This window comes from Mycolicibacterium hippocampi (genome assembly GCF_010723735.1).
Lineage (GTDB): Bacteria > Actinomycetota > Actinomycetes > Mycobacteriales > Mycobacteriaceae > Mycobacterium > Mycobacterium hippocampi.
Genome location: NZ_BLLB01000002.1, coordinates 5869213 through 5925222 on the forward strand (window position 1 = coordinate 5869213; position 56010 = coordinate 5925222).

56 protein-coding genes (2 of these 56 cut by a window edge) are annotated in these 56010 nt (G+C 68.6%); 15 read left to right on the forward strand and 41 right to left on the reverse strand.

Annotated elements, in window-relative coordinates; translation table 11 throughout:
- The 7 genes from G6N53_RS29240 to aztB all read right to left on the reverse strand — a co-directional run.
- Positions 1 to 850: the 5' portion of an Rv3575c family transcriptional regulator gene (locus G6N53_RS29240; protein WP_163895145.1), read on the reverse strand. 251 nt of this gene lie to the left of the window's left edge; the window shows 850 of its 1101 coding nt (coding positions 1-850); the start codon lies at positions 848 to 850; its stop codon lies off the left edge, out of view.
- Positions 795 to 1739 carry a metal ABC transporter permease gene (locus G6N53_RS29245; protein WP_163895147.1) on the reverse strand — a complete coding sequence of 315 codons (945 nt, stop codon included), beginning with the start codon at positions 1737 to 1739 and terminating at the stop codon, positions 795 to 797. The genes G6N53_RS29240 and G6N53_RS29245 overlap by 56 nt, the downstream gene beginning before the upstream one ends.
- Positions 1739 to 2521 carry a metal ABC transporter ATP-binding protein gene (locus G6N53_RS29250; protein ID WP_163895149.1) on the reverse strand — a complete coding sequence of 261 codons (783 nt, stop codon included), beginning with the start codon at positions 2519 to 2521 and terminating at the stop codon, positions 1739 to 1741. The genes G6N53_RS29245 and G6N53_RS29250 overlap by 1 nt, the downstream gene beginning before the upstream one ends.
- Entirely contained in the window at positions 2508 to 3464 is a 957-nt protein-coding gene (locus tag G6N53_RS29255) for a metal ABC transporter solute-binding protein, Zn/Mn family (protein ID WP_163896441.1), read from the reverse strand. The genes G6N53_RS29250 and G6N53_RS29255 overlap by 14 nt, the downstream gene beginning before the upstream one ends.
- A 106-nt stretch (positions 3465 to 3570) precedes the next feature.
- The gene (gene aztD / locus G6N53_RS29260; RefSeq protein WP_163895152.1) at positions 3571 to 4734 is read right to left on the reverse strand and encodes a zinc metallochaperone AztD; all 1164 of its coding nucleotides are present in this window, start codon (positions 4732 to 4734) and stop codon (positions 3571 to 3573) included.
- 39 nt (positions 4735 to 4773) lie between these two features.
- Complete coding sequence (aztC, locus tag G6N53_RS29265) at positions 4774 to 5679, reverse strand: zinc ABC transporter substrate-binding protein AztC (protein WP_163895154.1); 906 nt, start codon at positions 5677 to 5679, stop codon at positions 4774 to 4776.
- Entirely contained in the window at positions 5676 to 7670 is a 1995-nt protein-coding gene (gene aztB / locus G6N53_RS29270; protein WP_163895156.1) for a zinc ABC transporter permease AztB, read from the reverse strand. The genes aztC and aztB overlap by 4 nt, the downstream gene beginning before the upstream one ends.
- Before the next feature lie 20 nt (positions 7671 to 7690).
- Between aztB and aztA the strand changes: the two genes are divergently transcribed.
- The 4 genes from aztA to G6N53_RS29290 are packed head-to-tail and all read left to right on the forward strand — an operon-like array spanning position 7691 to position 11311.
- The gene (aztA, locus tag G6N53_RS29275) at positions 7691 to 8359 is read left to right on the forward strand and encodes a zinc ABC transporter ATP-binding protein AztA (RefSeq protein ID WP_163895158.1); all 669 of its coding nucleotides are present in this window, start codon (positions 7691 to 7693) and stop codon (positions 8357 to 8359) included.
- 9 nt (positions 8360 to 8368) lie between these two features.
- A complete protein-coding gene (locus tag G6N53_RS29280; protein WP_163895160.1) occupies positions 8369 to 9133 on the forward strand; it encodes a LamB/YcsF family protein in 765 nt (254 codons plus the stop codon).
- Between the two features lie 31 nt (positions 9134 to 9164).
- Complete coding sequence (locus tag G6N53_RS29285; RefSeq protein ID WP_163895162.1) at positions 9165 to 10079, forward strand: MBL fold metallo-hydrolase; 915 nt, start codon at positions 9165 to 9167, stop codon at positions 10077 to 10079.
- On the forward strand, positions 10070 to 11311 hold the full coding sequence (locus G6N53_RS29290) for an SLC13 family permease (protein ID WP_163895164.1): 1242 nt from the start codon (positions 10070 to 10072) through the stop codon (positions 11309 to 11311). The genes G6N53_RS29285 and G6N53_RS29290 overlap by 10 nt, the downstream gene beginning before the upstream one ends.
- A gap of 7 nt (positions 11312 to 11318) precedes the next feature.
- On the opposite strand, the gene G6N53_RS29295 is transcribed toward G6N53_RS29290, so the two are convergent.
- The gene (locus G6N53_RS29295; protein WP_163895166.1) at positions 11319 to 11633 is read right to left on the reverse strand and encodes a hypothetical protein; all 315 of its coding nucleotides are present in this window, start codon (positions 11631 to 11633) and stop codon (positions 11319 to 11321) included.
- Positions 11634 to 11984: 351 nt separating this feature from the next.
- Between G6N53_RS29295 and G6N53_RS29300 the strand changes: the two genes are divergently transcribed.
- On the forward strand, positions 11985 to 14729 hold the full coding sequence (locus tag G6N53_RS29300; RefSeq protein WP_237166677.1) for a helix-turn-helix transcriptional regulator: 2745 nt from the start codon (positions 11985 to 11987) through the stop codon (positions 14727 to 14729).
- 22 nt (positions 14730 to 14751) lie between these two features.
- Here the strand turns inward: G6N53_RS29300 and rlmB are convergent, their stop codons facing one another.
- From rlmB to carD, 4 genes are read right to left on the reverse strand one after another with little or no spacing between them, the layout of a single operon-like run.
- On the reverse strand, positions 14752 to 15705 hold the full coding sequence (gene rlmB / locus G6N53_RS29305; RefSeq protein ID WP_163895168.1) for a 23S rRNA (guanosine(2251)-2'-O)-methyltransferase RlmB: 954 nt from the start codon (positions 15703 to 15705) through the stop codon (positions 14752 to 14754).
- Positions 15705 to 17096, reverse strand: a complete 1392-nt coding sequence (gene cysS, locus G6N53_RS29310; protein WP_163896443.1) for a cysteine--tRNA ligase — start codon at positions 17094 to 17096, stop codon at positions 15705 to 15707. Before cysS ends, rlmB begins: the two co-directional genes overlap by 1 nt.
- Before the next feature lie 47 nt (positions 17097 to 17143).
- Entirely contained in the window at positions 17144 to 17641 is a 498-nt protein-coding gene (gene ispF, locus G6N53_RS29315; protein WP_205390495.1) for a 2-C-methyl-D-erythritol 2,4-cyclodiphosphate synthase, read from the reverse strand.
- 8 nt (positions 17642 to 17649) lie between these two features.
- Complete coding sequence (carD, locus tag G6N53_RS29320) at positions 17650 to 18138, reverse strand: RNA polymerase-binding transcription factor CarD (RefSeq protein ID WP_043412998.1); 489 nt, start codon at positions 18136 to 18138, stop codon at positions 17650 to 17652.
- A 318-nt stretch (positions 18139 to 18456) separates the two neighbouring features.
- Between carD and G6N53_RS29325 the strand changes: the two genes are divergently transcribed.
- The 3 genes from G6N53_RS29325 to disA all read left to right on the forward strand — a co-directional run bounded on the left by G6N53_RS29325 (position 18457) and on the right by disA (position 21678).
- A complete protein-coding gene (locus G6N53_RS29325) occupies positions 18457 to 19041 on the forward strand; it encodes a copper chaperone PCu(A)C domain-containing protein (protein WP_163895170.1) in 585 nt (194 codons plus the stop codon).
- Positions 19042 to 19127: 86 nt separating this feature from the next.
- Positions 19128 to 20516 carry a DNA repair protein RadA gene (gene radA / locus G6N53_RS29330; protein WP_163895172.1) on the forward strand — a complete coding sequence of 463 codons (1389 nt, stop codon included), beginning with the start codon at positions 19128 to 19130 and terminating at the stop codon, positions 20514 to 20516.
- Between the two features lie 43 nt (positions 20517 to 20559).
- A complete protein-coding gene (gene disA, locus G6N53_RS29335; protein WP_163895174.1) occupies positions 20560 to 21678 on the forward strand; it encodes a DNA integrity scanning diadenylate cyclase DisA in 1119 nt (372 codons plus the stop codon).
- 10 nt (positions 21679 to 21688) lie between these two features.
- Here disA and G6N53_RS29340 read toward each other — a convergent pair whose 3' ends face one another.
- Complete coding sequence (locus tag G6N53_RS29340) at positions 21689 to 22465, reverse strand: hypothetical protein (RefSeq protein ID WP_205390496.1); 777 nt, start codon at positions 22463 to 22465, stop codon at positions 21689 to 21691.
- A gap of 79 nt (positions 22466 to 22544) precedes the next feature.
- Complete coding sequence (locus G6N53_RS29345; RefSeq protein ID WP_163895178.1) at positions 22545 to 23165, reverse strand: carbonic anhydrase; 621 nt, start codon at positions 23163 to 23165, stop codon at positions 22545 to 22547.
- Between the two features lie 28 nt (positions 23166 to 23193).
- On the opposite strand from G6N53_RS29345, the gene G6N53_RS29350 reads away from it, so the two are divergent.
- Complete coding sequence (locus G6N53_RS29350) at positions 23194 to 24063, forward strand: iron-sulfur binding domain-containing protein (RefSeq protein ID WP_163896445.1); 870 nt, start codon at positions 23194 to 23196, stop codon at positions 24061 to 24063.
- Between the two features lie 24 nt (positions 24064 to 24087).
- Here G6N53_RS29350 and G6N53_RS29355 read toward each other — a convergent pair whose 3' ends face one another.
- The 4 genes from G6N53_RS29355 to G6N53_RS29370 all read right to left on the reverse strand — a co-directional run bounded on the left by G6N53_RS29355 (position 24088) and on the right by G6N53_RS29370 (position 28260).
- The gene (locus G6N53_RS29355; RefSeq protein WP_163895181.1) at positions 24088 to 25593 is read right to left on the reverse strand and encodes a tripartite tricarboxylate transporter permease; all 1506 of its coding nucleotides are present in this window, start codon (positions 25591 to 25593) and stop codon (positions 24088 to 24090) included.
- Positions 25593 to 26144, reverse strand: a complete 552-nt coding sequence (locus tag G6N53_RS29360; protein ID WP_163895183.1) for a tripartite tricarboxylate transporter TctB family protein — start codon at positions 26142 to 26144, stop codon at positions 25593 to 25595. Before G6N53_RS29360 ends, G6N53_RS29355 begins: the two co-directional genes overlap by 1 nt.
- Positions 26141 to 27142 (reverse strand): Bug family tripartite tricarboxylate transporter substrate binding protein, encoded by a 1002-nt coding sequence (locus G6N53_RS29365; protein WP_163895186.1) that lies wholly within the window; start codon positions 27140 to 27142, stop codon positions 26141 to 26143. Before G6N53_RS29365 ends, G6N53_RS29360 begins: the two co-directional genes overlap by 4 nt.
- Positions 27143 to 27285: 143 nt before the next feature.
- Positions 27286 to 28260 (reverse strand): helix-turn-helix domain-containing protein, encoded by a 975-nt coding sequence (locus G6N53_RS29370; RefSeq protein ID WP_163895188.1) that lies wholly within the window; start codon positions 28258 to 28260, stop codon positions 27286 to 27288.
- 72 nt (positions 28261 to 28332) lie between these two features.
- Here G6N53_RS29370 and G6N53_RS29375 point away from each other — a divergent pair, with 72 nt between their 5' ends.
- On the forward strand, positions 28333 to 28596 hold the full coding sequence (locus G6N53_RS29375; protein WP_163895190.1) for a hypothetical protein: 264 nt from the start codon (positions 28333 to 28335) through the stop codon (positions 28594 to 28596).
- Here G6N53_RS29375 and G6N53_RS29380 read toward each other — a convergent pair.
- Entirely contained in the window at positions 28570 to 29340 is a 771-nt protein-coding gene (locus tag G6N53_RS29380; RefSeq protein ID WP_163895192.1) for an alpha/beta fold hydrolase, read from the reverse strand. The genes G6N53_RS29375 and G6N53_RS29380 overlap by 27 nt on opposite strands.
- A gap of 38 nt (positions 29341 to 29378) precedes the next feature.
- Here G6N53_RS29380 and mhuD point away from each other — a divergent pair, with 38 nt between their 5' ends.
- On the forward strand, positions 29379 to 29708 hold the full coding sequence (gene mhuD, locus G6N53_RS29385) for a mycobilin-forming heme oxygenase MhuD (RefSeq protein ID WP_163895194.1): 330 nt from the start codon (positions 29379 to 29381) through the stop codon (positions 29706 to 29708).
- Positions 29683 to 31047, forward strand: coding sequence for a serine hydrolase (locus G6N53_RS29390; RefSeq protein WP_205390615.1), 1365 nt, complete (start codon positions 29683 to 29685; stop codon positions 31045 to 31047). Before mhuD ends, G6N53_RS29390 begins: the two co-directional genes overlap by 26 nt.
- A 1-nt stretch (position 31048) precedes the next feature.
- On the opposite strand, the gene G6N53_RS29395 is transcribed toward G6N53_RS29390, so the two are convergent.
- The 6 genes from G6N53_RS29395 to lysS form a co-directional block, all read right to left on the reverse strand.
- On the reverse strand, positions 31049 to 31600 hold the full coding sequence (locus tag G6N53_RS29395) for a histidine phosphatase family protein (RefSeq protein WP_163895199.1): 552 nt from the start codon (positions 31598 to 31600) through the stop codon (positions 31049 to 31051).
- Between the two features lie 22 nt (positions 31601 to 31622).
- Positions 31623 to 32438, reverse strand: a complete 816-nt coding sequence (locus G6N53_RS29400) for a CbtA family protein (RefSeq protein ID WP_163895201.1) — start codon at positions 32436 to 32438, stop codon at positions 31623 to 31625.
- Between the two features lie 28 nt (positions 32439 to 32466).
- Positions 32467 to 32679, reverse strand: a complete 213-nt coding sequence (locus G6N53_RS29405) for a CbtB domain-containing protein (RefSeq protein WP_163895203.1) — start codon at positions 32677 to 32679, stop codon at positions 32467 to 32469.
- Positions 32680 to 32908: 229 nt separating this feature from the next.
- Complete coding sequence (clpC1, locus tag G6N53_RS29410; protein ID WP_163895205.1) at positions 32909 to 35458, reverse strand: ATP-dependent protease ATP-binding subunit ClpC; 2550 nt, start codon at positions 35456 to 35458, stop codon at positions 32909 to 32911.
- A 289-nt stretch (positions 35459 to 35747) separates the two neighbouring features.
- Positions 35748 to 36089, reverse strand: a complete 342-nt coding sequence (gene lsr2 / locus G6N53_RS29415) for a histone-like nucleoid-structuring protein Lsr2 (protein WP_163895207.1) — start codon at positions 36087 to 36089, stop codon at positions 35748 to 35750.
- Positions 36090 to 36198: 109 nt separating this feature from the next.
- Positions 36199 to 37725 (reverse strand): lysine--tRNA ligase, encoded by a 1527-nt coding sequence (lysS, locus tag G6N53_RS29420; RefSeq protein ID WP_163895209.1) that lies wholly within the window; start codon positions 37723 to 37725, stop codon positions 36199 to 36201.
- 23 nt (positions 37726 to 37748) lie between these two features.
- On the opposite strand from lysS, the gene G6N53_RS29425 reads away from it, so the two are divergent.
- Positions 37749 to 39011, forward strand: coding sequence for an alanine racemase (locus G6N53_RS29425; protein ID WP_163895211.1), 1263 nt, complete (start codon positions 37749 to 37751; stop codon positions 39009 to 39011).
- A gap of 7 nt (positions 39012 to 39018) precedes the next feature.
- Here the strand turns inward: G6N53_RS29425 and G6N53_RS29430 are convergent, their stop codons facing one another.
- The 11 genes from G6N53_RS29430 to ftsH form a co-directional block, all read right to left on the reverse strand.
- Positions 39019 to 39834 (reverse strand): type III pantothenate kinase, encoded by an 816-nt coding sequence (locus tag G6N53_RS29430; RefSeq protein ID WP_163895213.1) that lies wholly within the window; start codon positions 39832 to 39834, stop codon positions 39019 to 39021.
- A 4-nt stretch (positions 39835 to 39838) separates the two neighbouring features.
- A complete protein-coding gene (gene panD, locus G6N53_RS29435; RefSeq protein WP_163895215.1) occupies positions 39839 to 40246 on the reverse strand; it encodes an aspartate 1-decarboxylase in 408 nt (135 codons plus the stop codon).
- Positions 40246 to 41190 carry a pantoate--beta-alanine ligase gene (panC, locus tag G6N53_RS29440; RefSeq protein ID WP_163895217.1) on the reverse strand — a complete coding sequence of 315 codons (945 nt, stop codon included), beginning with the start codon at positions 41188 to 41190 and terminating at the stop codon, positions 40246 to 40248. Before panC ends, panD begins: the two co-directional genes overlap by 1 nt.
- Positions 41187 to 42134: a Rossmann-like and DUF2520 domain-containing protein gene (locus tag G6N53_RS29445; protein WP_163895219.1), complete on the reverse strand. Its 948-nt coding sequence runs from the start codon at positions 42132 to 42134 to the stop codon at positions 41187 to 41189. Before G6N53_RS29445 ends, panC begins: the two co-directional genes overlap by 4 nt.
- A gap of 80 nt (positions 42135 to 42214) precedes the next feature.
- Positions 42215 to 43471 (reverse strand): DUF6779 domain-containing protein, encoded by a 1257-nt coding sequence (locus tag G6N53_RS29450; protein WP_205390497.1) that lies wholly within the window; start codon positions 43469 to 43471, stop codon positions 42215 to 42217.
- Positions 43472 to 43548: 77 nt separating this feature from the next.
- Complete coding sequence (locus tag G6N53_RS29455) at positions 43549 to 44025, reverse strand: DUF3180 domain-containing protein (protein WP_163895224.1); 477 nt, start codon at positions 44023 to 44025, stop codon at positions 43549 to 43551.
- A 6-nt stretch (positions 44026 to 44031) separates the two neighbouring features.
- Positions 44032 to 44559, reverse strand: a complete 528-nt coding sequence (gene folK, locus G6N53_RS29460) for a 2-amino-4-hydroxy-6-hydroxymethyldihydropteridine diphosphokinase (RefSeq protein WP_163895226.1) — start codon at positions 44557 to 44559, stop codon at positions 44032 to 44034.
- Positions 44556 to 44930 (reverse strand): dihydroneopterin aldolase, encoded by a 375-nt coding sequence (folB, locus tag G6N53_RS29465; RefSeq protein ID WP_163895227.1) that lies wholly within the window; start codon positions 44928 to 44930, stop codon positions 44556 to 44558. Before folB ends, folK begins: the two co-directional genes overlap by 4 nt.
- The gene (folP, locus tag G6N53_RS29470) at positions 44923 to 45729 is read right to left on the reverse strand and encodes a dihydropteroate synthase (RefSeq protein WP_163896446.1); all 807 of its coding nucleotides are present in this window, start codon (positions 45727 to 45729) and stop codon (positions 44923 to 44925) included. The genes folB and folP overlap by 8 nt, the downstream gene beginning before the upstream one ends.
- A 44-nt stretch (positions 45730 to 45773) precedes the next feature.
- Complete coding sequence (gene folE / locus G6N53_RS29475) at positions 45774 to 46385, reverse strand: GTP cyclohydrolase I FolE (RefSeq protein ID WP_163895229.1); 612 nt, start codon at positions 46383 to 46385, stop codon at positions 45774 to 45776.
- Between the two features lie 30 nt (positions 46386 to 46415).
- Positions 46416 to 48776, reverse strand: coding sequence for an ATP-dependent zinc metalloprotease FtsH (gene ftsH, locus G6N53_RS29480; RefSeq protein WP_163895231.1), 2361 nt, complete (start codon positions 48774 to 48776; stop codon positions 46416 to 46418).
- Between the two features lie 155 nt (positions 48777 to 48931).
- On the opposite strand from ftsH, the gene G6N53_RS29485 reads away from it, so the two are divergent.
- Together G6N53_RS29485 and G6N53_RS29490 are read left to right on the forward strand one after the other, a co-directional pair.
- Positions 48932 to 49873 carry an alpha/beta fold hydrolase gene (locus G6N53_RS29485; RefSeq protein WP_205390498.1) on the forward strand — a complete coding sequence of 314 codons (942 nt, stop codon included), beginning with the start codon at positions 48932 to 48934 and terminating at the stop codon, positions 49871 to 49873.
- A 10-nt stretch (positions 49874 to 49883) separates the two neighbouring features.
- Positions 49884 to 50624, forward strand: a complete 741-nt coding sequence (locus tag G6N53_RS29490; protein ID WP_163895233.1) for an SIMPL domain-containing protein — start codon at positions 49884 to 49886, stop codon at positions 50622 to 50624.
- A 9-nt stretch (positions 50625 to 50633) separates the two neighbouring features.
- On the opposite strand, the gene G6N53_RS29495 is transcribed toward G6N53_RS29490, so the two are convergent.
- The 5 genes in view from G6N53_RS29495 to dacB are tightly spaced (at most 60 nt apart) and all read right to left on the reverse strand, a layout consistent with a single transcriptional unit that may run on beyond the window.
- Positions 50634 to 52862, reverse strand: coding sequence for a molybdopterin-dependent oxidoreductase (locus tag G6N53_RS29495; protein ID WP_163895235.1), 2229 nt, complete (start codon positions 52860 to 52862; stop codon positions 50634 to 50636).
- Positions 52863 to 52918: 56 nt separating this feature from the next.
- Positions 52919 to 53512, reverse strand: a complete 594-nt coding sequence (hpt, locus tag G6N53_RS29500) for a hypoxanthine phosphoribosyltransferase (protein ID WP_163895237.1) — start codon at positions 53510 to 53512, stop codon at positions 52919 to 52921.
- A 60-nt stretch (positions 53513 to 53572) separates the two neighbouring features.
- Positions 53573 to 54532: a tRNA lysidine(34) synthetase TilS gene (tilS, locus tag G6N53_RS29505; RefSeq protein ID WP_163895239.1), complete on the reverse strand. Its 960-nt coding sequence runs from the start codon at positions 54530 to 54532 to the stop codon at positions 53573 to 53575.
- The gene (locus G6N53_RS29510) at positions 54511 to 55593 is read right to left on the reverse strand and encodes an Rv3626c family coenzyme F420 biosynthesis-associated protein (protein ID WP_163895241.1); all 1083 of its coding nucleotides are present in this window, start codon (positions 55591 to 55593) and stop codon (positions 54511 to 54513) included. The genes tilS and G6N53_RS29510 overlap by 22 nt, the downstream gene beginning before the upstream one ends.
- On the reverse strand, positions 55590 to 56010 hold the end of the coding sequence (gene dacB, locus G6N53_RS29515) for a D-alanyl-D-alanine carboxypeptidase/D-alanyl-D-alanine endopeptidase (RefSeq protein WP_163895244.1). It continues 953 nt past the right edge of the window; the window shows 421 of its 1374 coding nt (coding positions 954-1374); its start codon lies beyond the right edge, outside the window; its stop codon occupies positions 55590 to 55592. The genes G6N53_RS29510 and dacB overlap by 4 nt, the downstream gene beginning before the upstream one ends.

The following is a 56010-nucleotide window of genomic DNA, read 5'->3' on the forward strand; positions in this document are numbered from 1 at the left end:
CGTCGGCCGTACAGATCAGCGCCGTGATCCGCGGGTTGGCCTCCAGCGCGACCTCGGCGCCGGCGCCACCCGAGGTGATCAGGTGCTCATAGCTCTCGACCACTGTCAACGACTCCGGATCCAGCCCGGCCGCGGACATCGCGTCGAAGACGCCCCGGATGCGTTCACTCTGGACGTGGAAATGCGGCGTCCGAACCCGCTCGGGATCGGCCAGCGCCGGACCCGGCCCGCCGTGGGGCCAGTCGCGGCCCAACCGCATCGTCAGCAGTCCGATCTCGCGGTGGCCGAGCTCGATGACATGTTCGGCCAGTCCGCGCATCCCGGCGCGGTCGTCGATGCCCACCCGGGAGGCGCCGGGGACGTCCTTGGGCTGGTCGACCACGACGACGGGCAGCTGTCGCTGCAGCACCGCGGGCAGATAGGGGTCGTCGTCGGAGGCCGAGTACACGACGAAGCCGTCGACCCCGGCGGACAGCACCGCCGCCGAGCCCTCGGAGACGCTACGGTTCGGGCCGACCGCGACCAGTAGCAGGCCCTGGCCGACCGCCTCGCAGGATTCGGCCAGGCCCGCAACAAAATCCAGCGCCGCCGGGTCGCTGAACGAGTAGTTCAGCGGCTCGGTGATCACCAGCCCCACTGCGCCGGCCCTGCGGGTGCGCAGCGACCGTGCCACCGGATCCGGCCCCGGATAGCCGAGCCGCTTGGCGGTGGACAACACCCGATCGCGCAACTCGGCCGACAACTGATCGGGCCGGTTGTAGGCATTGGAGACGGTGGTGCGCGAGACCTTGAGCTCAGCGGCCAGGGAGGCCAGGGTCGCGCGCCGCCGCGGCGCCGGACTCCTGGACATGCACGTTGACGTTAGTGGACACGCGGGATTGTGCAGAGGACCGCGCCCTCCGGCGCGGCACCCGGCTGCCCGCCCAGACCACGAGCCAGATGCCACACGCGATCGTCACGATCACAAAGCTCGGCGGCAGGTTGAACATCGCCGACGCGGTCAGGCCCAGCCACACCGAGACCAACCCGATGGCCGCCGACACCGCCATCGCACGAATCGGGCGGGCCGTCACGATCAGCGCCGTGGCGGCGGGTGTGACGACGAGGGCGAACAGCAGCAATGTGCCCACCGCTTGGACCGCCATCGTGATGGTGATTCCCAGCAGCACCATGAAGGCGATCGACAATCCGCGTACCGGAACACCTTTGGCCTCGGCGACCTGGCTGTTGACCGATGTGAACAACAACGGCCGGTAGATGAAGGCGATGCTTGCGGCCAACACCACCAATAGTCCGAGGAATCCCAACAACTGGTCGGTGGTGATCGCCAAAAGATTTCCGAACAACACGTTCGTCAAGGTCGACGAGTTGCGGGTGGCCAACGAATTGAAGAACAGCCCCAGACCGGTCGCGAAGGCGAGCACCGTACCGGTGGCGACGTCGCGGTCGGTGGCCCGCTTCCCCAGAGCGCCGATCACCAGCGCACCGCCGACGCAGAACACTCCCAGCCCGACCGCTGCGGGCAAGCCGAGCAGCACGGCGCCGGTGGCCCCCGGCAGACCGATGTGCGCCAGCGCGTGCGCGGCGAACGACGAGTTGCGCACGACGATGAAGTAGCCCATCAGCCCTGCCGCCAGCGCCACGATGGTGCCGCCCAGCCATGCGTTGCGCATGAAGGACGAGCCCAGAATCTGTACCCAGTTGTCCTGATAGCCCATCGCCACGATGGTCTGCGTCATCACACACTCCGCATGTAGAGATCCCCCTGCAGGGTATGCGCGACCTTGATCGGCGTGCCGTACATGTGGGTGAGGAGCTCGCCATCGACCACCTGGTCGATGGCGGCGTGGTGAGCGTGGCCGTCCAACAGGTAGATCGCGCTGTCCAGGATCGTCAGCAACGGATTCAGGTCGTGTGCCACCACGAGGACGGTCACCCCCAGTTCGCGCTTGAGACGGCCCAGGAGCACCACGATCTCGTGCTGATTGCGCAAATCCAGTGACGCCAGCGGCTCGTCGAGGATCAGCATCCTCGGGCGCGCGACCAGCGCGCCGGCCAATGCGATCCGCTGGCGCTGACCGCCGGAGAGTTCCGAGAGTCGGCGATCCGCGAGGTCGGTGGCATCGACCCAGCCCAACGCCTCGTCGACCCGCCGGCGATCGGCGGCGCTGGGCCGGGCGAATCCCCAATGCCGCCCCGTCAACCCGAGGAGCACCGCATCCCTGCCGCGTATCGCCTCACTCGCGTTGGCATCGTAATGCTGTGGAACGTAACCGATCTCGTTGTTCAGCACACCGGGTCGCTCGCCGTAGACCCGTACCGTTCCCTTGGCGACGGGGACCAGCCCGAGGATCACATTGAGCAACGTCGTCTTACCGGCGCCGTTCGACCCGATGACGGCGACGAAGCGGCCGACGTCGACCTGCAACGTCGAGTCCGACCAGATCGTCCGCCCACCGCGAACCACGGTGACGTCGTCGAACGTCAGCGCAGGTTCGGCCCCGGACTCATACAGGGACACCGAGCGCCTCTGCGAGGGAGTCCAATTGGGCGACCTGCCAGGTCTGGAAGGACTCGGTGTTGGGCGGCACCGTCTCGGTGACCTCGACCACCGGCACTCCCGCCTGCTCGGCCGCTGCCCGGAGCTGCTCGGGCACCGACCCTTCGGTCTGGGTGTTGTAGATCAGCACGTCGACCCCACGATCACCGAGAAGTCGCAGGAACGCGTCGAGGTCGGCGGGAGCCGGCTCAGCCTCATTCGAGGACGCCAGCTGATAGCCCTCGGGTGTCCGGTTCTGCAGCCCCACGGCCGCGCCCATGTCGTCGAAGACGCTCTCGGTGGCCGCGAAACTCTTCCCGCCAGAACCGGCCTTGATGGCTGCGACGGTGTCGTTGTACGGGGTCATCACGTTCTCGAAAGCCGTGTGACGCTCCCGGAAGTACGCCTCGGCGTCAGGCGCCAGCTGGCCGAGTTCCGCGGTCACCGCTTCGGCGACTTCGGCCACCGCCGACGGGTTGTACCAAACGTGCGGGTTGGCTTCGCCTTCGTGATCGTGGCCGGCCTCGCCTTCGTGGCCGTGGCCGGCCTCGCCCTCGTGTGCACCGCTGAGCTCGACGGCATTGACGACCGGGGCGTCGGGCGCGGACGTGGCGGCCACCTTGGCCGCCCACTCGTCGTAGTGGCCGCCGTTGATCACGACGAGTTGGGCTCCGTCGAAAAGCGCTGCATCGGAAGGTGCTGGCTCGTAATCGTGAGGATCCACCGACGAGCCGGCCAGCACCGTCGTCACGTTCGCGCACGCTCCACCGAGCTGCGAGACGATGTCGCCCCACTGATCGACGCTGACAACGACGTCGACGGGCGTTGCCGGGCACTCGCCGCCCGCCGCTGTGGTGGTCTCACCCGATTCGGCGGGCTCTTCGCTGGATCCGCAGGCTGACAGCGCGAAGGGCGCAGCCAGCATGAGTGAGGCCGTGAGCAGACGCAGTTTCGGGGACAACGAGGAGATCACCCGGTAACGATAACCGTTTCCAGTACATCCCGCACAATCGCTCCCGGATCGGCGGCTGTCAGTGATCGTGTCCGACGGTCCCACTGAGCTCGTTGGGAGTCTGCTCGAGCGTCGCCGAGGTGGTCACTCCGGCTGCCTGCAGGTCGACCAGGTGAATCTGCTTGGCAGCCGGGTCGCTGACGTAGACGGCGTCCTCGCGGGTGAACACCGCCGGGCCGGGTTGCTGCCAGTCGTCGGGTTCTGACCACGGCTCGGTCACCTGGATGGACCTCACCGTCTCACCTGTCACCGGGTCGAACACGTAAAGCTTGCCGTCAGTGCCGAGGATCAGTGCCTCCCCCTGCGGCCCACGACCGAGCGACCGGAACCAGTAGCTCACCCCTGCAGGCAGCGCGACCAACTGGAGCTGGTCGGTGGTGGTGTCGATCAAAGAGAACTGTTGCGGCCGCTCCAGTTCAGCGTCCGGATCGGTCTTCATGTCGCCGAGGACCACCGGTGAGTCCTCATGACCCCGGGTGTTGCCGATCCGCCCGTAGGGAGTCGGGCTGGCGATCTTGGTGAATTCTCCGCTTGCGTACTCCAGGACTCCGTCCTCGCACCCCAGGATCACGACTTCGTCGGCAGCGACCGATTCGCCGTGGATGCCGGGGCACTCCTCGCTACGGGCGATCTCCCGGTCACCCCTCGTCGCCACCGCTCCGGTGCGGTTCTCGGAGTCGCCGATGCTGTGCACCAGGGTTCCGTCACTCAAGATCACAGCCACACCATGATGTGCTTGCGGCGTGGTGAAGTTCTGGGTTTCGGGCATGCCGTCCGCGAGGGCGTGTGGATCGAATGCGGTGATCTCACCCGAACCGTCGGCGAACAACACGGTGTGCTCGCCGTGGGCAACCACATGCCCGGCGTCGGAGGCCGGGAAGATGTCGTCGGTCAATGTCCCGGCGGTGGCGTCGAGAACACGGAAGCCCTCGGCTGTGGTCACCAGGACGTGGTCGCCGTCTCCGGCCGGATTGATTCGTAGGAAGCCGTCCAACGGAATGTCCTGTGCCACCTCGAGGGTCCCACCGTTGAGCACATAGAGACCGCCATCGTAGGTTGCGACCAGAGGCTCGACGATGGGAGCGCCCTGGGGACTCTCAGAGGCCTCACCCGAACACGCCACCAGCGCGGCGACCGTGAACGACATGGCTCCGACGCGGTAAAGCCACCGCGATGTGGACATTGATTGCTCCTTCCGAGCTTGATTGCAGATGGCCTGCGGCTATCGCAGACCGGTGACGATGGAGTCGGTGTTGGCTCGCATCATGTCGAGGTAGGTGCCGCCCGGTGTTCCTGGTGGACTGAGCGATTCGCTGTAGAGCGGCACTATCCTGACGTGCACTCCGGCTTGTTGGGCCAGCACGTTCGCCAGCTTCTCCGGCTGTGACGAGTCGACGAAGATGGCCGGCACCCGCGCGGACTCTATGGCGTCGACCAGCGAGTGCAGATCCGCGGGGCTGGGCGCGGCCAACGTGGTGCCGCTGGGAACGATCGCGCCGATCACGGTGAAATCGAACCGTTGCGCCAGGTAGCCGAGAACGTGGTGGTTGGTCACCAACTTGCGGCGTTGGGGCGCGATGGCGGCAAAGTCACGGGCCATCATGGTGTCGAGTTCACGAAGCTGCTCTCGGTACTTCTCGGCATTTCGCGAGACGGCCGCACTGTCGATGCCGTCGACTTCACCGATCATCGTCTCTTCGATGACGTCGACGGCGGTGATCATCCGTTGCGGATCGGTCCAGAAGTGCGGGTCGGGCGTCCCCGCGCCCTCCCCCTCCGCGTACTCGATCGGATTGATCTGCTCACCTACCGCGAGCGTCGACACCCCGGCCTCCGCGGCGCTTTCGACGTTGCGGATGATGTTCTCCTCCAGGCCGAGGCCGTTGTACACGATGAGCCCGGCGCTGTTCATCGCCGCCGCGTCCTGTGCCGAGACCCCGAACGAATGCGGGTCCGCGTTGGGCTTCATCAGCACCCGCACGTCGGCGGTGTCCCCCACGATGTTGCGGACGACGTCTCCGAGGATGTTGGTGGTGACCACGATCTCACCGGTGGAGGTCGAACCTCCGCATGCCGTCAAGGCTGCGCACAGCAGCGCGAAGATCCAGACAAGCGACCCTCGGATCATCGACCGGACTCCACCATCAGACCGGGCGAGACCTCGGTGCGCAGCGTACGGGCGATACGCAGTCCGTCAGCGTAGTCGATCTCGTACACAGCCCGATCCGACGCATTGTTCACATAGGCACGGTCGGAGTCGATCTCGATCACCGGCTGCGCCCCGTCGACGGGAACACTGCCGGCGAACAACGCCACCCGTGCGGTCTCGGCTGCCGTGTTGACGTCGAATGCTCCCAGCGTCCCGTCGCGGTGCAGGACGAGCACCGTGCCATCACCTGAAGTGTTGGCCGCCAGAGCATCCGGCACGGGGATGACGGTCCACCGCCGCTGGCGGCTGTCGAGCACCCATACCGCCCCGTCGGATACGCCTGCGAAGACATCGGAGCGGTCACGGTGATCCATCCGGTTCGGGCGCAGTGCGGGCGCTCCGGGTGGAACCGGCATGGCGGTGACGGTGAGATCACCGTCACCACCGGCAACCCGCACCGCGCCGGTATCGCACCCGATCACCACTGCTCGCCGAGTAGCCGACGACCACAGAGGTTTCGGGCATTCACCCGCCAGTTCCGTCGCACCGTCGGCATCGATCACCCGAAGCCGGCCCGCATCGCTGGCGGTGATTACCCTGTTGCCGTAGGGCGCCGCAACGACCGCATCAGCACTGACCGTGAGCTCGTCTGGCGCGACCACGGACCTCTCACCGAGCTTTTCCCGGTCGAGCAGATCAATGGCGCCGCTTGCGGTTCTGATGGCGACCAGTGAATTGCTGGCGCTCGCAGCGGCCACCGGTACATCGAGTGTGGCGGCCAATGAGGGCTCGGTGGCGAAATAGTGGTAATGCTCGCCATGGTCGAATGTCCACGCGCCGGCATCCACGACCCGCGTGCCGTCGCCGGTCTGCAGATATACAAAGCGACCGTCGCCGCTGATCGACGCAACGGGGCCGTAGGAGCCGATGCGGGTTCCGGACTCCTCGACCGCGTCATAGACCTCGGTGTCCCCGGTGGCCGGGTCGACGAGCACCAGCTTGGTCAGGGGCCCATCGAGTTCTTCTGCGCCTTCTACGGTTACGTCGTCAGTTGCTGTCTGGGAGGCCGGTGTCTGAGAGGCCGGGGCCGGCGCACCGCCGCCGCATCCGGCCACCACACAGGCCGAGGCAGCGGCAATCGACATCCGCTTCCCTTTGGTGCGCATCAGCGACAGGAGCGCGGACAGGAAGAACATCAACACGGCGACCACCGCGATGGTGGCCCCGCCGGCGGTACCTGCGTGCCAGGAAATCACCAGTCCCAGGTACACGGCAGCAGAACCGATGAGCGCGGACAGCAGCATGACGCGCGGGATCGATCGGACCCACGTCAGCGCCGTCGCCGGCGGCGCGATCAGCAGCCCGAGCACCAACAGCGTCCCCACCACGTGGAACGACGCGACCATCGCAACGGCTATCAGCGCTGTCAGCGCCGGGATCGCCAACTGTGGACGCAAACCCAGTGTGGTGGCCTTTCGCGGATCGAACGTCACGGCCACGAAGGCACGGTGCCCGACCATCACCGCGCCGATCGTCAGGACCAGCGCCGCGGCGAGCACGACCAGATCGATGGTCCGTACTGCGAACACGTCACCGAACAGGAATCCGGTGAGGTCGACAGCGAAGCTCTGCGACCGCGAGACGATGATCACCCCCAGCGCAAGCATGCCGACCAGCAGCAGCCCGGTGCTGGTGTCCGAAGAAAGCCTCGATGAGCGGCCCACGAGGGCGACGCCCACCGCCATGACCAGTGCAGCGATCAGGCCGCCGACCATCAGGCTGACGCCGGCCAACGCCGCCAGAGCCACCCCGGGCAGCATGCCGTGCGTCATCGCCTCGCTGAGGAACACGCTGCGGCGCAACAGCACCCAGCATCCGACCAGTGCACACAAACAGGAGGCGATCACGCCGGCCACCAGTGCGCGTAGCACGACGTCCGCCTCGAAGGGTTCGGTGAGCCAGGGCGTCATGCCGTACAGTGATAGCAGTAATGACAATCATTTTCAACAAAGCCAGCCCCGCTACCGCGGCCGAGGCAGTTCACATCGAGTTGAGCGACGTGGACTTCAGCTATGTGCAGTCCCCGGTTTTCCGTGGGTTATCGCTGTCTGTGACCCCGGCCGCCATCACCGCGGTCGTCGGCTCCAACGGAGCGGGCAAGTCGACACTGCTCGCGTTGCTCGCCGGAGTTTCACTGCCGGACAGCGGAACGGTGCACGTCGGCGTCGGTGAAGCCGCCTTCGCCGTGCAGCGCAGCCATGTCACCGACACTTTCCCGATCACGGCCGCGGAGGCGGTGATGATGGGGCGCTGGCGCCGGCTCGGGCTGATCCGCCGCCCGAGCGCCACAGACCGTGCGGTCGTCGAGCACTGGCTCACCGCCCTCGGCCTCACCGGCGTACGGCGCCGCACACTCGGCGAACTCTCGGGTGGCCAGCGGCAGCGGGTATTGCTCGCGCAGGCGTTCGCCCAAGAGGCACCGCTCCTGCTGCTCGACGAGCCGACCACCGGTCTCGACACTTCGGCGAAGTCACTGGTGATCGCCCACCTGCGCAACCTCGCCGACGCGGGAACGACGATCGTTGCGGCGACCCATGACGGCGATGTGGTGATCGCGGCAGATCACCACATCGACCTCGACGAAAGGCGCAAGCACTAGTCTTGACACATGCCCGGCGCATCCGTCGACCTCAATGCCGATCTCGGCGAGAGCTTCGGGGTGTGGACCCTCGGTGACGACGATGCCATGCTCGACCTGGTCACCAGCGCCAACATCGCGTGCGGTTTCCACGCCGGCGACGCTGCCACCTTGGCGCGCACCTGCCGGGCCGCCGCTGAGCGGGGCGTGCGCATCGGCGCCCAGGTGAGCTACCGAGACCTCGAAGGGTTCGGGCGACGGTTCATCGACGTGCCACCCGATGACCTGACCGCCGACGTCATCTACCAGATCGGCGCGCTGCAGGCCCTTGCCCGTGTCGCGGGAACCGAGTTGAGCTACGTCAAACCTCATGGCGCGCTGTACAACTCGATCGTCGAGCACCGTGATCAGGCGCGCGCCGTGGTCGAGGCGGTGCACGCGGTGGACCCGGGGCTCGCGGTCCTGGGGCTGACCGGGTCTGCGCTCTTCGCCGAGGCGCAGCGGGTGGGTCTGCGTACCGTTGCCGAAGCGTTCGCCGACCGCGCCTACCGACCGGACGGCCGACTGGTCTCGCGGCGTGAGCGCGATGCGGTCTTGAGCGACCCTGATGAGATCGCCGAGCGGGTGATGTCGATGGTCTCGGCCGGACGAGTGACCGCGGTCGACGGGTCGACCATCCAGATCTCCGTCGAATCCATCTGCGTGCACGGTGACTCCCCGGGAGCCGTGGCGATCGCCTGTGCGGTGCGGGATCGACTCGCTGCCGACGGCGTGCGTCTGGAGCCGTTCAGCTAGCACATGGCGGTGCGCCCACTAGGGTGGCGTGGTGCGCCTGAAGTTCGGCCGGCCCGACCTGGACTCCTACTCCGCTCACTTCGACGTGCCTGTCGCGTCGCCGGCGAGCCCGCTCACGGTTGCCTGGGGCGGTGTCACGACACTGCACATCGACGACGGCAGCTCCGCGCTCATGACCGACGGGTTCTTCTCCCGGCCAGGCCTTCTCACCGTCGCCACCCGAAAGCTGGCGCCGTCACGTGAGCGAATCCACGCCGGACTCTCCCAACTCGGGGTGGGCCGGCTCGACGGGTTGGTTCCGGTGCACACCCACTACGACCATGCGATGGATTCCGCCGTGGTCGCCGGACTGACCGGCGCCCGGCTGATCGGTGGCGCCTCAGCCGCCCAGATCGGGCACGGAGGGGGACTCGACGACGTCCGCACCGTCACATCCGGCGGCCCGGTCACCGCCGGGAACTACGACATCACCCTGATCGAAGGTGACCACTGTCCGCCCGACCGATTCCCTGGCGGGATCACCGCCCCGATCGTCCCCCCGGTGAAGGCGTCGGCGTACCGGTGCGGGGAGGCGTGGTCGATGCTGGTGAACCACCGGCCCACCGGCCGGCGGCTGTTGGTCGTCGGCAGCGCCGGATTCCTTCCGGGCGCGCTGTCCGGTCAGCGGGCCGAGGTGGCCTACCTGGGCGTCGGCCAGTTGGGGCTGCAGCCGCAGAGTTACCTCACCGAGTACTGGACGCAGACCGTGCGTACCGTCGGAGCACGCCGGGTGGTGCTGATCCACTGGGACGACTTCTTTCGGCCCCTCGACGAACCGTTGCGCGCGTTGCCCTATGCCGTCGACGACCTGGATGTGTCGATGCGGATCCTGAGCCGGCTGGCCATCGACGACGGCGTGGAATTGCACCTGCCCGCGTTGTGGCGACGCGCCGATCCGTGGAGCTGACGCTGGCGCTGACCGCGCTCATCGCCGTGCTCGGGTTCGCGCTCGTGCGGCCACACCGCTGGCCCGAGGCCGTCGTCGCGATTCCCGCAGCCGCGTTGGTGCTGGGTGCCGGTGTGATCTCCTGGCACGACGCGGTGGCCGAAGTGGGAAGGCTTCTTCCGGTGGTGGGCTTCCTGGCAGCAGTGCTCGTACTGGCACGGCTGTGCGACGACGAGGGGCTTTTCCAGGCCGCCGGCGCGGTGATGGCCCGTACCACGTCGGGAAGCCAGAACCGGTTTCTGGCAGCGGTTTTCGCCATCGCCGCCGCGGTCACTGCGATCCTCAGCCTGGACGCCACCGTGGTGCTGCTGACCCCGGTGGTCCTCGCCACCGCGCGCACCTTGAGCGTCTCGGCGCGACCGCACGCCTATGCGACCGCACACCTGGCCAACAGTGCGTCGCTGCTGCTACCCGTGTCCAATCTGACCAACCTGCTGGCGTTCAGCGCGGCGGGACTGACTTTTCTGCACTTCGCGGCGGTGATGACGTTGCCCTGGCTGGCCGCGATCGCCGTGGAGTTCGTGCTGCTGCGTTGGCTTTTCGGCAATGAGCTGGCCGTGCAACCCCGACGGGACACCGTCAGCGAGCCGATCGAGGTACCTGTCTTCGCCCTCGTCGTCCTGGGGCTGACGCTGGCCGGCTTCGCGCTGACCTCCCTGGCCGGCTTCTCCCCCGCCTGGGCCGCGCTTGCCGGGGCGGTGGTGCTGGGTGTCCGCGGTCTCCGTCGGAGGCGCACCTCCATCAGGCGGATTGCCGCCGCCGCTGATGTGCCGTTCCTGGCATTTGTGCTGTGCCTGGGCGTCGTGGTCGACGCGGTGATGAACAGCGGGATGGAATCGGCCATGCGCCAGGTGATTCCCGATGGCACCGATCTTCTGTCGCTGCTCGCGATCGCCGCGGTGGCCGCCGTGCTGTCCAACGTCGTCAACAACCTGCCGGCCGTGCTGGTGCTACTGCCGCTGGTGACCGTGGCCGGCGCCCCGGCAGTACTCGCGGTGCTGATCGGGGTGAACATCGGGCCGAACCTGACCTATGTCGGCTCGCTGGCCAACCTGTTGTGGCGGTCGGTGGTGCGGCGCGATCTGGAGGTCGGTTTCGGCGAGTTCAGTCGAATAGGCCTGTGCACGACGCCGGCGGTGCTCGTCGCCGCCGTGCTGGGGCTGTGGGCCGGGATACAGCTGTTCGGGATCTGACCGTTACTCAGCCGGCTCGGCCGTCACCGCACCCGTCTGCCACGATGCGCGCACCGACCCCGCTGGTGAGCCGCTCGACGGGCGTGCCGGCGTGAGCGCACGCCGCGATCACCGAGTCCGGCGACGCCGCGGCGAACAGCCCGTAGAGCACCTCGTCGGCGGGAGCGGCCAGTACCGCCATCAACGTCGTCGCCGGGCCTGAATCGGCGCGGCAAGCGACAGCACTTCGGGTCAAGCTGGCCACGAACGCGTCGAGGTCGTGTGCGGTGACCTCGGGCCGATACCATTCCGCCAGGTAGTACCCGCATTCCTCAGTCCACACGGTGCAAACCGTAGGCGTGCCGACGCGGCGGCAAATCAGGGAATTCCCTCACGTTTTCCCGCTCGCTGTGCGCGCACAGCGAGGGTCGCCACGTCCAGCGTCAGATTCGACACCGCCGCGGGCCGGCCGACACGCGTCCGCTCCGGCCCCCGGCAAACGGTTGTCAGCTAACTGGCGAACCCCCTGCACATCCCGGGCAAGCTGATAAGCTCGTCCAATAACCGCATACCTGGCAATCCAGGAGGTTTCCCACAGGTGGAGTCACGGTCGCAACGGCCGCTTGCTCCAGCGCCGCCGTCCCCGGTAGGGCACGCATCACCATTGCACTACCAGGCCACGGTGCGCCGACCGGTGGAAGCTCGTGCGGTCGACGGGTTCCTGGCCGCGGCGGCCCTGGCTCCGGCGGGTCTGATCATCGAGGGTGAACCCGGGATCGGCAAGACCACGCTATGGCTGGCAGCGTTGTCGCAGGCAGCCGAGTCCGGGTTCACGGTGCTCTCTGCGCGTGGTGCGCAATCCGAGTCGATCCTGGCCTATGCCGGGCTGGAGGATCTGCTCGGCGGTATCGACCAAGCCGTGGTTGCCGAACTGCCCGCACCGCAACGTGCCGCGGTCGAGACGGTGCTGCTCCGCACCCAGGCGCACGGCCGCGGCGCCGACCAGCACGCCTTGTCGGCTGCGTTGGTGTCGGCTCTGGACACGATGGCGGCGACGGCACCGGTGTTGCTCGCCATCGACGACCTGCAGTGGCTGGATCCCTCCAGTATGGCCGTGGTGGCGTTCGCCACCCGCCGCTTCGCCGGAGCCGTGGGGGTGCTGGTCACCGCGCGCAACGATCCCGACGGCGTCGCCGCGAGCGCGCGTGTACAGATGTCACGCCCCGACGCGATCGACCTGCTTCGGGTGCGTCCGCTGAGCCTCGGCGGGGTCGGCGCGTTGATCGCCGAACGCCTCAACCGCTCGTTCACCCGTCCGGTGCTGCGCCGAATTCATCAGACGGCGGGCGGAAACCCCTTTTACGCGTTGGAGCTGGCACGGGCAATCGACTCAGCCGCCCCCACCGCGGGTGCGGCCGGCCAGGTGCCGCTTCCAGCGACACTGACCGAGGTGGTGCGGGCCCGCATCGGTAGCCTGCCCAGCGCTGTTCAAGACGCACTTCTGGTGGTGGCCTGCGCCGGAACGCCCACCGTGGCGCTGGTCGCTCACGCCATCGGCGCCGAAATCCCGCAGGCTGCCGCGCTTCTCGAAGACGCCGAGGTCGACGGCGTGATCACCATAGAGGGACAGAATCCGCGCTTCGCCCATCCGTTGTTCGCCCACGGCGTCTACACCGGCGCCGCAGCGGGCCGGCGCCGCGCGATTCATCGGCGGCTGGCCGAGGCCGTCGAGCAGCCCGAGCTGGCAGCCAGGCACCTGGCCCTGGGATCCGTCCACGGCGATGCCGTGCTGTGGGAGTCACTCGACGCCGCAGCCGAGTCGGCACGCCGGCGCGGAGCCCCCGCGGCAGCGGCAGAGCTACTCGAACTGTCCGTCGGGCTCGGGGGCGGCACCACGACCCGTCGTATCCGGATGGCCGGCTACTTCCTGCACGCCGGGGACGTCCGCAGGGCCCGAACCCTGCTCGAAGAAGTCCTCGACGAACCGGCCACCGGCAAGGCACGCATCCAGGCGCTGCGATTGCTCGCCGAGGTGCGCATGGTCGACGACAGCTTCGGCGAGGCTGCCGAACTGCTCGAGCAGGCGGTGGCAGAAGCCGGCGACAACGTGGGCTTACGTGCACAACTCTCGGTGAACCTGTCGTTCGCTCAGGGCAACGCAGGCGACCACGCCGGGGCGCTGTGCACCCTCGAGGACGCGGTGGCCGACGCCGAGCAGCTCGCTCACCCGCAGCTGCTCGCGCAGGCGCTGGGGATCCGGACCGTACAGCGGTTCCTCCTCGGACAGGGCCTCGACGAGGCCGGACTCGCGCGAGCCGTCGACCTCGAGGATCCCGGCGCCCCCATGCCCCTGGCGTTGCGCCCCAGCACCAACACCGCGCTTCTGGCGTTGTGGAGCGGACAGCTGGACCGCGCCCACGAACTGATGGCCACGCTGCGCAGGCGGTGTATCGCAGGTGGCCGCGAGGTCGACCTCGTGTACCTCGCTCTCCATCACGCGCAGTTGGAATTGTGGCGGGGCAATGTCTCCGAGGCCACCACGATCACCGACGATGCCGTGGAGCGGGCTTCCCAGCTGGGGGGCGACTTTCCGTTGTACGTGGCGCTGACCACCAGCGCGGCCCTTGCCGCGTTCGCCGGCCGCGTCGACGAGGCCCGCCGCGACGCCAGAGAGGCGCTCGCCGCCACCCGCCGTTTCGGCTCGGACGCAATCGACGTGTGGCCGGTGGCGATCCTCGCGTTCCTGGAAGTCTCGGTGGCCGACTTCCCGGCCGCGGAGGCCGCCGTTGCGCCGGTGCTGGCTCGACTGGAGCGTGCTCCCGACGCCACCGAGATCAACGTCGCACCGTTCTTGCCCGATGCCATCGAGGCCCTCCTCGGGCTGGGTCGCCGCGCCGAGGCGCAGACCCTGATCGAGCGGCTCGAAAGCAATGGCCGCCGCCTCGACCGCCCGTGGATGCTCGCCGTCGGCGCCCGCAGCCGCGCCATCCTGTTGGCATTCGACAACGACATCAACGCCGCGATCAGCGCCGCGACGCAGGCGCTGAAAGAACACGACCGGCTTCCGATGCCGTTCGAGCGCGCCCGCACCCAGCTGGTGCTCGGCCAACTCCAGCGCCGGCAACGAAGACGCGAAGCGGCCTCGGCCGCCCTGACCGAAGCGCTCAACACGTTCGAGAAGCTGAACACACCGCTGTGGGCCGCGCGTGCCCACGCCGAACTCAGCCGTACCAAGCCGAGCCGGAATCAGCCCGGCGCGTTGACCGCCACCGAACAGCGCGTCGCGGAACTGGCCGCGTCCGGGATGAACAACCGCGACATCGCTGCGGCACTGTTCATCAGCCTCAAGACCGTCGAGGCCAATCTCACCCGCATCTACCGCAAACTCGGTATCCGGTCCCGGGCACAGATCGGCGCTCGTCTGCACCGACGCTTCTGAGCGCCGGTCGCCCGATGGTCGGCTAAACCCGCCGCTGGCGGGCGATCTCGGCGAGCACCACCCCTGCCGCGACCGATGCGTTGAGCGACTCCGTCGGCCCGGCCATCGGAATCGACACGACGGCATCGCAGTTCTGCCGGACCAGGCGAGACAAACCCTTGCCCTCCGAGCCCACCACCACCACAACCGGTCCGTCGCCGACGATCTCGTCGATCGCGGTGTCGCCGTCGGCGTCGAGGCCGACGACCTGCAGGCCGGAATCGGCCCACTGCTTCAGGGTGCGGTTCAGGTTCGTCGCCCGCGCCACCGGCAGCCGCGCGGCGGCACCGGCACTGGTCCGCCACGCCACCGCGGTCACCGACGCCGACCTGCGCTGCGGGATCAGCACGCCGTGCCCACCGAACGCGGCCACCGAACGGATGATCGCACCGAGGTTGCGCGGGTCGGAGATGTTGTCCAACGCGACCAGAAGCGGGGGCACCGCATCACGTTTGGCCTCGGCCAACAGATCGTCGGGGTGCGCATAGTCATACGGCGGCACCTGCAGTGCCAGGCCCTGGTGCATGCCGTTGGCGGCGATGCGGTCCAGGTCGTGGCGCGGCACCTCGAGGATGGAGATCCCGTTGTCGGCGGCGAGTTGCACGGCCTCGGTGAGTCGTTCGTCGGAGTCGGTGCCCAGCGCCACGTACAGCGCGGTCGCCGGCGCTCCGGCACGCAGGCACTCCAGTACCGGGTTCCGACCGAGGACGATCTCGGTGTCGTCGGTTTTCTTGTGCCTGCCCTGTTGCTTGCCCTGTTGCTTGCGGGCGGCCTGCGCGGCGCGCTTGCCCGCCGGGTGGTGGGGCCGCGCACTCGCCGGCGGTGTCGCGCCCTTGCCTTCCAGGCCACGACGCCGGACACCCCCCGATCCGACCGTCGGCCCCTTCTTGGTGCCGGTTTTACGTACCGCGCCGCGCCGCTGGGAATTGCCCGCCATTACTTGTCCGACCCGTCCAATAGTGACCATTGAGGACCGTCAGCGGTGTCGGTGACCTCGATGCCTGCTTCCTTGAGCCGATCGCGGATCGCGTCGGCCTCCGCCCAGTCCCGCCGCGCCCTGGCGTCTGCACGGCGCCGCACCTCGGCGAGCACCAGCACGTCCACCGCCGCGAGAGCGGCCGACGTCTCGTCGCGAGACTCCCAACGTTCGTCGAGCGGGTCGGCGCCGAGGATCCCCATCATCGCCCGGATCGACATCGCGTGGGTCAGCGCCGTCTCGTGATCACCTGCGTCGAGTGCCCGGTTGCCCTCGGCTCTGGCCGCGTGCACCTCGGCGATCGCCGCAGGAACCGCGAGATCGTCGTCGAGGGCCGCGCCGAACCTGGGGGTCCACTCGCCCGGCACCACCGCACCCACTCGACTGCGCACCCGATGAAGAAAGTCCTCGATGCCGGTGTAGGCCCTGGCCGCGTCCTGCAGCGCGTTCTCGGAGAACTCCAGCATCGACCGGTAATGCGCACTACCCAGGTAGTAGCGCAGCTCGGCAGCCCGAACCCGTTGCAGCACAGCGGGTATGGCCAACACGTTGCCCAGCGACTTGCTCATCTTCTCGCCGCCCATGGTGACCCAGCCGTTGTGCAGCCAGAAGTTGGCGAACCCGTTCCCGGCAGCCTCGGCCTGGGCGATCTCGTTCTCGTGGTGCGGGAACACCAGATCCATTCCGCCGGCGTGGATGTCGAACTCGGGACCGAGGTATGCCTCACACATCGCGACGCACTCGGTGTGCCAACCGGGCCGACCGCGCCCCCAGGGCGTCGGCCACGACGGCTCCCCCGGTTTGGCACCCTTCCACAACGTGAAGTCCCGCTGGTCGCGTTTGCCGGTCGCGACGCCTTCTCCCTGGTGGACGTCGTCGGGCTTGTGCCCGGAGAGCTTGCCGTATTCGGGCAGCGTCGCGACGTCGAAGTACACGTCCCCGTCACCGGTATAGGCGTGTCCCCGGTCGATCAGCGACTCGATCAACTCGACCATCTGGGTGATGTGCCCGGTCGCTCGCGGCTCCGCCGACGGCGGGAGCACCCCGAGAGCGTCGTATGCCGCGGTGAAGGCCCGCTCGTAGGTCGCCGCCCATTCCCACCACGGCCGGCCGGCGTCGGCGGCCTTGTGCAGGATTTTGTCGTCGATGTCGGTGACGTTGCGGATGAACGCGACGTCGAAACCCTTGGCGGAGAGCCACCGGCGCAGCACGTCGAACGCGACACCGCTGCGGACGTGGCCGATGTGCGGCAGGCCCTGCACCGTGGCGCCGCACAGGTAGATCGAGACGTGGCCGGGCCGCAGTGGCGCGAAATCGCGCACACCGCCAGACAAAGTGTCATAGAGCCGCATGCCAGATGCGGGGCGTTCGGTCACGACGGGCCAGCTTACCGGCCAGTTCAGGCCTGATCGTCATCGCCGACCACATCGGCTGTCAGGAGCGCGGTGGCGATCGCCGCCAGGCCCTCGCCCCGCCCGGTCAGGCCGAGGCCGTCGGTGGTGGTCGCAGACACCGACACCGGGGCGTCGAGGAGTTCGGCGAGCAACTGTTGCGCCTCGGCGCGACGCGGACCGATCTTCGGGCGATTGCCGATGACCTGCACCGCGGCATTACCCACCCGCAGGCCGGCCTGCGTCAGCAGCGAATGCACATGCCGGAGCATGTCCGCGCCGCTGACCCCACGCCACTCCGGGCGATCCGTCCCGAACACTTCACCGATGTCACCCATGCCCGCCGCCGAGAGCAACGCATCACACAATGCATGCGCCGCGACGTCGCCGTCCGAATGCCCCGCGCAGCCGTCATCACCGTCGAACAGCAGGCACAACAGCCAGCACGGGCGCCCGGCTTCGATGGGGTGTACGTCGGTGCCGAGCCCGACTCTCGGGGTCGACATCAGCGCCGTCAGGAGGCGGCGGCGAGTGCCTCGTCGAGAATGGTCGCGGCCTTCTCGTCATCGGTGTTCTCGGCCAGCGCCAGCTCGCCGACCAGGATCTGCCGCGCCTTGGCCAGCATCCGCTTCTCGCCGGCCGACAGTCCGCGCTCCTGGTCACGACGCCACAGGTCACGCACGACCTCGGCGACCTTGTTCACGTCACCGGAAGCCAGCTTCTCCAGATTGGCCTTGTAGCGACGTGACCAGTTGGTGGGCTCTTCGGTATGCGGGGCCCGCAGCACCTGGAAGACCTTGTCCAAGCCTTCTTGTCCGACGACATCGCGCACGCCCACGTACTCGGCATTGTCAGCGGGCACCCGAACGGTGAGATCTCCCTGAGCGACCTTGAGGACGAGGTATTCCTTCTGTTCGCCCTTGATGGTCCGGGTTTCGATCGCCTCGATCAACGCAGCACCGTGGTGTGGATAGACAACGGTGTCTCCGACCTTAAAAATCATCAGTTTCGAGCCCCTTTCACCCCTCGATGTTAACACGGGCCGCTACCGGGTGCGGATCAACGGTGCAGGTCAGGGGCCATCGTTGGGGAACACTAGGGGTTGACAGGCCAAGCAATCCGTGCAAGGCCGACGCCACCGAACCGGACGTTCGCGCCCGCCACCCAACGGCCGGCAACGCCTGGAATCGGCTGTCCGCGAGACGCATCGCCCCTGCGCTACCGCGTACATCCGTCACCTACTACTCTGCATAGTCGAACCGCCGGAACCACCGTGGACCCGGCGTGCCACGTCGCCCAGCCGGCCGAGCAGGAGGCCCCAGTGAACCCCTTCAAACGGCGCACTCGTGCATACGGGCGGACGGTCGCCGTCGCGGCGCTGGCTGCTGCGGCCGCGCTGAGCGGCTGCAGTGCCGGTCAGGTCGCCCAGACCGCGACCCAGGAAGCGGCGATCAACGGCACCAGCGGACTCGCCGGGCCCATCGCCCTGCGCAACATCCACATCTACGCCGTCCAGACGACCGACTACATCGAGCCCGGCACCGACGTCGATCTGGTGTTCGTCGCCGCCAACACCTCACCCGACGTCAGCGACGAGCTCGTGTCGATCACCACCGACATCGGCGACGTGTCGTTGCAGGGCGACACCAGCGTGCCGGTCAACGGCGTTCTGGTGGTCGGAACCCCCGACGGCCAGCCCAGCCCTCTGGAGAGCGTCGAGCCCGCCGACACCGCCCAGGCCACCGTGGAGCTGTCCAAGCCTGTCACCAACGGCCTGACCTACGACTTCACCTTCACATTCGAGAAGGCGGGTGAGACCACCGTCGCCGTCCCGATCTCGGCCGGCGAGGCGCCCCTTCGCGACTCCGGTGAATCGGGCGGCAGTCATTCGGGCGGCGGCCACTAGACAGACCCGGCCGTACCGAGAGATCGGTTGCAGACACGGCCGACAATCGCTGAGGTTATGTCGGTCCCGCCGGTTACCGTCACGGCGTGGCCCGGGTCAGTTCGAAAACGCGTTCGCAGTACCGCTGCTCGGAATGCCGGCACCTCACCGCCAAGTGGGTGGGCCGTTGCCCGGAGTGCGGCACCTGGGGCACGGTCGATGAAGTCACCCTGATGGCGGCCACCGCGTCGGCCACCTCCCGTGCGGTCACCCCCACCTCCCCGGCCGTACCGATCAGTTCCATCGACCCCGGGACCACCCGACACTTCACCACCGGTGTCAGCGAACTGGACCGGGTGCTGGGCGGCGGACTGGTGCCCGGCTCGGTGACGCTGCTGGCGGGTGATCCGGGCGTCGGGAAGTCGACGCTGCTGCTGGAGGTCGTCCACCGCTGGGCGCAGACCGGGCGCCGGGCGCTGTACCTGTCCGGTGAGGAGTCCGCGGGCCAGATCCGGCTGCGGGCCGAACGCACGGGCTGCACCCACGACGAGGTCTACCTCGCCGCCGAATCGGACCTGCAGACCGCGCTCGGCCACATCGACGCGGTGCAGCCCTCGCTGGTGGTGGTGGACTCGGTGCAGACGATGTCCACCGCCGAGGTCGACGGGGTCAGCGGTGGTGTCACCCAGGTCCGCGCCGTGACGACCGCGCTGACGATGACGGCGAAGACGACCGGTGTGGCCATCCTGCTCGTCGGCCACGTCACCAAGGACGGCGCCATTGCCGGGCCTCGCTCGCTGGAGCACCTCGTCGACGTCGTGCTGCACTTCGAAGGTGACCGCTCGTCGTCGCTGCGGATGGTGCGCGGCGTCAAGAACAGGTTCGGCGCGGCCGACGAGGTCGGTTGTTTCCTGCTGCACGACAACGGAATCGAATGTGTCTCCGACCCTTCCGGCCTGTTCCTCGACCAACGTCCCAAGGCGGTGTCGGGCACCGCGGTGACGGTCACACTCGACGGCAAGCGCCCGATGATCGGCGAGGTTCAGGCGTTGATCGGCTCGCCTGCCAGCGGCAGCCCACGGCGCGCGGTCAGCGGTATCGACTCCTCGCGCGCGGCGATGATCACCGCGGTGCTGGAGAAACGGGCCGGGCTCCGCGTCGGGATGAACGACATCTACCTGTCCACGGTCGGCGGGATGCGGCTGACGGACTCGTCGTCCGACCTCGCAGTGGCCCTGGCGATCGCATCGGCGTACATGGACCTGGCGATGCCGACGACCGCGATTGCCATCGGTGAGGTGGGTCTGGCCGGCGATCTGCGACGGGTCACCGGGATGGACCGCCGGCTGGCCGAAGCCGCCAGGCTCGGGTTCACCTGTGCGGTGGTCCCCGCCGGGGTGACCTCCGCACCGGCCGGACTGCAGGTGGTGTCGGCCGACAACATCACCTCGGCATTGCAGGCGCTGCGACGGATCAGCAAGAATGACGCAAGCTGAAGTCAGTCCGGGGCAGAGCCGACGACTCAACCGTGGAGAAGACATGGCCGTGAAGTCGACGGGTCGGGCCACCCGCACCGTGGTGCCGTTGGCGCGCCCCACACTGCGGGAGACCATCGCCCGGCTGGCGCCGGGAACAGCTCTGCGCGACGGCCTGGAGCGCATCCTGCGCGGCCGAACCGGTGCCTTGATAGTCATCGGCTACGACGACGGCGTCGAGACCATCTGCGACGGCGGGTTCTCCCTCGACGTCCGGTACGCCCCGACCCGGCTGCGCGAGCTGTCCAAGATGGACGGCGCGGTGGTGCTCTCCAGCGACGGCAGCCGCATCCTGCGCGCCAACGTGCAGCTGGTGCCGGATCCGTCGATCCCCACCGAGGAGTCCGGTACCCGGCACCGCTCCGCCGAGCGCACCGCGATCCAGACCGGCTATCCGGTGATCTCGGTGAGCCACTCGATGAGCATCGTGACCGTCTACGTCGCCGGTGAGCGCCACGTGGTGCCCGAGTCGGCCACCATCCTGTCGCGGGCCAACCAGACGATCGACACCCTGGAGCGCTACAAGACCCGCCTCGACGAGGTCAGCAGGCAGCTGTCCACCGCGGAGATCGAGGACTTCGTCACGCTACGCGACGTGATGACCGTGGTGCAGCGGCTGGAGATGGTGCGCCGGATCAGCCTGGAGATCGACTCCGACGTCGTCGAACTGGGCACCGACGGCAGGCAACTGAAACTGCAACTGGAGGAGCTCGTCGGGGACAACGACACCGACCGCGAGCTGATCGTGCGCGATTACCACGCCAATCCCGACCCACCGTCGGCGGCTCAGGTCAGCGCCACCCTCGAAGAGCTCGACAGCCTGTCGGACGGCGAACTTCTCGACTTCACCACGCTGGCGCGGGTGTTCGGTTATCCGTCGACCGCCGAAGCCCAGGATTCCGCGATGAGCTCACGCGGCTACCGCGCCATGGCCGGCATCTCCAGGCTGCAGTTCGCCCACGTCGACCTACTGGTCCGCTCGTTCGGATCACTGCAGGGTCTGCTGGCGGCCAGCGCCGCCGACCTGCAGTCGGTCGACGGGATCGGCTCGATGTGGGCCCGCCACATCCGGGAAGGCCTGTCCGCGCTGGCCGAGTCGACGATCGCCGACCGGCTCGCCTGACGGCGCAGAATCAGCCGACCGGACCCGGCACCGGCATGTGCGGGGCACCGTCCACCGTGCCCTGACCGGGCTGGGTGGCGGACTCGGCGAGGACGAACGGCACGGGGGCCGAACGCAGGTTGCCCAACTGGACGACCAGGTTGTAGGTCCCCGGCCCGATGGGCTGACGTGGCAGCGGGCAATTCGGGGCTGAACTCATCCCGGTCCACGTCACCTCGGTCGTCACCTGCTCGCCGGGCTGGAAGGTCTTGATCAGCGTCTCGTTGGACGGTGCGCAGTCCAGGTTCGACCAGAGGCGTTGATTGTCCAGCGAGTACACGTATGCGGCCAGCACGGCGGCGCCGACGTCACGCTGGCAGGCGACCAGGCCGATGTTGGTGACCACCATGGTGAACTTCGGCTGATCGCCGACCACGTACTGCGGCACGTTGGTGATGCCCTTGACCGCGAGGGTGGAGTCGGGGCAGTCGTCCCCCTCCTGCATGATCGGCGGCGGCACGACGGCGGCCGTCGGGGTGGCGGTGGGCGGCGGGGCGTCCTGAGCCGGCGGCTGGATCGGCGTCTTGACCTCGGGGTTCTCCCCCGGCAGCGGGGTTGGTGCGGCGGCCTCCGCAGACTCGGCGGATTCGCTTGCGGTGGGCTGTCCGGAGCTGGTGCTGTTCATCACGACCACAGCGACCACGGCGGCGATCACGCCGATGACGAGCACCGCGATGCCGAGCGCCAGCGCCCTGCGTCGCCAGTAGATCTGGGTGGGCAGCGGGCCCTGCGGTTCTAGATCCAGCACAACATCACGGTAAGCCCAGGTCACGCCACCTGGTCCGACGTCGCTCGGCGTGTCGCCGATGTGGGCGCAAAGCGCGCCGTCAGGCTTCGCCGATATCGCCGATGTGGTCGCGCAACACCACCTGGCCGTCGGCGAGTTGGTAGGTCAGGCCGACGATGCCCAGGTTGCCACTCTGCACTGCCTCGGCGATCGCCGTCGACCTGCTGAGCAGCTGCTTGCCGGTCTCGGTGACATGCCTGGCCTCGAACTCGTCGACGCGGGTCAGGCCGTCGCGGCGGCCCGAAAGGATCGACGGTATGACCCGCTCCACCACGTCGCGGACGTAGCCGCCCGGCACCTGTCCGTCGTCGAGGGCCGACAGCGTCGCCCCGACAGCGCCGCAGCTGTCGTGGCCGAGAACCACGATCAGGGGGACGTTCAGGACGGTGACGGCGTACTCGATCGACCCGAGCACCGAGCTGTCGACGACGTGGCCGGCGGTGCGCACCACGAACATGTCGCCCAGGCCCTGGTCGAAGATGATCTCGGCGGCCACCCGGCTGTCGGCGCAGCCGAACACCACCGCAGTCGGCTTCTGGGCCGCGGCGAGGCTGGCGCGGTGCTCGATGCTCTGACTCGGATGCTCGGCCTTGCCTGCGACGAACCGGTCGTTACCCTCTTTGAGTGCTTTCCACGCGGTCAACGGATTCGAGTTGGGCATGGCCATCATTGTGCCCGAGCAGGCGTGGATGATCGATTCGGTTGAGCTGCTGGCGTGGTACGAGCACGCCCAGCGCGACCTGCCGTGGCGACGCCCGGGCGTCTCGGCATGGCAGATCCTGGTCAGCGAGTTCATGCTGCAGCAGACACCGGTGGCGCGGGTGGAACCGATCTGGCTGGCATGGGTGGCGCGCTGGCCGACGCCGTCGGCGACGGCGGGAGCCAGTGCGGCCGATGTTCTGCGGGCGTGGGGCAAGCTCGGCTACCCGCGGCGCGCCAAACGACTGCACGAATGCGCAACGGTGATCGCCGCCGAGCACGACGACGTGGTGCCCGACGACGTCGACACGCTGCTCTCGCTGCCCGGCGTCGGCGCCTACACGGCGCGCGCAGTCGCCTGCTTCGCCTACCGGCACCGGGTCCCCGTCGTCGACACGAACGTCAGGCGGGTGGTGGCCAGGACTGTGCACGGCCGCGAGGACGCCGGCTCACCGTCGGCGCGCGACCTCGACGACGTCGCCGCACTGCTGCCCGACGGCCCACAGGCACCGGTGTTCTCGGTCGCGCTGATGGAACTCGGAGCGACGGTGTGCACGGCGCGGGCACCGCGCTGCGGGGTGTGCCCGCTGAGCCGGTGCACATGGCGGTCGCGGGGGTTCCCGGCCGGCACCGGCCCGCCCCGGCGGACGCAGCGCTATGCGGGTACCGACCGCCAGGTACGGGGTCGGCTGCTGGATGTGCTGCGCGACAACACTTTCCCTGTCAGCCGGGCGGAACTGGACCTGGCGTGGACCACCGACACCGCCCAACGGGACCGGGCGCTGGACTCACTACTGGTCGACGGGCTGGTGGAGCAGACGGCAGACGGCCGGTTCGCCCTGGCAGGCGAAGGTGACTGACCGGCTGACCGATGACCGGCGCCGTCAGACTCCAGCGGCTCTGCGAATCCGGACCTTGTTGACGGCACTGATCGTGATGACGATGACCAGCAGGATGTAGAGGGTGATGGTGATCGGCGTGCTGATCAACGTCATCGGATTGTTCTGCGAGTTGTTCATCGCGGCGCGCAGGGACGACTCGGCCAGCGGGCCGAGGATGACCGCGATGAGCACCGGCGCCAACGGAATTCCATAGCGCCGCATCATGAATCCGATGAGGCCCAGACCCAGCATGAACACCACGTCGACTATCGATGCACTCGCCGCGTACACCCCGAAACACGCGAACATCGCGATGCCGGCGTAGAGGTACTCGCGCGGGATATTGAGTAGCTTGGCCCACAGCGGGGCGAACGGCAGGTTCAGGATGAGCAACACCACCATGCCGATCAGCAGGCTCGCCATCAGCGCCCAGACCAGGTCGGCGTTCCGTGTGAACAGCAGCGGCCCAGGCTGCATCCCGTACTGCTGAAATGCTGCCAACAACATCGCTGCGGTGGCCGAAGTCGGCAGACCCAGCGCGAGCAACGCACCCATTGCTGTGCCCGCTGTGGCGTTGCCTGCGGCTTCGGGGGCCGCCACCCCGCGGATCGCCCCCTTGCCGAACATCGGGTTCGGGCGCCGGGCGTCCAACCGCTTCTCCGCCCCATAGGCCAGGAACGTCGGCACTTCGGCACCACCGGCGGGTATCACACCGAACGGCACGCCGAAAGCGGTGCCACGCAACCACGCCGGTAGAGCCTCCTTGTATTCGGCTCGGGACAGGAAGGGCCGTCCCGTGGACGGTACGAAACTGCGGTCGTCGGGGCGCCCCAACCGTGAGGCCACGTACATGACCTCACCCACGGCAAGCATCGCCACCGTGATCACCACGATGCTCACCCCGTCGAAGAGCGCCACGTTGCCGAAGGTGAACCGCTGCGACCCGCTGACCTGGTCAGTGCCGATCATCGCCAGGACAAGACCGATCAGCAGAGCCGCCATGCCCTTGATCGCCGAATCCGACACCACGGCCGCGGTCGCGATGAAAGCAAAGATGGCGAGCGCGAAGTACTCGCCGGGTCCAAAGCTCGTCGCGAGATCGGCCAGGGTGGGCGCGAAGAACACCACGAGAACGGTCGCGATCATGCCGCCGATGAACGCACCGATCGCCGAGGTGGCCAGCGCCTGGGCGCCATGCCCCCGCCTGGCCATGCGATGGCCCTCGATCGATCCGGCGATGGCCGTCGAATTGCCTGGGGTGTTCATCAGGATGCCGGCGATGGCGTCGCCGAACAGCCCACCGAAATAGATCCCGGCGAACATCACCAGCGCTGCCAGCGGATCGAGGGTGAAGGTGACAGGCAGCAGAAGTGCCACCGCCATCGCCGACCCCAGGCCGGGCAACACCCCGACCGCGGTGCCGATCAGCGCGCCGATGAGCACGTAGAGCAGGTTGGTCGGCGTCAGTACGTCCCCGAACCCACCGATCAGGCCACTCAACGCCTCCATCAGAACAGCCCCATGACGCCTGGCGGCAGGGTCAACCCGAGCAGGCCGGAAAAGATCAGCTGCATGATCGAGGAGAGCGCCAGGCCGATCAGCAGGTTCTGGACGTATTTGGTACTACCCAAGCCCACCGTCACGCCCCAGAACACGATGGCGCCGGCCAGGATCCAGCCGGCCGGGACCAGCAGCACCGCGAAAGCCACAAACGACGCGATGGTGATACCGGCGGCCCGCCAGTTGCTCCCGTTGGCGGCGAATCGGCGGCCTTGCCCGTCCGTCGCCATCTCCGGAATCTCAGGGTTGCGCAGGATGCTCACGGTCAGCAACGCCGCGATCAGAAAGCAGAAGCCGGCGGTGATCATCGGAAATGCCTTGGGCCCGAAGATCTCCGAATCATCGGCGATCTCCATTTCGATGACTCCGTAGATCAAGAACACTCCGAGCGCGACCAACAGGCCGGGCATCACCAGGGCGCTCTTGCCTGTCCAGAAGCCGCCGGTACGCGACTCCGGGGCTTCGGGCGGTGCGGGGGTTTCGTCCTCGTTGATCGTCATATCAGTCCCAGATCCTGCAGAATCACGTCCACTCGCTGCTGTTCTTCCTCGATGAACTGCCCGAACTCCTGCCCGGTCAGGAAGGCCGAATCCCACCGGTTCCGTTCTATGGCGCCCTGCCACGTCTCGGTTTCGGTCATCTCGGTGACGATGTCGATGAGCTCCTGCTGCTGGTCGGCATCGAGTCCGGCCGGGGCCACGAACCCGCGCCAGTTGACCAGGTCCACCGCCGGGTAGCCGACCTCCGACGCGGTGGGGATGTCCAGACCCTCCAACCGCTCCGGCGCGACCACTGTCAGGGCGCGCAGTCGTCCGTCGGTGATCAGATCCCGAAAGTCGTTGTAACCGCTGATGCCGACGCTGGGAGTGCCCGGTGCGGTCGACAGCAGATTGACGGTGAGCTCACCGCCGCCGGCATACGCCGCGTAGCGGATGGCGCCCGGGTCGATGCCCGCCTCCCGGGCGAGCAGTGCCGCGACCATGTGGTCGATTCCGCCGGCCGAGCCGCCGCCGATCGGCATTGCGCCCGGATCCGCGCGCCATTGCTCGATCATCTCGTCCAGCGTCTGGAACGGTGAATCCGCCGGCACCACAATCACTTCGAAGTCTTCGGCGAGGCGGGCGATCGGTGTCATCTCGGTGAGGGCGACCGGCGAGTCGTTGCGCGTGATGCCCCCGAGCATCACCGTGCCCGTCACCATCATGGTGGTCGCGTTGCCCGTGAGTTCGGAGAGTTGGCTGAGTCCGATCGTCCCTCCGGCCCCCGGGACATTGACGACCTGGACGTTGTTGACGATTCCGTCCGTACGCAGCGCCTGCTGCGCTTCACGGGCGACCAGATCCCAGCCGCCGCCGGCCGCCGCCGGTGCGATCAACGTCATCTTCGCCCGGGCCTCGGCCCCCGTCCCGGAGCGATTGGCGTTGACTCCCGCCGCAACCACCAACGCGACCACAACCAGCACGCCGAGAATCCACCGGGCCGTACTCGGAATTCGCAACGACCATCCCTCCGGAAAGCTCTGAACTCGCGTGTGAGCTAGAGGGAATCCTGCCGCAGGACGTGACGAATATCACTGATCTGGTCAAATCGGACGTAGTGGACATTGTGAACACTGCGCGTCAGGGCCCCGCCGGGCGACGGTCAGGCAGTGGCCGCGCAGTCCGAGTCGGCGCAGGCAAAGCGCCGCCGGTAGTCCGACGGCGTCACGCCGATGACGCGCCGGAAATGGTGGCGCAGCAGCGTCGCGTTGCCGAACCCGGACTGCTCGGCGATGTGGTCGATGTCCAGCGTGGACTCCTCGAGCAGCCGGCGTGCGAACAGCACCCGCTGGTCAGTCACCCACTGCATCGGGGTGCGGCCTGTCTCCTCGACGAACCGGCGCGCGAAGGTGCGCGCCGACATGTGCGCACGCTTGGCGAGCGTGCCGACCGTGTGCGGTTTGTCCAGGTTGGCCAGGATCCAGTCCAGATGCGGGGCGAACCTCTCGGAGCAGCGCACCGGGATCGGTTGGTCGATGTACTGACGCTGGCCGCCGTCGCGCTGCGGCGGCACCACCATCCGGCGGGCGATCTTGTTGGTGACCTCGCTTCCCAGTTCGCGACGCACCAGGTGCAGACACGCGTCGATGCCCGCCGCCGTTCCCGCGCTGGTGATCAGGTCGCCGTCGTCGACGAACAGCACGTTGCGGTCGACCTGCGCGGTCGGGTACATGGCCGCCAGAGCGTCAGCGTGCATCCAGTGGGTGGTGCAGGGGCGCCCGTCCAGCAAGCCGGCCGCACCGGCGACGAACGCGCCCGTACACACGGTCAGGATGATCGACCCCGATTCGGACGCCTTGCGGACCGCCGCAAGCGCGTCGGGCGAGTAGCCGGATCCGCCGATCGCCGGAATGGCGACCAGGTCGGCGCCGACCAGATCGTCGAGGCCGTGTTCGGGGGTGATGGTCGCGCCTATAGCTGTCCGGAGTGGCTTCCCCGGCTCCGGCGCGCAGACCTTGAATTCGAAGTTGGGCACCCCGTCGGCCGACCGGTCGACGCCGAACACTTCGCAGATGACGCCGAACTCGAAGATCGCGAGGCCGTCGAGCGCCAATGCCGACACGCTTCTCAACACCATGGCAGTATCTTAGTCAACTGTGTCGCTTCTGCCACTGTTGGCACCATGTTGCTTGAGCGGACCATTACTGCCATGAGTAGCGCACTGACCTTCCTCGCCCTTCTCGTCGTCCTTCTCGCCCCGTTCACCCTTGCCGCAACAGTCGTCTGGGCGGCCCGCCGGTCCGGCGCCCTGCGACTGCACCGCGACCAGTTCCAGATCGCCGCCCCGATGAGCGGTCGGTTGTTCGACGGTTCCTCCTCGGCTCACCACAAACTGACTCACCACGAGATCCGCGCCCGCTTCGAGCAGCAGCCCGTGTGGCCGACCTCAGGCGCGACGGGTGAACGTCGATAGAAACGTCTCGACGGCGTCCCGGTATTTCCCGGGCGCATCGTCGTGGACGAGGTGCCCGGCGTCGGGCACCCTCAGATACGTCGTCCGAGCCCCCGATTGCGCCATCGCTTCCATCTGGCCCGGCGGGGCGACCGAGTTCCCGGCCTCCATCAGCAGGGTCGGGGCCGACACTGCACGCCATTGCTCCCAGTAGTCGCGGGTGCCCCACTCGGCGGCGATCTCGATCCACCGGTGCGGGTCTCCGTGCAGGCGCCAGCCCGTCTCGGTGCGGTCGAACGCCTCCAGGAAGTACTGCCCCGCGACCGGCCCGAACTCGTCATAGACCTGCTGCGCGGTGCTGAACTCCGCGGGCAGCGCGTGCAGCCACGGCTCCCACGGCCCGGTCGTCCTGCCCCGGAAATCCGGTGCCATGTCCTCGACCACCACGGCAGCGACCGTCTCGGGCCGCGTCGCAGCCAGGCACCACGAGTGCAGCGCCCCCATCGAATGGCCGATCAGGATCACCGGCCTGCCGAGATCGGCGACCGCGTCGCCGAGGTCGGCCACGAACCGCTCGGTGGAGATCGGGAACCCGTCGTCCACGCCGCGGCCGCGGTGCCATGGCGCGTCGTAGGTGAAGACCTGGCCCAACCGCGCCAGCCAGGGCAGCTGACGCGACCACGTGGTGCCCCGCCCCATCAGCCCGTGTACCAGGACCAGGGGCACCCCGGTGCCGCCGCGGCCGACCAGCAGTGGTGAGTCCATGTGCTCATCTTGCCCAGGGGTAGCGGTAACCTGACCGCATGCCCAGCCAGAACCCCGTGGTGAAGATCAACGCAATCGAGGTCCCGCCAGACGCCGGTCCGGAACTGGAGAAGCGGTTCGCGCACCGCGCCCACGCCGTCGACAACCAGCCAGGTTTCCTCGGCTTCCAGCTGTTGCGCCCGGTCAAGGGCGAGGACCGCTACTTCGTGGTGACCCAGTGGGAGTCCGAGGAGGCGTTCCAGGCATGGGCCACCGGACCGGCCATCGAAGCGCACGCCGGTGAGCGCGCCAATCCCGTGGCCACCGGTGCATCGTTGTTGGAGTTCGAAGTTGTACTCGACGTTGCGGGGACTGACGCCACGGCGTGAGGCAGTCCGGGGCCGACGGCGAGTGACCGAACTGGCGGTCGCACTCGTCCTCGTCGCCGCCCTGGCCTGCGGATGCGCCGCGTCGCGTCCGGCGCCTGCCGACGCCGCGCACGGCGTGCCCATCCAGATAAACACCCCCCAGGGGCTGCGCGCGAAGCAGACCATGGACATGCTCAACAGTGACTGGCCGATCGGCGAGAACGGGGTGCGGACGCTGGCTGCACCCGAGGCCGTCGAGCACGTCGGCGTCACGCTGGACACGATCTGGTGGGATCGGCCGTTCACCGTCACGAACGTCGACATCGGAGCGGGGTCCGCCACCCTGGACGTGCTGACCTCCTACGGGGTGGCCCAGACCATCGAGCTGCACACCGACGACGCCGGGATGGTCGACCGCTTCTGGGTGTCGCTCGAACCGCCGGTGATCGATGAGTGGGCCGACATCGACGCCGAGCTGACCAAGTCGGACGCGCGCTACTCCTACCAGGTCGCGCGGGTGACCGACGGCCGCTGCGAAAAGGTTGCCGGCACCAACACCGACATGTCGCTGCCGCTGGCCTCGATCTTCAAGCTCTATGTGCTGCTCGCCGTCGCCGAGGCGGTCAAGGCAGGCACCGTCGGCTGGACCGACGAGCTGACGATCACCGAGGAGGCCAAGGCGGTCGGCTCCCCCGAGCTCGACGACCTGCCGCCCGGCTCGACGGTCACGGTGCGCGAAGCCTCCCAACAGATGATCTCGGCCAGCGACAACATGGCAACCGATCTGCTGATCGAGCGGCTCGGGCCGGGGGCCATCGAGCGCGCGCTGGTCACCGCCGGGCACCACGACCCCGAGAGCATGACGCCGTTTCCGACGATGCATGAACTGTTCTCGGTCGGCTGGGGTGAACCCGACCTCCGCGAGCAGTGGAAGCAGGCGTCGCCGCAGGGCCGCGCGCAACTGCTCCAGCAGACCAACTCCCGTCCGTACGAACCGGATCCGCACCGCACCCACACCCCGGCCTCGGGCATCGGCGCCGAGTGGTACGGCAGTGCCGCCGACATCTGCCGCCTGCACGCAGCGCTGCAGACGGCGGCGGTGGACGAGGCGGCGCCGGTCAAGGACATTCTGTCCGCGGTCCGCGGAATCGACCTCGACCGCGAGGAATGGCCTTACGTCGGGGCCAAGGCGGGCAACCTGCCTGGCGATCTGACGTTCAGCTGGTACGCCGTCGACCACGCCGGACAGCCGTGGGTGGTCAGCCTGCAGGCGAACTGGCCGGAGTTCCGCAGTCAGACCGCGGCGGGATGGCTGATGTCGATCGTCACGCAGGCCTTCGAGCTGATCCCGAACGGCTGACTCACGGGCTCGACCGCAGTGACCACGCGTGCCCCCGCAAGTGGATCACGGTGCGGCTGACCGGTGCGATGTCGATCCGCCAGAACGACTTCGGCGGCGCGTCCAGCACGACGAGGATCGCGGCGCGAATCACCGCTGGGTGAGTGACGGCGAGGATCCGGCCCCGCCCCGCGGCCAGCGAGTCCATCCAGCCGGCCACCCGCTCGATCAGCTCGACCACCGACTCGCCGCCGTGCGGCGCCCGGGCAGGTTCGGTCAGCCAGATCGCCAACTCGGCCGGTTGGACCCTGCCGAGCACGTCGCCGCGCCAGCGGCCACAGTCGAGATCCGCCAGCTTCGGCTCGATGGTGGCCGCGACACCGAGCAGTTCCGCGGTCTGGCGGGTGCGCTGCTCCGGTGCGCAGTACGAGTGGTCGACTGCCCCGAGCTCGGTGCCCGGGTCGACCTGCCGCCGACCCACAGCCGACAGGGTCTCGTCGGTGGGAAATCGTCCGGCTGCCATCGCGTCTGTCATGGCGTGTGACAGCAACGTCAGCCGGACGATCTCGCTCACACGTCAGACTCGCCGAGCAGGCTCACACGGCCACCGTCTGTTTGCGCTCGCCCAGCAACCGCGACACCAGCGCGGCGAAGACCAACCCGATGGTCGCGTACATGACGACCTGGGTGCCCAGCGAGTACAACCGGAACTCGTAGAGCACGTCGGCCGGGAATCCCTCGTAGACGATGGCGCCGGTGTCGTCGGTCAGCGGGCCTGGGGTCTCGTCGACCGTCGGCAGCGCCAACATCACCACCGCGATCGACGCGACGTAGGCGCCCGCCGCTGCCAGGCCCGCGTTCCAGCCGCCCAGCCGCGACGCCAGCCGGCGGCCGAGGTACACCGCGCCGGCCAACAGCGCTGCCGACAGCACCACCATCAGCAGGTACAGCAAGGTGCGTTGTTGGATGGTTTCGTCCTGGCTCAATGCGGGCGGACTGGCCGGATACTTCAGCCCCGGAACGACGTAGAGGCTGAGCAACATCGCGCCGGCGACGTACAGCGACAGCAGCCGGGCCGAGATGTTGCCGACCCGCCCGTATGCGACGGCGAACACGACGGCGAACAGCGCGCCGATCGCCACACTGAACGCCAGTAGGCCCAGGCCCAGGCCGACGTTCATCTGGATGGCACGGGTGATGCCACCGCCGGCTTCGCCGTGGCTGTGGGGGTGGCCGTGGCCGGCGCCGTGGTCGGCACCGTGTTGGATGGCCTCACGCGCGGCTCCGATGCCTTCTTCGTAGCCGATGGCCAGGCCGATCTGCGGCTCGACGAACAAGCGGGCGAACAGGAAGGCGAGCACGCCGGCCGCGGCGCCGGCCAGCAGGCCGCGCCAGATGATCTGCTTCTCCATTTGTCTTCGACTCCTACCTTGCCGCGTGTCAGTGGCAGGGGAATCCGAGCAGGTGACGTGCGTCGTGCACGAACTCGTGGATGTAGGTGCTGTTGCCCAGCACCGAGGTCGCACCCTGGTCCATGCCCACGAAGTAGAGCACCACCAACGCCAGGAACGCTGTCAGCGACAGCCATGCCGCCGCCTTGGTTCCCGACAGGTCGATTGCGCCTGCCCTGCTGCTCACGTCCGGAGAAGTCATCTTGGTTCCTTTCCGGGATTGCGCGTCCCAGTGAGAGATGCGATGGACATCGGGTCTGACTGTCACAGTGGCGCGACCGTTCTGGGCTTTCACCAGATTCCGCTGTCCATCGATTACAGGAGCATCGTAAGGCACGCCCGGCGTCATCACGCCGCCACCGCGAGATCGCGCAGAAAGCCGGACGGGCGGCCACCCCCTTGGGGTGACCGCCCGTCCTACTTCGTTTCGGTCAGTCCGTGCCGGCCGCGCTCGGCGTACCGGCGGCGCCGGCCTGAGCCAGGTCCGGTTCGACGCTCACCGTAGGCCTGCGACTGCCGGTGAAGGTGAACACCGCGTCCTCGCCTGCGCCCTCGCCGTCCCAGTTCTCGACGTCGACGGTCACCAGCTGACCGGGGCCGACCTCCTCGAAGAGGATCTTCTCCGAGAGCTGGTCCTCGATCTCACGCTGGATGGTCCGGCGCAGTGGCCGCGCACCGAGCACCGGGTCGAACCCGCGCTTGGCCAGCAGCGACTTGGCCTTGTCCGTCAGCTCCATCGTCATGTCCTTGGCCTTGAGCTGGGTGCTCACCCGGCCCACCATCAGGTCGACCATCTTGACGATCTCTTCCTGAGTCAGCTGGTGGAAGACGATGATGTCGTCGATACGGTTCAGGAACTCCGGACGGAAGTGCTTCTTCAGCTCGTCGTTGACCTTCTGCTTCATCCGCTCGTAGTTGTTCTCCCCGCCGCCCTGGGTGAAGCCCAGGCCGACAGCCTTGGAGATGTCGGAGGTGCCCAGGTTCGACGTGAAGATCAGCACGGTGTTCTTGAAGTCGACCGTGCGGCCCTGACCGTCGGTCAGGCGACCGTCCTCGAGGACCTGCAGGAGGCTGTTGTAGATCTCCTGGTGTGCCTTCTCGATCTCGTCGAACAGCACCACGGAGAACGGCTTGCGGCGCACCTTCTCGGTGAGCTGGCCGCCCTCTTCGTAGCCGACGTAGCCCGGAGGGGCACCGAACAGCCGCGACGCGGTGAAGCGGTCGTGGAACTCGCCCATGTCGATCTGGATCAGCGCGTCGTCGTCGCCGAACAGGAAGTTCGCCAGCGCCTTGGACAGCTCGGTCTTACCGACACCGGACGGACCGGCGAAGATGAACGAGCCCGACGGACGCTTGGGGTCCTTCAGCCCGGCACGAGTGCGGCGGATGGCCTTGGAAACCGCCTTGACGGCATCCTCCTGACCGATGATCCGCTTGTGCAGCTCGTCCTCCATGCGCAGCAGCCGGGTGGTCTCCTCCTCGGTCAGCTTGAACACCGGGATACCGGTCCAGTTACCGAGGACCTCGGCGATCTGCTCGTCGTCGACCTCGGCGACCACGTCGAGATCGCCTGAGCGCCACTGCTTTTCACGCTCGGCTCGCTGCGCCACCAGGGTCTTCTCCCGGTCCCGCAGACTGGCCGCCTTCTCGAAGTCCTGCGCGTCGATCGCCGACTCCTTCTCCCGGCGCGCGTCGGCGATCTTCTCGTCGAACTCGCGCAGGTCCGGCGGAGCGGTCATCCGGCGGATCCGCATCCGGGCGCCGGCTTCGTCGATCAGGTCGATGGCCTTGTCCGGCAGGAAGCGGTCGTTGATGTAGCGGTCCGCCAACGTGGCAGCCGCGACCATCGCACCGTCGGTGATCGAGACCCGGTGATGGGCCTCGTAGCGGTCGCGCAGCCCCTTGAGGATCTCGATGGTGTGCTCCACCGTCGGCTCGCCGACCTGCACCGGCTGGAACCGGCGTTCCAGGGCGGCGTCCTTCTCGATGTACTTGCGGTACTCGTCGAGGGTGGTGGCACCGATCGTTTGAAGTTCACCACGAGCGAGCTTCGGTTTGAGGATCGAGGCGGCGTCGATCGCGCCCTCGGCGGCACCCGCGCCGACGAGCGTGTGCAGCTCGTCGATGAACAGGATGATGTCGCCGCGGGTGTTGATCTCCTTGAGCACCTTCTTCAGGCGCTCCTCGAAATCACCGCGGTAGCGGCTACCGGCGACCAGAGAACCCAGGTCGAGCGTGTAGAGCTGCTTGTCCTTGAGCGTCTCGGGGACCTCGCCGTGCACGATGGCCTGCGCCAGACCCTCGACGACGGCGGTCTTACCGACGCCGGGCTCACCGATCAGCACCGGATTGTTCTTGGTGCGGCGGCTCAGCACCTGCATGACCCGCTCGATTTCCTTCTCCCGGCCGATGACGGGGTCGAGCTTGCCCTCCATCGCGGCCGCGGTGAGGTTGCGCCCGAACTGGTCGAGCACCAGCGACGTGGACGGATTGCCCGCCTCGCCGCCACGGCCGCCGGTCCCGGCTTCCGCGGTCTCCTTGCCCTGGTAGCCGCTCAGCAGCTGGATGACCTGCTGGCGCACCCGGGTCAGCTCGGCGCCCAGCTTGACCAGCACCTGCGCTGCCACCCCTTCGCCCTCACGAATGAGGCCGAGCAGGATGTGCTCGGTGCCGATGTAGTTGTGGCCCAGCTGCAGCGCTTCGCGCAGCGACAGCTCCAGCACCTTCTTGGCACGCGGCGTGAAGGGAATGTGGCCGGACGGCGCCTGCTGCCCCTGGCCGATGATCTCCTCGACCTGGCTGCGCACCCCTTCCAGGGAGATGCCCAGCGACTCCAGCGACTTCGCGGCGACGCCCTCACCCTCGTGGATGAGTCCCAGCAGGATGTGCTCGGTGCCGATGTAGTTGTGGTTGAGCATCCGGGCTTCTTCCTGAGCCAGGACGACAACCCGACGCGCACGGTCGGTGAATCTTTCGAACATCCGTGGTTACCTGCTCTCCATCGCATAGGTGGTACACCGCACCACAGCGCTTGCAAAACTGCGGTGGCTGTGCGCCTGCCGTCCACTCTAATGGGCGGCGGCCCCGGGTGCCCCGCCTGGAGGCCCTTCCAGAAAACATCGGAAGTGACATCTGACGCAACAATTGGCCAGTACCCGGCGCTGCTAGGAGTAACGCACCGGCCCGCCGATTCGTTTCCGGATGGCCGTCACAACCGGTTCGCCACCAGCGAACGCCGACTCCGGGCCGGATCCGCCCGGCAATCGGCGGCTAGGTTGCTGCGTGGAATGCGTCGATGACGTCAGCGGGGATTCTGCCGCGGGTGGAGACATTGTGGCCGTTGCGGCGGGCCCACTCCCTGATCGCCGCGCTCTGTTCCCGGTCGATCGCTGCGCGCCCGCGACCGGTGCCGACCGAGCGGCCACGACGCCGGCCACCGACCCGCCGGCCGGCATCCACCCACTGCTTCAGGTCGCTGCGGAGTTTGGCGGCGTTCTTGGCGGAGAGGTCGATCTCATAGCTCACACCGTCGAGCCCGAATTCGACCGTCTCGTCGGCGGCGCCTTCTCCGTCGAAATCGTCGACCAACGTGACGGTGACCTTCTTGGCCATTTCCCCACTGCCCTTCCGTGCGCACTACTTTCTCGGGTGCGATACCAAACCCCGGCACCAATGTGCCATAAAGGAGCCACCCATTCAACAACATATGAATCGTGGCCGTTCAGTTGCCGTGGCGACGAACAATAGGGAACAAAACTGTGTCCCTAATCGACAGACCGGTCAGTGCCATCAACAAACGGTCGATGCCCATTCCGGTCCCCGTTGTGGGCGGCATCGCATACTCCAGTGCGGCGAGGAAATCCTCATCCAGGAGCATTGCCTCGTCGTCCCCGGCCGCCGCCGCCCGCGCCTGTGCCTCGAACCTCTCGCGCTGCACAACAGGGTCGATCAGTTCGGAATACCCGGTGGCGAGTTCGATGTGGCGCACATAGAGATCCCACTTCTCGGTGACGCCGTCGATGCTGCGGTGCTCCCGGGTCAGAGGCGTCGTCTCGACTGGGAAGTCACGCACGAACGTCGGCGCCCACAGCTTGTCACCGACGGCGAATTCCCAGAGTTCTTCGACCAATTTCCCGTGCCCGAAACCGCGATCCCGGGGAATCTCGACCCCCAAGCCGTCGGCAATCTGCCAAAGTCTGTCCACCCCGGTCTGCGGGGTGATCTCTTCTCCGAGCGCTTCGGACAATGACGGATACATTTGAATGGTCTGCCATTCGCCGTCGAGATCGTAGACGGTGCCATCAGGCAATGGAACCTCACGCGTCCCGATGGCCTCATCGGCAACTTCCTGAATGAGTTCCCGCGTCGTCTTCGCAGAATCGTCGTACGTGCCGTAAGCCTGATATGTCTCCAACATCGCAAATTCCGGCGAATGAGTGGAATCGGCCCCTTCGTTTCGGAAGACCCGATTCAGCTCGAAGACCCTGTCGAATCCACCGACCACGCACCGCTTCAGAAAAAGTTCCGGCGCGATCCGCAGGAAGAGGTCGGAATCGAGCGCGTTCGAATGCGTGACGAACGGCCGCGCGGCGGCCCCACCGGCCAGCGTCTGCAGCATCGGTGTTTCGACTTCGAGGAATCCTCGGCGCTCCAGCGCCGAGCGCACCGCACGCACCACCGCCACCCGCTGCCGGGCGACGGTCCTGGCCTCCGGTCGGACGATCAGATCGACGTAGCGCTGCCGGACCCGGGCCTCCTCACTGAGCTCCTTGTGCGCGACCGGCAACGGCCGCAACGCCTTGGAGGCGATTTGCCAGGAGTCTGCGAGCACAGAGAGTTCACCGCGGCGGGAGCTGATCACCTCTCCCTGGACGAACACGATGTCACCGAGGTCGACGTCGGCCTTCCACGCGTCGAGCGACTCCCGGCCGACCCGATCGAGGCTGATCATGGCCTGGAGCTGGGCTCCGTCACCTTCCTGCAGCGTGGCGAAGCAGAGCTTTCCGGAGTTGCGGGCGAAGATGACCCGGCCGGCCACCCCCACCTGCTGACCGGTCGCGGTGTCGGTGGGTAGGTCGGGGTAGGCCTGGCGGACCTCGGCGAGGCTGTGCGTCCGGGGCACCTCGACGGGATACGGGTCACGTCCCTCGGCGAGCAGCCGCTCGCGCTTGGCCTGGCGGATCCGGAACTGCTCGGGAGCATCGTCGCGGGTCTGGTCGGGATCAGGGTGCGCGTCGGGGGGTGTCACGACGTGCCAGCTTAAATGAACGGATGGCTGGGCCCCTCAACGCGCCGATCAACCGTGCGGCGGTACAGGCTCTGGCTGAGGAGCGCCTGGATTTCAGCGACAAGGGCGTTCCGGCCCGGTGGTGGGGCCACACCCCCGCCGAGATCCTCGCGCGCGCGCCGCGGCTGTCCCGCGAGGGCGCCTTCGGGCCGGCGTGTGTGCTGGAAGCAGACGCGCTGGCCCACAACCTGGAGACGATGGCTTCGTGGTGCCGGGAGCGCGGGGTGGAGCTCGCCCCGCACGGCAAGACCCACATGTCGCCCCAGCTGGCCGCCCGCCAGCTGGACGCGGGCGCCTGTGCGATCTCGGTGGCCACCATCGGCCAGGCCGCTGTCTACCGCGCCTTCGGGGTCCGTGAACTGGTGCTGGCCAACGAGCTGGTCGACGAGGCTGCGCTGGCGTGGCTGGCCACCGAACTGGACCGTGACGACGCGTTCGGGTTCGTCTGCTGGGTGGACTCGGTGCGTGGCGTCGAGCTGATGAGCGCGGCGCTGGCGGGTGCGCAGCGGCCCGTCGACGTCTGCGTGGAAGTGGGTCTGCCGGGCGGCCGGACCGGGTGCCGGTCGCGGGAGGAGGTCGACGAGGTCGCCCGGGCCGCGGTGGCCTCACCCCGGCTGCGCCTCGTCGGGGTGGCCGGATACGAGGCTGCGCTCGGACAGGACCTGGCCCCGGCGGCGACGACGGCCGTGGCGGATCATCTCGCCGAGTTGCGTTCGGCGGTGACCCGGCTCGCCGCGCTGTTCGAGACCGACAGCGCGATCGTCACCGCCGGTGGCAGCACCTACTTCGACGATGTCGCCGACGCGTTGACGGGCTGGCCCGGCGCGACGTCGGTGCGCACGATCCTGCGCAGCGGCTGCTACCTCACGCACGACCACGGGTTGTACGCACGGACCTCGCCGCTGACCCGCGGCGGGCAGCCGGGATTGCGACCGGCCCTGCAGGTGCGGGCTCAGGTGGTGTCGCGGCCCGAAAACGATCTGGCGATCCTGACGATGGGCCGCCGTGACGTGCCGTTCGATCAGGGGATGCCCGTCCCGCTCGAACTCTCCGACAGCGAGGTCACCAAGCTCAACGACCAACACGCGTTCCTGCGACTGGGCCGTGGCGACCGCTCCGCCGCGCCGGTCGGTACGTGGCTGCGATTCGGCATCTCCCACCCCTGCACGGTGTTCGACAAGTGGCGGCTGATCCCGGTGGTCGACGGCGACGACAGGGTGGTCGAGCTGATCCGCACGTTCTTCTGAAAGGATGTCAGCGCGCCTGGCGCAGCTTTCCCCGCTGACTGTCGCGGTTGCGTTCGAAAACCAGCCGCAGCCCGTCCAACGTCAGGTGCCGGTCGTAGTGCTCGACAGACTGCACGTCGGAAAGCACCAGCGGCGCACCGTGCCCGGTCGCCACGACCGCCACATCATCCCCACCGAAGCCATCCACGTCATCGCGCACTCGTTTCACCAGACCGTCGACCAACCCTGCGAATCCGAACACCGCGCCGGCCTGCATGCACTCGACGGTGTTCTTTCCCACCACCGAGCGGGGACGGGTCAGCTCGACGCGCCGAAGTGCCGCCGAACGGGCTGCCGCCGCGTCGGAGGACACCTGCACGCCGGGAGCGATCGCGCCGCCCAGGAACTCGCCCTTCGCCGACACCACGTCCACGCAGATCGACGCGCCGAAGTCCACGACGATCGCCGCGGACTGGTATTTGTGGTACGCCGCAAGGCAGTTGACGATCCTGTCGGCACCGACCTCTTTCGGGTTGTCGACCAGCAGCGGGATGCCCGTGCGCACCCCGGGTTCGATCAGCACATGGGGCACCGACGGCCAGTACTGCTCGAGCATCAACCGCACTTCGTGCAACACCGACGGCACGGTCGACAGACCGGCCGCGCCGGTGAGCGTTTCGGCGTCCTCACCGATCAGCCCGTCGATCGTGAGAGCCAGTTCGTCAGCCGTCACCTCGGCCTCGGTGCGGATCCGCCAGTGGTGGACCACCTTGGCGTGCTCACCGGAGCCGGATATCAGACCGACCACGGTGTGGGTGTTGCGGACGTCTATCGCGAGGAGCACGCCATCACCTCGGTGACATCAACTCGGAGGCGTCCGGCGGCACATGAGCCGGATCGGCACCGATGTCGACCTGCCGGTTGTCGGCGTCGACGAAGACCACCCGCGGCTGATACGACCTGGCCTCGGCGTCCTCCATCGTCCCGTAGGCGATCAGGATCACCAGGTCGCCCGGGTGGATCAGATGAGCTGCAGCGCCGTTGATGCCGATCACGCCGCTGCCGCGCCGGCCGGTGATCACGTAGGTGACCAGTCGGGCACCGTTGTCGATGTCGACGATCGTCACCTGCTCCCCCTCGAGCAGATCGGCGGCATCCATCAGGTCTGCGTCCACCGTCACCGACCCGACGTAGTGCAGATCGGCCTGCGTCACGGTGGCGCGGTGGATCTTCGATTTCAGCATCGTACGTAACATCAGTTCCTCCAAGGCAATTCGTGGCTCTGGCCAGATGGCACCTGCGGATGGCCGTCGATGCCGGTGCCCGCCCCGATGTCGATGGCGATGTTGTCGAGCAGCCGGGTCCGCCCCAGTCTGGCCGCCACCAGCATCCGGCCCGGCCCCTCGGCGGGAGCCGGCCCCAACATCGGGTCACGCACCTCGAGGTAATCGACATCGAGGGCGGGCACCTCGTCGAGCACCGCACCGGCGGCGTCCAGCGCGGCGGACACCCCCGTCGACGCCCCGTACATCCCCGCGAGCAGTGCCGCCGACAACGCGCCTGCCTGCTCGCGCTCGACGGAGTCGAGGTAGCGGTTGCGTGACGACATCGCCAACCCGTCCGCTTCGCGGACGATCGGCACCCCGACCACGACGACATCCAGGTTCAGGTCTGTGACCATCTGCCGGATCAACGTCAGCTGCTGATAGTCCTTCTCCCCGAAGAACGCCCGATCAGGGTGCACAGCGTTGAAGAGTTTCAGCACGACGGTCAGCACACCGGCGAAATGTGTCGGCCGCGCGGCGCCTTCGAGTTCGGCTCCGAGGGGTCCCGGCACCACGGTGGTGCGACTGCCCTCGGGATACATGTCTGCGGCTGTCGGGGTGAACACGATCTCGACACCCTCGGCCCGCAGCGCTGCGAGATCGTCGTCCAGCGTGCGCGGGTAGGCGTCGAGGTCCTCGCCGGCGCCGAACTGCAAGGGGTTGACGAAGATCGACACCACGACCACGGCACCCTGCACCCGCCTGGCGGCGCGGATCAACGTCAGATGGCCCTCGTGCAGGGCGCCCATCGTCGGCACCAGCATGATCCTGCGCCCGGTGGCCCGCAACGCCCGGGTCACGTCGGAGACCTCGCGCGGTCGCGCGTATATGTTGAGCTGGCCCGTACTGAACTTCGGGGTGCTGCGTCCGGTCACGATCGCCCTGCTTCCGCCAGTACCTCGAACACCGCATCGGGTGCGTGCGCGCGCTGTGCGGTGCGCCAGGAATTGGTCCGGTAAGCCCGCGCCAGGTCGGGGCTCACTTCGTCGAGGGCCTGCAGGTGGCCGGCGACCGCGGCTGCATCGCCGCGCGCGACCGGGCCCGTCAGCGCGGCCTGGCCGCGCTGCAGCGCGTTCTCCAGCGACGCCCGCGCCAGCGGAGCGATGATCCGCTCGGCGATTCCGCCCGGCCCGTCCCCGACGGGCTCCTGCCCCAACAACTCCTGGCCCGACAACGCCGCGCGCAACGCCTCGACCGCATCGAGCACGACGGTGACGAGATGGTTGCTGGAATGCGCCAGCGCAGCGTGGTAGAGGGTCCGGGCATCCTCGCGGACGCGGAACGGTTCACCACCGATCTCGAGCACCAGCGACTGCGCGACGGCATAGCCGATCTCGTCGGCGGCGGTGATGCCGAAACAGGTGCCGCGCAGCCGGTCGAGGTCCTCCGGTGTGCCGGCGAACGTCATCGCCGGGTGGATGGCCAGCGCGATACATCCCTGCTCGGCCAGCGGGGCCAGCACGGTGATCCCATTGGCGCCCGAGGTGTGGACGACGATGGTGCTGGGCCGCACCACCCCCGTGGCGGCCAGCCCCGTCACCAGTGCCGGAAGTTCCGCGTCGGGTACGGCCAGCAGCAGCAACTCGGCGCGGCCGGCGACCTCGTCGACCGGAAGCACCGGGGTGTCCGGGAGCCACTGCCGGGCGCGTTGCCGCGACGCGCTCGACACCGCGTTGCAGCCCACGACGACGTGTTCGGCACGTTCCAGCGCCGCGCCCAGTGCGGTGCCCACCCGGCCGGCGGATATGACGCCGATGGTGAGCCGTGCCGGGCGGAGTCCGTCGTGGGGAGCGCTCCCGCCGGCGGGGGGCTGCAGCATCGCAGGCGACCTCGCAGATTCTGGTGGCTTCGTTCCGGTCCCGCGTCGCGCAGGTACCGGACGGTCGCTACGAGACTAGCTCAATCCTCCCGGCGCCTACGCCGGCCGCCTCCCGACGGCGCCGCCTGCAGGCGCGCCAACAACTCCGCGACCGACTGGCCGCCGGTGTGGGCGCCGCCGGCCGAATCGTCGTCCTCGTGCTGCTCCGGTTCCGGGGCCGCGGCGGTGGCCTCGGTGGCCTCCGTGGACTCCGTGGCCTCGGCGTAGTGCCGGCCACGCGGCGGTTCGGCCGGGGCGTCGTCCGCCCGGCGTCTGCCCACGTACTCGGCCGGACCGCCGTTGCCCCCGGGGGGCGCGGCCCGATCGCCGCCCGGCATCCACTGCCCCTGGGGAGGAGCCGGTTGCCACTGGGCGGCCGCAGGCGCAGCGGGCGCGGGCGCACGCGGCGGTGGTGGTGGCGGTGGTGGAGCTGGTTGCGGGGGTGGCGGCGGTGGTGGCGGGGCGGGCCGAGCCGGCGGCGGCAGCCACGGGAACTGCGGCTCGGGTGAAGGCGGCGCGTTCCGCGGCGGCGGGGCGGGTGGCGCCTCCCACTGCCGGCCGGCGGTCTCGTCTGCTCGATACGTCCCGGCCCGCGCTCCTTCGGAGAATCTGCGGTGCGCGCCGCCCGCCTCGTCGGCAGCGGATGGCCGTTCCCCCTCCGGGGGGTGCGGTTCGGCGGGAACGTCGATGATCGGGCTCTCCTCGGTGTCCGGCGCATGCGATTCCGCGTCGGAGACCTCGTCGAGGTCCTCGGTGTCGATGCGACTACTGCGGACCCGTCCCGCGGTGTCCGCCCCGGGAGTCCACCCGCCCAGCTCCCGGGAATCACCACCTCGGCGATCCGTCTCGATCGCGTGCCGGTGCGACAGGTCGGTGTCGAACAGGTACTCCAAGTTCGCCCGCAGCGCGGCCAGTTCCGCCCGCAGCGCCGACACCTCGTCGGCCGACTGCGCGCGCAACTCCGAGGCCAGCTCGCGACGCAGCTGCGTCTCCACCGCGAGCTCGTACTCCCGGCGCGCCGAGATCTCGCGGTCGAGCTGCAGGTCGTAGACCAACTTGAGGTCGCGCACCTTGGCCTGATCGCTGTCGCTCTGCCTGCGGTAGATCACCGACACGAACGCAGCCACCACCGCGGCCCACAGAGACAGGATGACCGCGAGCTTGAGCAACTCCACCCGGTTGGTGAAAACCAGCGCCGAACTCGCCGCGATGGCGAGCACCAGCAACACCGACATCAGGATCCAACCCGGCCGACGGGCACCGCGCCGAATGCGCGCGCCACGGGTCGGATCGGTCATGGGCCGACTGTACCCGCCACAGGTCATCTAGCGTGTCGACCTCCGCGGCGATTCGGCAGGTGCGCTGGGCTATTCGGTCAGCCGGGTGCCGCGTCGGCGTTCTCCGGCGGCTCGTCGGGAGACCTGCAGCAATGCTGCAGCCACAGCGCCGCGACAACCAGCGCAAGCGCACACAACGCGGCCACCACCGAGCCCGGGGCGTCCTCGGCCGCCACCCGCAGGGCGCTGCGGCGCGGCAGCAGGTAGACCGACACGGCCAGCCACCACCCCAGCACGACGCTGCCCATCCACGCCGACGCCTTGGCGATCAACACCGATCTCGCCACCGCCAACGGATGCAACCGGCCGAGTCCCACCCCGACCTCGCCATCACGGATTCTGGCGCGGACATAAAAGCCCCAGCCCCCGATGGCGACCGCGACACCCAGCAGCGACAGCCCGGTCCACGCCGTGATCGGCGGGAACCACCGGTACACGACGCGCACCAGCAGGTAGCTCACCACCGCCGTCACCACGATCGCGGCAACCAGGTCTCGCAGCCGAGTGGGCCCCATCAGTCCTCAGCGCCCGTTTCCGGCGTGCAGCGTCAGTTCGGTGCGCCGCACTCCGGCCCGCTCTGCCGGATCGACCGCCTCGAGAAGCTCCCCGACCGTGCGCTCCGCACCCGCCAGACCAAGCGTGGCGTCCGGATCCACCGCCAGCCACGGGACCAGCACGAACGCCCGCACATGCGCGTACGGATGGGGCAACGTCAGCTGCTCGTCGGCAACCGTCACCTCCGCGCCGGCGTCTCGGCACGTGACGAGGTCGACGTCCAACGTCCTGGGCCCCCACCGCTGCTCACGCACCCGCTGTGCCGCGTCCTCGAGCTCGTGGGCCCGGCGCAGCCAGCCGTGTGCGTCGGTTGCCGGGTCATCGGCGAGGACAACAGCGTTGAGGAACGGGCCCTGCTCGACGCCGCCCCATGCCTGCGTCTCGTACACCGGCGACACCGACACCACGGCTCGGCCGAGGCCGTCGACCACCGACTGCAGCCACCCCAACCGGTCACCGACGTTGGAGCCGATGGACAACACCACCGCCGTCACCGCCCGCCCCCGCGGCGGGAACGTCGGGCCACGACCGCGACGTCGAGAAACTCCAGCGGGATCGGCGCGCCGGGCTTGTGCACCACCACTTCGACGGCGTGGATCCGCTCGTCACGCATCACGTCGTCGGCGATCTCGCCCGCCACCGTCTCGATCAGCTGGCGCGCGGGTCCACCCACTATGTCGGCGGCACGTTGTGCCAGCCCGCCGTAGTCCACGGTGTCGGCGAGGTCGTCGCTGGCGGCGGCGGGCGCGAGATCGATCCAGGCGGTGATGTCCACCACGAAGTCCTGGCCGTCGCGACGCTCATGGTCGAAGACACCGTGGTTGCCGCGAACCTTCAACCCGCGCAACTCGATTCGATCAGCCATCGGAACCCCCGCGCCACGCCTCGACCACGGCGAGCGCATCGGCCGAGGCGCGCACGTCGTGCACCCGGACGCCCCACACCCGATGCCACCCCGCGAGCGCGGAGATCACCGCGGTGGCCGTCTCCCGTCCGCCCGGCGGCCGGGGCTCACCGTCGGGCCCCGCCAGCAGGGCGCCGAGGAAACGCTTGCGCGACGCGCCGACCAGGACGGGAATCCCGGTGGCGACGAACTCCGGCAGCGCGTGCAACAACGCCCAATTGTGTTGCGCGGTCTTGGCGAATCCGAGGCCGGGATCGATGATCACCTTGGCCGGGTCCACCCCGGCACGCACCGCCGCATCCACCCCGGCCATGAGTTCGTCTCGCACCTCGACCACCACGTCGCCGTAGCGGGGCACCTCGTGCGGTCGGTCGCTGCCCACCGACCGCCAGTGCATGAGGATCCACGGGACCCCGGCTTCGGCGACCACCCTGGCCATATCCGGGTCCGCCCTGCCCCCGGAGACGTCGTTGACCAGCGAGGCGCCGTTCTCCAGGGCCGCGCGGGCCACGCCGGCGTGCATGGTGTCGATACTGATCGTGATCCCCTGCTGGGCAAGCTCTTTGACAACAGGAAGTACCCGGGATGTCTCGACCGCGGGATCCACCCTGGTGGCTCCGGGACGGGTCGACTCGCCACCGACGTCGATGATCGCCGCACCCTGGCCGACCAGGTCGACGCCGTGCTCGACCGCGCGGCCCCGGTCGAGGAACCGTCCCCCGTCGGAGAACGAGTCAGCGGTGACGTTGACGACCCCCATCACCTGCACGCGCGTCCCCTCCGGGGACCGTTGGCTCGCCAAGCTCACCTTCTGAGGATCAGTTCCAGAGCCTCGGCCCGAGAGGCGTTGTCGTGCTTGAACTGTCCGCGCACGGCGGATGTGGTCGTGATCGCGCCGGGCTTGCGCACCCCCCGCATCGCCATGCACAGGTGCTCGGCCTCGACCACCACGATCGCGCCCCGCGGGTCGAGCTTGCGCATCAGCGCGTCGGCGATCTGGGCGGTCAACCGTTCCTGCACCTGGGGCCGCTTGGCATAGAGATCGACCAGGCGGGCGATCTTCGACAGGCCCGTGACGCGACCATCCACCCCGGGGATGTAGCCGACGTGCGCGACGCCGTGGAACGCCACCAGATGATGCTCGCAGGTGGAGTACATCGGGATCTCCTTGACCAGCACCAACTCGTCGTGTTGCTCGTCGAAGGTGGTGTTGAGCACGGTGTCCGGATCGGTGTACAGCCCGGCGAACATCTCCCGGTAGGCCCGCGCCACCCGGGCGGGTGTGTCGGCCAGACCCTGGCGGTCGGGGTCCTCACCGACGGCGATCAACAGCTCGCGGACCGCCCGTTCCGCGCGCTCCTGGTCGAAATCGGGCGGGGTGAGCGTGGCCGAATTGTGGTGGTGCGACCGCGTCATCGAAGTCTCCGTTCAGGTGTCAGCCGGTGACTAACCGCGGTTCGGCGGATCAGCCCGGTTCTTGTCCCGGTCGCCGTCGTGCCCCGACCCCTGCTCGGAGCCGGGAGCAGCCGCATCACCTTCCGGCGCGGGGGCCGACTGTTCGGGCTGCGGATGATGTTGGTAGGGCGGATAACCCGGATAGGGCGGCGGTGGCGGCGGGGCGCCCTGCCAGCCTGCCGGCGGCGGATACCAGTAGCCCTGGGGTTGCTGCTGGGGTGCCCCGTGCTGCGGGGTTCCCGGCGGCGGCGGCCAGCCGGGCGCGTGCCAACCGGCGGGTGCGCCGTAGTCGGGCTGCGTCGGCCCGTTGGGCGGCGCACCGTTCGTCCCCGAACCGTTCGCACCGTTGTTGTGGGCGGCTTCGGCAGCAGCCTTGGACGCCTGGGCGATCGCGGTCTTGAACGCGGGCTCCGGAACGGGCTTGGGCCACGGTTCACCACGCTCGATGGCCAGCTCGCCCGGCGTCTTGATGGGCGGCTTGTCCGACGGCACCCGGCCGCCGAAGTCGTCGAACATGGTCAGGCGGGGCCGCTTCTTCACGTCACCGAAGATGGCCTGCAGTTCCACGCGGTGCAGCGTCTCCTTCTCCAGCAGCTGCCCGGCAAGGGTGTCCAGCACGTCGCGGTACTCGGTGAGGATCTCCCACGCCTCGGTGTGCGCGGCCTCGATGAGCTTGCGCACCTCGTCGTCGATGATCTGGGCGACCTCGTGGCTGTAGTCGGCCTGGGTGCCCATGGTGCGACCGAGGAACGGATCCCCGTGCTCGGTGCCGTAACGCACCGCGCCCAGCTTGGAGCTCATGCCGTACTCGGTGACCATCGCGCGGGCGATCTTGGTGGCCTGCTCGATATCGGACACCGCCCCGGTGGTGGGCTCGCGGAAGACCAACTCCTCGGCGGCGCGTCCGCCCATCGCGAAGACCAGCCGCGCGATCATCTCCGAGCGGGTCATCAACCCCTTGTCGTCCTCGGGCACCGCCATCGCGTGACCGCCGGTGCGGCCGCGGGCCAGGATCGTCACCTTGTAGATCGGCTCGATGTCGGGCATCGCCCAGGCCGCCAACGTATGCCCGCCCTCGTGGTAGGCGGTGATCTTCTTCTCGTGCTCGCTGATGATGCGGCCCTTGCGGCGCGGTCCACCGACAACCCGGTCGACGGCCTCTTCGAGCGCGGCACCGGTGATCACGGTGCCGTTCTCGCGGGCGGTCAGCAGCGCCGACTCGTTGATGACGTTGGCCAGATCGGCACCGGACATGCCCACGGTGCGCTTGGCCAACCCGTCCAGGTCGGCGTCGGGCGCGATCGGCTTGCCCTGCGAGTGGACCTTGAGCACCGCCCGCCGACCGGCCAGATCGGGGCTGGAGACCGGGATCTGGCGGTCGAAGCGACCGGGCCGCAGCAGCGCCGGATCGAGGATGTCGGGCCGGTTCGTGGCCGCTATCAGGATGACACCCTGACGTTCGCCGAAGCCGTCCATCTCGACGAGCAGCTGGTTGAGCGTCTGCTCGCGTTCGTCGTGTCCGCCACCCATGCCCGCGCCGCGCTGACGGCCGACGGCGTCGATCTCGTCGACGAAGATGATGCACGGGCTGTTCTGCTTGGCCTGCTCGAACATGTCGCGCACCCGGGAAGCACCGACGCCGACGAACATCTCGACGAAATCCGAACCGGAGATGGTGAAGAACGGCACCCCGGCCTCACCGGCGACCGCGCGGGCCAGCAGCGTCTTACCGGTGCCGGGCGGTCCGTAGAGCAGCACGCCCTTGGGGATCTTGGCGCCGAGAGCCTGGTAGCGGGTCGGGTTCTGCAGGAAGTCCTTGATCTCGTAGAGCTCTTCGACCGCCTCGTCGACGCCGGCGACGTCGGCGAAGGTGGTCTTGGGCATGTCCTTGGACAGCTGCTTGGCCTTCGACTTCCCGAAGCCGAAGCCCATCCGTCCGCCGGACTGCATCCGGGAGAACATCACGAAAAGGAACACCAGCAGCAGCAGCGGCAGCATGTAGATCAGCAGGGTGCCGAGCATGCTGGACTGGTTGACGACGGTGTTCACCTTGGCGTTCTTGGCCTGCAGCGCCTCGAACAGCGTCACCCCGTAACCGGTGGGGTACTTGGTGATGATCTGGGTGCTGTCCTCGGTGTCGCTGTTGCCGTTCTTCAGCTCCAGCCGCACCTGCTGTTCGCGGTCGTCGATCTGCGCGCTGTCGACGTTGTCGCTGTTGATCTGGGCCATCGCCACCGTGGTGTCGACAGGCTTGTATCCCCGGGTGTCGTCGCTGAAGTAGAAGAAGGACCACCCGAGCAGCAGCACCACGGCGATCACCGTGAGGGTGCGGATAACAGTTTTTCGGTTCATTGATACCAACGGCCGTCGGCGGGACCTCCGGCCAAATCCTTCCAATACGCGCAGCTGGAAAAGTCAAGGCTACCGCTAGACCAACGTCTGGTAGTTCCCGACGGGTCCCGCCCCCATAACCGGTGACGTGCTTGGCTTGGGGTGTGCGGTCGCGGATGGTGCAAACGAACGGGGTCTCACTGCGGGTGACCGAGGCCGGCGAGCCCGACGCACCCGTGGTCGTGCTCTGCCACGGCTTCCCCGAACTGGCGTTTTCCTGGCGCCACCAGGCTCGGGCGTTGGCCGAGGCGGGCTATCACGTGCTGGTCCCCGATCAACGCGGCTACGGCGACTCCGACAAGCCGGAGTCCGTCGACGCCTACGACGTCGTCGAGCTCAGCGCGGACGTGACCGGGCTGCTGGACGACATCGGCGCGGAGCAGGCGGTGCTCGTCGGCCACGACTTCGGCGCCGTCGTCGCCTGGACCGCCCCGCTGCTGCACCCCGAACGGTTCAGCGCGGTCGCCGGGCTGAGCCTGCCCCCGGTGCCCCGCCCGAAGGTGCCGACGACCCAGGCGTTCCGGCGGATCTTCGGGGACAACTTCTTCTACATCCTGTACTTCCAGGAGCCGGGGCCCGCCGACGCCGAGCTGGCCGAGGACCCGGCCACCACGCTGCGGCGGTTGTTCGCCGCCCCGCCCGCCGGCGACGACTCCGCGGCGCTGCGGATGCTCGCGCCGGGACCCGAGGGCTTCCTGGCCCGGATCCCCGAGCCCGGCGGGCTTCCCGACTGGATCAGCGAGCAGGACTTCGGCACCTACGTCGACCAGTTCACCCGCAACGGGTTCACCGGCCCGCTCAACTGGTACCGCTGCTTCGACCGCAACTGGGAGCTGACGGCCGATCCACCGGCGCCGACCATCGAGGTGCCCGCCCTGTTCCTCGGCGGCGCCGCCGACGCCACGCTGGCCTACACCCCGCGCCACCGTGCCCGTGAGCTCGTCACCGGCGCATACCGCGAGGTGATGATCGACGGTGCGGGCCACTGGCTCACCGAGGAGTGCCCCGATGAAGTCACCCGCGAGCTGCTCCGGTTTCTGGCAGAGCAGACGCGTTAGGGTGCCAGGCATGCCGATCGCACCCACAGCGAAATCAGCCAGAACCAAGCTCGTGGGCTTGGCCGCCGCGGCAGGCGCCGCAGTCGCGTTGACAGCGTGTGACGCACAGCCGGGCCCGACGCTGACACCCGACGCCGACACCCGTCAGGTGACCGTCGTCGGCGCCGGGCAGGTCCAGGGCTCCCCGGACACGTTGACCGTGAACGCGTCGATGGAGTTCCTGGCGCCGGACGCGACCGCCGCGATGAACCAGACCAACGAGCGCCAGCAAGCCGTGATCGAGGGCCTCGTCGAGCTCGGCATCGACCGCAACGACCTGGCAACCACGCAGGCCGACCTGCAGCCGCAGTACGGCCCCGACGACACCGCCATCGCCGCCTACCGCGCCACCAACTCGATCAACGTGACGATCCGCGACCTCGATCTGGCCTCCGACGCGATCGGCCTGATCGTCGAGACCGGCGGCAACGCCACCCGGATCGATTCGATCAGCTACTCCATCGAGGACGATTCCCAACTGGTGCGCGATGCCCGGGCCCGGGCGTTCGAGGACGCCGAGGACCGCGCCGATCAGTACGCGGAGCTGTCGGGTCTGACCCTCGGCAAGGTCATCTCGATCTCGGAGTCGGGCGGGCCCGCGCCGCCGACGCCGATGGATGCGCCGCGCGGGATGATGGAGGCTGCGGTGCCGCTCGAGCCGGGCCAGCAGACCGTCGGCTTCAGCGTGACGGTGATCTGGGAGTTGACCTGACCCACCGCGTCACGCGGGAGCGCCTGCCGCAGACACGACCACGGGGATTCCGTTGAGCACCGCGGTGCCCGAGAGCGGGTCCAGCACCGATCCGTCGTTGAGCTGATTGACGTTCACCCCGGGGTGCCGGGCCGCCAGCGTCTGCCCGGTGCCGGACCGGTCGTGACCCCAGCCGTGCGGCAGCGACAGCACGCCGCGGCGGATGTCGTCGGTGATCTCGACGGGCACCACCAGTTCCCCGCCGGGGCCCTTGACCACGGCGGAGTCGGACACCCCGAGGTCGGCGGCGTCGTCGGGATGCATCCGCAGCGTGCAGGTGTTGGTGCCGCCGGCCAGCGCGGGCAGGTTGTGCATCCAGCTGTTGTTGGAGCGCAGGTGCCGCCGACCGATCAGCAGGTACCCCTCGCTGCGCTGTCCGAGTGAGTCCCGCAGCCGTGTGGCGTCGCCGATCAGCTGCGGCGGTGCCAGCTCGATCAGACCCGACGGGGTGCGCAGCAGGTCCGGTAGCCGCGGCTGCAGCGGCCCCAGATCAATGCCGTGCGGCGCCGCCTTGAGCCGCTTCAGTGTCAGACCGTCCGGTCGGGCACCGAATGCGTCGCCGTAGGCGCCGAGCCGGAGCATCATGTCGAGCCGGCGCTCATAGCCCGGGCCGTCGTCGAGCATCGCGGTCAATTCGTCGACCGCGCGGCCCGTGACCGGCGAGCCCGCGTCGGCGGTCTCCTTGGCCAGGGTGGCGGCGATGACCTGTTCGTCGACGAGCGCGGGGTCCCCGTCGACTCCGATTCCGTAGAGCACCAACGCGATCCGGGCCAGGATCTCGGCTTCGTCGGGACGGCCCTGCAACGGCAGCGCCGGCGGTGAGTAGCGCGCGTTGTTGCGCACCGCGAGGTTGTTCAGCGCGAAGTCGAAGTGCGGGCTGCATGACGGCGGCGGGGGCGGCAGGATGACGTCGGCGTGGCGGGTGGTCTCGTTGAGATACGGGTCGATGCTCACCATGAAGCCGACACCGGCCAGCGCGCGGTCGAGCCGGTCGCCGTCCGGAGCGGACAGCACGGGATTGCCCGCCACGGTGATCATCGCCTTGATCTGCCCCTCGCCGGCGGTCTCGATCTCTTCGGCCAGCACCGCGACGGGTAGTTCGGAGAGCACCTCGGGCCGCCCGGAGACCCGGCTGTGCCAGCGGCCGGTGGTGAAGCCGCGGCCCGCTCGCGGTCCCCGCGGCGCGGGCGCGACCGGCGACAGCGGGAACATCACCCCGCCGGGTCGATCCAGGTTTCCGGTCAGGATGTTGACGACGTCGACCAGCCAGCTGCCCACGGTGCCGAACTCGACGGTGGACGTGCCCATCCGGCCGTAGACGGCGGCGGTGGGGGCGGCGGCGATCTCCCTTGCCAGCGTGCGGATCTCGTCGGCGTCGATACCGCAGTGCACGGCCACGGTCTCCGGCGGAAAGTCGCGGGCGAGGTCGCGAACCTCGTCCAACCCGGCGACGTGGTCGGCGAGAGCTCCCAGCGAGACCAGGTCCTCGTCGAAGAGCACGTGCACGACCGCGAACAGCAGTGCGGCGTCGGTGCCGGGCCGCGGCGCCAAGTGCCGGTCGGCGAGCTCGGCGGTGCGGGTGCGGGCCGGGTCGATGACGACGAGCTTGCCGCCGCGCTTGCGCAGTCTGCGCAGCTTCCCGCCGAAGTCGGCGGCGGTGGCCAGGCTGCCGTTGGACACCAACGGGTTCGCCCCGATGATCACGAGGTGGTCGGTGCGGTCGAGGTCGGGGACCGTGAACGCGACCGGGCTACCGAACATCAGCCCCAGCGCAACGTGTTTGGGCATCTGGTCCAGAGTGCTCGCCGAGTAGACCTGATGGGTTCCCAGGCCGCGGATGATCAGCGGCGGGTACAGCGCGCCGGCGACGGTGTGCGCGTTCGGGTTGCCGAGGTACACCCCGACCGACGCGCCGCCGTGGTCGCGGACCGCTGCGCCGAGGCCCGCGGCGACGGCAGCGAACGCCTCGTCCCAGCTGGCCTCGGTCAGCGCGCCGTCGCGCCGTACCAGCGGTGCGGTCAGCCGGTCGGGGTCGTTGTCGAGTTCGGCGAAACTGGCCCCCTTGGGACAGATGTAGCCCGCACTGAACACGTCGTCCTGGTCACCCCTGGCGCCGACCACCCGGCCGTCGTCGATGGTCAGCGTCAAGCCGCAGGTCGCTTCACAGAACGGGCAGATTCGCAGCGCTGTGTCGGTCATCACAGCATTCTGCGCCGCGCTTCGGCCTTCTGTCGGCCTTCTGTCGGCCTTCGGCCTCAACGGTCCTCGTACACCTTGGGGTCGAGGGTGCCGATGTAGGGCAGGTCGCGGTAGCGCTCGGCGTAGTCGAGCCCGTATCCGACGACGAATTCGTTCGGGATGTCGAAGCCGACGTATTCGATCTCGACGTCGGCGCGGACCGCCTCCAGCTTGCGCAGCAGTGTGCACACCCGCAGCGACCGCGGGCCTCTGGTCGCCAGGTTGCGCAGCAACCACGACAGCGTCAGCCCGGAGTCCACGATGTCCTCGACGATCAGCACGTCGCGGTCGTTGATGTCGCGATCGAGATCCTTGAGGATGCGCACCACGCCGGACGACGACGTGGACGACCCGTAGGAGCTCACGGCCATGAACTCCAGCTGGGTGGGCAGCGGGATGGCGCGGGCGAGATCGGTGACGAACATGACCGCGCCCTTGAGTACGGTGATCAGAAGCAGGTCCCGGCCGTCAGGCACGGAGGCGGCATCGTGGTAGTCGGCGCCGATCAGCGCACCCAGTTCAGCTGTCTTGGTCCGGATTTGTTCTTCCGACAGCAACACCGACTTGATGTCCCCGGGGTACAACTCCGCCGTATGCGCAGGCACGCCCACAGAGTAGCCGTGCCGCGCCGCGGCGGTGCCATCCGGTGCCGGGAGGACCGACGCCGCGCCTCACACCGGTTCTCGGTACAGCAGCAGCATGTCGTCCCGGCGACCGGCGAACAACCGCGTCCGCGGTGTCGCCCCGGGCACCGCGACCCCGCCCTGGCCCCGCCACGCGGTGACCAACGCGTCGACGGCACGGATCTGGGTGTCGGTCAGCCCGACCGCCCCACCGGCGAGCAGCCACCCCCTGATCACCCTGCGCCGGACCGCACCGGGCAGCGGGGTGAGCACACCGACCGCGAGGCCGCCTTCGCCGATTGTGTCGAGAATGCGGGCCGCCATCGCGTCGAGCGCGTCGGTGTCCTCCCGCAGTGCCGCCGCGGTGCGTGCCAGTGCCTCGGCCACGCCGCCGCCGAGGGCGTCCTCGAGGACCGGCAGCACCTCGGTGCGCAGCCGCACCCGGGTGAACCGCCGGTCGGCGTTGTGCGGGTCCTGCCACGGCGCCAGCCCAAGCTCCGCACACGCCCGATGGGTCCGCTCCCGCCGCACCCCGAGCAGCGGCCGCCACCACGGCGGGTCGTGGGGTCTCATGCCGGCGATCGACCGGGCTCCCGACCCCCGGCCCAGCCCCAACAGCACCGTCTCCGCCTGATCGTCGAGTGTGTGCGCCAACAGCACCGGGGCACCGGCGCGGGCATCGTCGAGCGCGCGGTACCTGACGGACCGGGCCGCGGCCTCGGGTCCACCCTCGGTGCCCACCGTCACCCGAAGCACCTGGGCGTCAACACATCCCAGTGCGAGGGCCTGATCGCGGGCCGTGGCGGCAACCGCCGAGGAGTCGGCCTGCAGGCCGTGGTCGACGATCAACGCGGTGGTCGGCACCGCCGTGGCCGCCACAGCGGTCAACGCCAGCGAGTCCGCCCCGCCCGACAGCGCCACGCACCATCGGTCGAGGCCTGCGGCATGGTCACGGGCGAACCGGGTGACCACCGTGCGCAGCTCGGCTACAGCACCCGGTCGATCCATCGCCGTGGCTCACCGATCTCGCTCGGTAGCGGCAGGGTCTCGGCATCGGTCCAGATCGTGTTGAACCGCTGCATGCCCACGGTCGACACCACCTCGTCGACGAAGGCCTTTCCCCTGGTGTACTGGTTCATCTTCGCGTCGATGCCCATCAGGGCCCGCATCAGCCGCTGCAGCGGGGGCTGCTTGCGCTGCCTGCGGTCGTCGAACCGGCGTCTGATCGTGGCGACCGTCGGCACCACCGCGGGCCCGACGGCATCCATGACGTGCTCGGCGTGCCCTTCCAGCAGCGTCCCCAGCACCAGCAACTGGTCGAGCGCCTTCTGTTGCGGCTCGGACTGCACCGCTCGGAGCAACCCCAGGACACCGCCCGAGTCCGCTTGGGAATCATCGCTTTTCGAGCTGTCGCGACGATCCCGCAGGTAGCCGGCCAGCCGGCCGACGACTTGGGTGACGTCCTCGCCCGCGTCCTCGGTCAGCACCGTGAGCGCGCCGGTCATGTGATCGGCCAACCAGGGATTGGCCCGGAACTGCACCCGGTGGGTGACCTCGTGCAGGCACACCCACATCCGGAAGTCCGCCGGCTTCACCCGGAGCTGGCGCTCGACGGCGATCACATTGGGGTACACCAGCAGCAGCTCGCCACCGCCCGCCGCGAAGGGATCGAACTGGCCGAGGATGCCCGACGACACGAACGCCAGCACCGCTCCGGTCTGGGCGCCGGCGATGCGCCCGGTGATTGCCGGGGGCTTGACCGAACCGGACCCAGCGCGATCATCGCTGCCCCCGGTCATCGCCCGCATGGAGTGCGCCGCGGCACGAATCCACTGCGGCCGGTCGACGATTCGGGCCTCCGGGATCTCACCGCCCTCGATGAGGCCGGTCACCTCGCGCACCGGGAGTTCGGCCAGCCGCGCCGATTCGGTGAGCTGCTCGGCCGCCTGTCTGCGGGTGTAGTCGGTGGCCGCCGGCTCCGGGCGGGCCAGCTTGCCGCCGAGCGTGGCGGCCAGGTTCCAGTCGACGGCCCGTCCGACGGCGAAGCCGGACCTGCCGGTCGGGCTCATGTGTGGCATCCGCAGGAGCGCAGCGTCGCCGCGAAGGCGTCGAGCGCGGTGCGGCCGGTAGGACCGGCCTCGTTGGACAGCAGGGCGAAGGTCAGCACCCGTCCACTCTCGTCGGTGACGATTCCGGCCAACGAATTGGTCCCGGTCAGGGAACCGGTCTTGGCGCGCAGATACCCCGCGGCCTCCCGGCCCTCCTCGGTGTCGAGGTAGCGGTTGGACAGCGTGCCGCTGCCCCCGGCGATCGGCAGCAGGTCGACCAGCGGCCGCAGGGCGGGCTCGGCGTCCCCGGCCGCCGCGTTGACCACCTCGTCGAGGGTCTTCGCGGTCAGCCGGTCGTCCACCGACAGACCGCTCGAGTCGAACAGGCGCGCGCCGGTGGTGTCGATGCCGGCGTCTTCCAGCGTGCCGATCACCGCG

Excerpts from the sequence above, each read along its gene's own strand:
- G6N53_RS29245 (WP_163895147.1), bottom strand. The coding sequence starts at position 1,739 with ATGACGCAGACCATCGTGGCGATGGGCTATCAGGACAACTGGGTACAG.
- G6N53_RS29255 (WP_163896441.1), bottom strand. The coding sequence starts at position 3,464 with ATGCTGGCTGCGCCCTTCGCGCTGTCAGCCTGCGGATCCAGCGAAGAG.
- aztD (WP_163895152.1), bottom strand. The coding sequence starts at position 4,734 with ATGTCCACATCGCGGTGGCTTTACCGCGTCGGAGCCATGTCGTTCACG.
- aztC (WP_163895154.1), bottom strand. The coding sequence starts at position 5,679 with ATGATCCGAGGGTCGCTTGTCTGGATCTTCGCGCTGCTGTGCGCAGCC.
- aztB (WP_163895156.1), bottom strand. The coding sequence starts at position 7,670 with ATGACGCCCTGGCTCACCGAACCCTTCGAGGCGGACGTCGTGCTACGC.
- aztA (WP_163895158.1), top strand. The coding sequence starts at position 7,691 with ATGACAATCATTTTCAACAAAGCCAGCCCCGCTACCGCGGCCGAGGCA.
- G6N53_RS29280 (WP_163895160.1), top strand. The coding sequence starts at position 8,369 with ATGCCCGGCGCATCCGTCGACCTCAATGCCGATCTCGGCGAGAGCTTC.
- rlmB (WP_163895168.1), bottom strand. The coding sequence starts at position 15,705 with ATGGCGGGCAATTCCCAGCGGCGCGGCGCGGTACGTAAAACCGGCACC.
- cysS (WP_163896443.1), bottom strand. The coding sequence starts at position 17,096 with ATGCGGCTCTATGACACTTTGTCTGGCGGTGTGCGCGATTTCGCGCCA.
- ispF (WP_205390495.1), bottom strand. The coding sequence starts at position 17,641 with ATGTCGACCCCGAGAGTCGGGCTCGGCACCGACGTACACCCCATCGAA.
- carD (WP_043412998.1), bottom strand. The coding sequence starts at position 18,138 with ATGATTTTTAAGGTCGGAGACACCGTTGTCTATCCACACCACGGTGCT.
- disA (WP_163895174.1), top strand. The coding sequence starts at position 20,560 with ATGGCCGTGAAGTCGACGGGTCGGGCCACCCGCACCGTGGTGCCGTTG.
- G6N53_RS29345 (WP_163895178.1), bottom strand. The coding sequence starts at position 23,165 with ATGCCCAACTCGAATCCGTTGACCGCGTGGAAAGCACTCAAAGAGGGT.
- G6N53_RS29350 (WP_163896445.1), top strand. The coding sequence starts at position 23,194 with ATGATCGATTCGGTTGAGCTGCTGGCGTGGTACGAGCACGCCCAGCGC.
- G6N53_RS29355 (WP_163895181.1), bottom strand. The coding sequence starts at position 25,593 with ATGGAGGCGTTGAGTGGCCTGATCGGTGGGTTCGGGGACGTACTGACG.
- G6N53_RS29360 (WP_163895183.1), bottom strand. The coding sequence starts at position 26,144 with ATGACGATCAACGAGGACGAAACCCCCGCACCGCCCGAAGCCCCGGAG.
- G6N53_RS29370 (WP_163895188.1), bottom strand. The coding sequence starts at position 28,260 with ATGGTGTTGAGAAGCGTGTCGGCATTGGCGCTCGACGGCCTCGCGATC.
- G6N53_RS29375 (WP_163895190.1), top strand. The coding sequence starts at position 28,333 with ATGAGTAGCGCACTGACCTTCCTCGCCCTTCTCGTCGTCCTTCTCGCC.
- G6N53_RS29380 (WP_163895192.1), bottom strand. The coding sequence starts at position 29,340 with ATGGACTCACCACTGCTGGTCGGCCGCGGCGGCACCGGGGTGCCCCTG.
- mhuD (WP_163895194.1), top strand. The coding sequence starts at position 29,379 with ATGCCCAGCCAGAACCCCGTGGTGAAGATCAACGCAATCGAGGTCCCG.
- G6N53_RS29400 (WP_163895201.1), bottom strand. The coding sequence starts at position 32,438 with ATGGAGAAGCAGATCATCTGGCGCGGCCTGCTGGCCGGCGCCGCGGCC.
- G6N53_RS29405 (WP_163895203.1), bottom strand. The coding sequence starts at position 32,679 with ATGACTTCTCCGGACGTGAGCAGCAGGGCAGGCGCAATCGACCTGTCG.
- clpC1 (WP_163895205.1), bottom strand. The coding sequence starts at position 35,458 with ATGTTCGAAAGATTCACCGACCGTGCGCGTCGGGTTGTCGTCCTGGCT.
- lsr2 (WP_163895207.1), bottom strand. The coding sequence starts at position 36,089 with ATGGCCAAGAAGGTCACCGTCACGTTGGTCGACGATTTCGACGGAGAA.
- G6N53_RS29425 (WP_163895211.1), top strand. The coding sequence starts at position 37,749 with ATGGCTGGGCCCCTCAACGCGCCGATCAACCGTGCGGCGGTACAGGCT.
- panD (WP_163895215.1), bottom strand. The coding sequence starts at position 40,246 with ATGTTACGTACGATGCTGAAATCGAAGATCCACCGCGCCACCGTGACG.
- G6N53_RS29445 (WP_163895219.1), bottom strand. The coding sequence starts at position 42,134 with ATGCTGCAGCCCCCCGCCGGCGGGAGCGCTCCCCACGACGGACTCCGC.
- G6N53_RS29450 (WP_205390497.1), bottom strand. The coding sequence starts at position 43,471 with ATGACCGATCCGACCCGTGGCGCGCGCATTCGGCGCGGTGCCCGTCGG.
- G6N53_RS29455 (WP_163895224.1), bottom strand. The coding sequence starts at position 44,025 with ATGGGGCCCACTCGGCTGCGAGACCTGGTTGCCGCGATCGTGGTGACG.
- folB (WP_163895227.1), bottom strand. The coding sequence starts at position 44,930 with ATGGCTGATCGAATCGAGTTGCGCGGGTTGAAGGTTCGCGGCAACCAC.
- folP (WP_163896446.1), bottom strand. The coding sequence starts at position 45,729 with ATGGGGGTCGTCAACGTCACCGCTGACTCGTTCTCCGACGGGGGACGG.
- folE (WP_163895229.1), bottom strand. The coding sequence starts at position 46,385 with ATGACGCGGTCGCACCACCACAATTCGGCCACGCTCACCCCGCCCGAT.
- ftsH (WP_163895231.1), bottom strand. The coding sequence starts at position 48,776 with ATGAACCGAAAAACTGTTATCCGCACCCTCACGGTGATCGCCGTGGTG.
- G6N53_RS29485 (WP_205390498.1), top strand. The coding sequence starts at position 48,932 with ATGGTGCAAACGAACGGGGTCTCACTGCGGGTGACCGAGGCCGGCGAG.
- G6N53_RS29490 (WP_163895233.1), top strand. The coding sequence starts at position 49,884 with ATGCCGATCGCACCCACAGCGAAATCAGCCAGAACCAAGCTCGTGGGC.
- G6N53_RS29495 (WP_163895235.1), bottom strand. The coding sequence starts at position 52,862 with ATGACCGACACAGCGCTGCGAATCTGCCCGTTCTGTGAAGCGACCTGC.
- tilS (WP_163895239.1), bottom strand. The coding sequence starts at position 54,532 with ATGGATCGACCGGGTGCTGTAGCCGAGCTGCGCACGGTGGTCACCCGG.
- G6N53_RS29510 (WP_163895241.1), bottom strand. The coding sequence starts at position 55,593 with ATGAGCCCGACCGGCAGGTCCGGCTTCGCCGTCGGACGGGCCGTCGAC.